Source organism: Micromonospora sp. CPCC 206171 (genome assembly GCF_036906755.1).
In the GTDB taxonomy this organism is placed as follows: Bacteria; Actinomycetota; Actinomycetes; order Mycobacteriales; family Micromonosporaceae; genus Micromonospora; species Micromonospora purpureochromogenes.
The window spans coordinates 57672-114578 of the sequence record NZ_JBAKHT010000003.1 but is presented as its reverse complement, the minus strand read 5'-3'; the positions used below and the strand labels follow the sequence as shown (position 1 = coordinate 114578).

Below are 56907 nucleotides of genomic sequence, written 5' to 3'. Positions count from 1 at the left end.
GCGCCAACCTGGCGCTGCGCCACGGCGTCGCCATCGGCCCGCCGGTGCTCGCCGCGCTCCGGGGCAAGATGCTGATGTTCGTCGGCAACGTCGCGGTCGGCCTGGTCGTGGTCGCCCTGGTGGAGATCGACGCCCGCTGGCTGCTGCTGCTTCCGCCCCTGCTCTGGCTGCTCCAGCAGACCTACCGGCACCGGCTCCGGGCCGACCAGGAACGACGGGACTGGCGGGCCTTCGCGGAGGCGACCGCCGCGCTCAACCAGCTCGACGAGCGCGGGGTGGCCACCGCCGCGGTGACCGGCGCGCTGACCCTCTTCGGCGCGGAGCTGGTCGACGTCGACGTCGCACGGGGCGACGGCCGCTGGCGCCGGTACCGGGGGGACGCCTCCGGCCAGGTGCGCGACCGCGAGGTCGGGCCGCCCGCCCGGCCGTCCACGGCGGAGCACGAGCTGGCCCGCCCGCTGACCGTTGGCGATGTCGAGGTCGGCGAGCTGCGGGTCCGCTTCCCTGCCACGGCGCCACCGAGTGCCCGCGAGCGGGACGCCGTGGCCGCCTTCTCCGACGCCCTCGCCGCCGCGCTGCACGACGCGGCCACCCACCGCGAGCTGCGGCTGGTCAGCGCGCGGTCGTCGTACGAGGCGGTGCACGACGCGCTGACCGGGCTGGTGAACCGGGCGGCCATGCTCAGCAAGGGCGACCAGGCGCTGCGGCAGCTCGCCCACGACCACCCGGTGGCGCTGCTGCTGCTGGACATCGACCAGTTCAAAGAGGTCAACGACACCCTCGGGCACGCGGCCGGCGACCAGCTGCTGCGGCTCACCGCCAACCGGCTCGGCACCCTCGCCCGCCGGGGCGACCTGCTGGGGCGCCTCGGCGGGGACGAGTTCGCCCTGCTGCTGACGTCGGTCCCGGTGATCGGCGACCGGTCCGCCCCGATGGCGTACGCGCTGCGCCAGGCCCGGGAGATCGCCGAGCGGCTGGCCGCGCCGACCGAGGTGGCCGGGGTGCGGATGTCCGTGGAGGTGTCGGTGGGGGTGGTGGTGGCCGGGGCGGGCACCGCCGACCTGACCGAGCTGCTGCGCCGGGCCGACATCGCCATGTACCAGGCCAAGGAGGGCGGCGGCAGCGTCGCCGCGTACGACAGCGCCCGGGACGCCGCGAGCACCGACCAGCTGGCGCTGCTGGCGGAGCTGCGGGAGGCGTTGCAGGCCGACGACCAGTTGGTGCTGGCCCTGCAACCGGCGGTCGACCTGGCCACCGGCGCCCCGACCGGGGTGGAGGCGCTGATCCGCTGGCGGCACCCGCGGCGCGGCTGGCTCGGCCCGGTCGACTTCATCCGCCCCGTGGAGAACAGCGAGCAGCTCGGCGCCTTCACCCGGTACGTGCTGGACAAGGCGCTCGCGGTGGCGGCCGACTGGGCCCGGGACGGCCTGGACGTGCCGATCTCGGTGAACCTGTCGGCCCGTAGCCTGCTCGACCCCCGGCTGCCGGCCGAGATCGCCGACGCGCTGCGCCGCCACCAGGTGCCGCCGCACCGGTTGGTCCTGGAGATCACCGAGACGGTGGTGATGAGCGAGCTGGAGGTGATCGACGAGGTCCTGGCCACGGTCCGCGCGATGGGCGTGCAGCTCGCCGTCGACGACTTCGGCACCGGCTTCTCGTCGCTGACCTTCCTGACCCGGATCGCGGTCGACGAGCTCAAGGTGGACCGCTCGTTCGTGATCCGGATGGCCGAGTCACCGGAGGCCGCGGCGATCGTCCGGACCACCGTCGGGCTCGCCCACGAGCTGGGGCTGCGGGTGGTCGCGGAGGGGGTGGAGACCGCCGAGCAGCGGCTCGCCCTGGCCGAGTTGGGCTGCACCGCCGCCCAGGGATACCACTTCTTCAAGCCGATGCCGGCCGACAAGATCGGCGCGGTGCTCGGCACGCTGCGCGAGTCGGCCGAGTCGAACGTCTTCCCGCTGCGCGCCGACGGCGCCTCCTGACCCACCGCCCGTTCGCGAGATGCGGCGTGTCGGGGTGTCCGGGCGGGCGGGACACCCCGACACGCCGCAAACGGGGCCAGGGCCGCGGGCAGCAGCCCGGCCGGGCGGTCAGGCGCGGGGGAGGACCTCGCCGACGACGGTCGGCAGCGCCGCCCAGTCGGCGGAGACGATGCTGGCGTGCGCCGCCGCCAGTTGGGCGACCCGGGCCCGGGCGGCGTCCGGGTCGGTGTTCCCCACCTTCGGCGGCACGTTCTGCGCGTCGGTCATCACCAGCAGATAGTGGTTGGTGGCGTACCAGGAGGTGTCGATGCCGCCGCCGACGTACGCGCTCGCGTCGCCGTCGAAGACGACGAACCACGGCCGCAGGCTCAGCTCGGTGTAGCGGGTGCGCGGGTCGCCGGCCTGGGCGTTGTGCACGGCGGGGAACGCCTGGGCCCGGGCGAGGCTGCCGGCCGACGCCAGGCCGGCGAGGTGACGGGCGTACTCGACGTCGGTGCGGAGCGTGTCGGTGGGGTTTCCCTCCTCGACGGTGCCTGGGATCAGCTCGACGAGCACCTTGCCGGCGAGCTGCTGGCGGGTCGGCCAGGCGTCGGCCCGGGCGGCGGCGTCCAGCGAGGCGTACCCGCCGCGGAGGTCGACCGGGCGGAAGATCCGGTCGCCGAGCCGGGCGGCGAGCAGCGCGTCGAGCTGGACCGGTCCCTGCCCGGTACGGGCGCTGAACCCGGTCTTCAGCTCCAGCTTGAGCTGCACCGGCCCGGCGTCGGGGTGGGCGCCCAGCCAGAGCCGGATGTCGTCCAGGCAGTGTTCGAGGTTCTTGTTGCGGGTGCCGGTGTAGAGCTGCGCCGCGCTGGTGGCGGCGACGCAGTTGTTGTCGTTGCCGAGCGGGTTGGAGTGGCTGACCCGCCACTGTCGCGTGATCACGTCCGGCCAGACGTCCAGCTCGATCATCCCGGGCCGGGCGTCGAGCGCCTGCGCCAGGTAGGTGTAGGTGCCGCGCTCGTACGCGTTGTGGGTGCCGACGGCCGTGGTCCCGGAGATCCGGGTGGCGGGGTCCACGGCGGCGGCTGCGGGTTGTCCGGTGAGGACGACCGCGAGCACCGCGACCGAGGTGAGTACGGACAGACGACGGGATCCGCGCATGCGTGCCTCCTCGCGAGGCCGGCGACGATCGCCGGCATGCACAGATATAAATAGATGAAAGTGAACTACGGAAGGCCCCGTCATTGCCGTCGGTCCGACCGGCGCGGGCCCGCCCGGCTGGATATGGTCGTCGGGTGAACCGACTCGCCGACGCGACCTCGCCGTACCTGCTCCAGCACGCCGACAACCCGGTCGACTGGTGGCCCTGGGGCGCGGAGGCGTTCGCGGAGGCGAAGCGGCGCGACGTGCCGGTGCTGATCTCGGTGGGCTACGCGGCCTGCCACTGGTGTCACGTGATGGCGCACGAGTCGTTCGAGAACGAGCAGGTCGGGGCGCTGGTCAACGACGACTTCGTGGCGATCAAGGTGGATCGGGAGGAACGGCCGGACGTCGACGCGGTCTACATGACCGCCACCCAGGCGATGACCGGGCAGGGCGGCTGGCCGATGACGGTCTTCGCCACCCCCGACGGCACCCCGTTCTTCTGCGGCACGTACTTCCCCCGGGCGAACTTCGTCCGGCTGCTGGAGTCGGTCGCCACCGCGTGGCGCGACCAGCGTGAGGCGGTGCTGCGCCAGGGCGCCGCCGTGGTCGAGGCGATCGGCGGCGCCCAGGCCGTCGGCGGCCCGACCGCCCCGCTCACCGCCGAGCTGCTGGACTCCGCCGCCGACCAGCTCTCCCGCGAGTACGACGCGACGAACGGCGGCTTCGGCGGGGCGCCGAAGTTCCCGCCGCACATGAACCTGCTCTTCCTGCTCCGGCACCACCGGCGCACCGGCTCGCCGCGCAGCCTGGAGATCGCCCGGCACACCGCCGAGGCGATGGCCCGGGGCGGCATCCACGACCAGCTCGCCGGCGGCTTCGCCCGCTATTCGGTGGACGCGCACTGGACCGTGCCGCACTTCGAGAAGATGCTCTACGACAACGCCCTGCTGCTGCGGTGCTACGCCGAGCTCTGGCGGCTCACCGGCGACCGGATGGCCCGGCGGGTGGCCCGGGACACCGCCCGGTTCCTCGCCGACGAGCTGCACCGGGCGGGGGAGGGCTTCGCCTCCGCGCTGGACGCCGACACCGAGGGCGTCGAGGGGCTGACCTACGCCTGGACCCCGGCCCAGCTCGTCGAGGCGCTCGGCGAGGAGGACGGCCGCTGGGCCGCCGACCTCTTCGAGGTCACCGAGGAGGGCACCTTCGAGCACGGCACGAGCGTGCTGCGGCTGGCCCGCGACGTCGACGACGCCGACCCGGAGATCCGGGCCCGCTGGCGGGACGTCGTCGGCCGGCTGCTCGTCGCCCGGGACACCCGCCCGCAACCGGCCCGCGACGACAAGGTGGTCGCCGCCTGGAACGGCCTGGCGATCACCGCGATAGCCGAGTTCCTCCGGGTCGCCGCCCTCTACGCCTCGCCCGACGACGAGGACGCCAACCTGATGGAGGGCGTCACCATCGTCGTCGACGGTGCGATGCGCGACGCCGCCGAGCACCTGGCCGCCGTGCACATCGTGGACGGGCGGCTGCGCCGGGCGTCCCGGGACAAGGTGGTCGGCGAGCCGGCCGGCGTGCTGGAGGACTACGGCTGCGTGGCCGAGGCGTTCTGCGCGATGCACCAGCTCACCGGCGAGGGGCGCTGGCTGGAGCTGGCCGGTGGGCTGCTCGACGTGGCCCTGGCCCGGTTCGCCGCCCCGGGCGGCGGCTTCTACGACACCGCCGACGACGCCGAGCAGCTGGTCGCCCGGCCGGCCGACCCGACCGACAACGCCACCCCGTCGGGGCGCTCGGCGATCGTGGCGGCGCTGGTGGCGTACGCGGCGCTGACCGGGGAGAGCCGGTACCGGGAGGCGGCCGAGGCGGCGCTGGCCACCGTCGCGCCGATCGTCGGGCGGCACGCCCGCTTCACCGGCTACGCGGCGACGGTGGGGGAGGCGCTGCTCTCCGGGCCGTACGAGATCGCGGTGGCCACCGACGACCCGGTGGGTGACCCGCTGGTGGCGGCCGCCGTGCGGCACGCCCCGCCCGGCGCGGTGGTGGTGGCGGGCCGACCGGACCAGCCGGGGGTGCCGCTGCTCGCGGACCGGCCGCTGGTCGACGGGCGGCCCACCGCGTACGTCTGCCGGGGTTTCGTCTGCCAGCGGCCGGTGACCTCGGTCGACGACCTGGTCGCCCAGCTCGGCTGACGCCCGGAGTCGATCTGGCGGGCCGTGCCCCTCGCGATGGTGATCGCCGGCCGCCCGGATAGGCTGGCGGCGCTATGGATTCCCGTACCGGTCTGCCCGTCGTCGGCATGGTGGGCGGAGGCCAGCTGGCCCGGATGACCCACCAGGCCGCCATCGCCCTCGGCCAGTCACTGCGCGTGCTGGCGCTCGCCCCGGACGACGGCGCCGCCCTGGTCGCCTCCGACGTCCAGTACGGCGACCATACCGACCTCTCCGCGCTGCGCACCTTCGCCAAGGGCTGCGACGTGGTCACCTTCGACCACGAGCACGTGCCCACCGAGCACATCCGCGCCCTCGCCGCCGAGGGCGTGAAGCTCTTCCCGGCCGCCGACGCCCTGCTGCACGCGCAGGACAAGCGGATCATGCGGGAGCGCCTCGGTGCACTGGGCGCGCCGAATCCGGCCTGGCGGCCGGTCGCCGAGCCCGCCGACCTGGTCGCCTTCGGCGAGCAGACCGGCTGGCCGGTGGTGTTGAAGGCCGCCCGCGGCGGCTATGACGGCCGGGGCGTCTGGATGGTCGACGACCGGACCCGGGCCGCCGAGCTGGCCGCGACGCTGCTCGCCGGCGGCACCTCGCTGATCGTCGAGGAGCGGGTGGCGCTGCGTCGGGAGCTGGCCGTGCAGGTGGCTCGCTCGCCGTTCGGGCAGGTCGCCGCGTACCCGGTGGTGGAGACCGTGCAGCGGGACGGGATCTGCGTCGAGGTGCTCGCCCCCGCGCCCGACCTGCCGGAGGAGCTGGCGCTCGCCGCCCAGCAGCTCGCCATCGACCTGGCCACCGCGCTCGACGTGGTCGGCCTGCTGGCGGTGGAGCTGTTCCAGACCGACGCCGGCCTGGTCGTCAACGAGCTGGCCATGCGGCCGCACAACTCGGGGCACTGGACCATCGAGGGTGCCCGGACCTCGCAGTTCGAGCAGCACCTGCGGGCCGTGCTCGACTACCCGATGGGGGACACCTCGCTGACCGCGCCGGTGGTGGTGATGGCGAACGTGCTCGGCGGCGAGCCGGGCGGCATCTCCATCGACGAGCGACTGCACCACCTCTTCGCCGCCGAGCCGGGCGCCAAGGTCCACCTGTACGGCAAGCAGGTGCGGCCGGGCCGCAAGATCGGGCACGTCACGGTGCTCGGCAACGACCTGGACGAGGTACGGGCACGGGCGGCGCGGGCCGCTTCCTGGCTGCGGGAGGGGCGAGCGTGAGCACCGTCGGGCTGATCATGGGCAGCGACTCGGACTGGCCGGTGATGAAGGCCGCCGCCGAGGCGCTGGACGAGTTCGGGGTGCCCTACGAGGTGGGCGTCGTCTCCGCCCACCGCACCCCGGTCAAGATGATCGAGTACGGCCGCTCCGCCGCCGACCGTGGCGTCAAGGTGATCATCGCCGGGGCGGGCGGCGCGGCCCACCTGCCCGGCATGGTCGCCTCGGTGACCCCGCTGCCGGTGATCGGCGTGCCGGTGCCGCTGAAGCACCTCGACGGGATGGACTCCCTGCTCTCCATCGTGCAGATGCCGGCCGGGGTGCCGGTGGCCACCGTGTCGATCGGCAACGCCCGCAACGCGGGCCTGCTCGCCGTCCGCATCCTGGCCGCCGCGGACCCGGCGCTGCTGAAGCGGATGACCGCCTTCCAGGCGAGCCTGGAGGAGATGGTGGCCGAGAAGGACGCCGCCCTCCGCGCCTCCCTCGCCTGACCGCTCCACACACCCGACGACGGCGCTCACTGTCAGTGATCCCAGGCGGCATCACCCAGCGTGCCCACCGTGCCGCGCCCCCGGATCCCAGGTTCGCTCCCTTTGCTCTGCCGCCTCAACGGCAACACCGCCTTGAACAGCCGAAACCCGATACGCCCGGGGATCGACCCCTCGACGGGTCCTCACTCGGCGTGAGTGTCGCGTGGAGGGCAGCAGAGCAAACGCGGCGCGGGGTCGGGCGCGGGCGGGAGCTTTCGTCACCCGCGACCACCCGTCCCCCGGCCCGACCCCCACGCGACCACCCGTCCCCCGGCCCGACCCCACGCGACCACCCCGCACGCTCTGCGCAACACGGCACCCACGCCACAGGGACCCTCCGATTCACCTCATGCCACGCAGCGCGGTCTGCAACCGCTCCTGGGCACGGCGGCGGCGCTCGTTGCTCGCGCCCAGCACCAGCAGCACCACGCCGACCGGGATCAGCACCAGCCACGGGCCGAGGCTGAACAGCGCGTGCACCGCCGCGATCGCGGTCACCGTGGCGCCGACGATCACTGGCGCCTGCTGCCGGCTCGTGGTGCCGAAGATCAGCACCGCCACCGCGCCGAGCAGCAGCAGCACCTGCCGCAGCATGCTGGACTCGGTCGCCAGCACGATCGCCAGGGTCGGCACGAACGCGGTGACCAGCGCCGGCCCGTACGCCACCCAGCTCGACAGGTCCGGCCGGTGCCGCAGCTCCAGCACCCCCACCAGCAGGGCGAGCGCCGCGAACGGCAGCGTGTACGCCTCCGGCAGCGCCACGTCGGCGACCCGCATCATGATCCACCAGGCGGTGATCTCGCAGGCCACCACCGCCCAGAACAGGATCTGCCGTTCCAGCGGGCGGCGGCCCGGCCGGCTCGCGGCGATCCCGAGCACCGCACCCCAGGCGGCCAGCAGGGCGGCGATGTGCCGGGGCGAGTCGTACGCCAGCGCCAGGGCGATCAGCGCGGCCGCGTACCCGGCCCACTCCACGGTGGCCGCCTCGGGCTGCGCCTCGGGGCGGCGCAGCCTCGGCAGGGTCGCCGCGAACACCTGCAACGCCGCGCCGACCGCCAGCACCCCGAACGCCGACCAGACGGCGGCGAGCCCGGCGACCAGCCCGGCGGTGAGCACGAAGAGCTGCGCCATCAGCGAGGCGAAGAGCCAGCCGAGGATGCGCGCCCGCTGGGTGGTGCCGTAGAGCGCCGCGACGGTGCCGACGCCCACCGCCCCGCCCAACGTGAACAGGGTCAGGCCCTGGGTGCCGAGGCTGCCGGCCAGCCCGGCGCCGCCGCCGGCCAGCCCGATCGCGAAGACCAGCACCCGGGTGACCCGCAGCGACCGGGCCGGCTCGGCCAGCGGCGGCGGCGGGGTCAGCGCGAGCCCGAGCATCGAGATGGTGAAGACCGCCAGCGCCGCCAGGGCGCTCTCCGGCCAGGCGTGGCCGAGCGCCACCGGGGTGATCAGCAGGGTCACCGCCAGCCCCGGCAGGACCACCGGTACGGCCCGCGCGCGCCGCCCGCCGCTGAGCCCGGTGGCCGCCAGCGCCGCGGTCGCGGTGAGCAGCAGCGCGGTCAGCACGTGGGTCGGGTCGACCGCCTCCGGGGGCGGGGTGAGCAGCTCCGGCGGCGGTCCCTGCCAGACCCGGGAGAGCATCCGGTGCGGCTCCACCAGGGCGATGTAGAGCAGCGGCGCGAGCGAGGCCAGGGCCAGAGCCGTCGGCAGCGCCGCCGCGGCGAAGGCGCCGACGGCCGGGCTGATGCGCCAGCGGCGCCGGGTGCCGTCGTCCGGCAGCCGGCGCAGCGCGCCGTCCAGCAGCACGGCCCACCGGCGTACCGGCTGGGCCGAGCCGACCGGCGGGACGGTGGCCGCCCGGACCAGCTCGGCGAGCACCCCGAGCAGCGCCGCCGCAGCGGCGTACACGCCGGAGGGGAGGTGGGCGAAGATGGCGGCCAGCGCGCTGACCGTCGCGCCGCCGACGATCGCCGCGCTCGCGTACGGCAGGTACTGCGGCACCTGGCGGCGGACCGCGGCGACCCCGGCCAGCCCGATGCTGGACGCCGCCAGCGCGCCGGTCAGCACCACCTGGGCCGAGTGGCCGAACTCGGCGGCCAGCGCGGCGACCGCGCCCGGCAGCGCCAGCAGGGCCGCCCCGGCCGCCGCGCCGCCGATCCGCACCAGGTGCGGCGGCATCCCCTCGGTCTCCACGTCCTCCGCCAGCGACGGGGCGAGCCCGCGGGCCAGCGCCGCGACGACCAGGCCGATCAGCGCGATGGCGCCCAGCGCCAGCGCGGTGGTCCACGGCCGGACCAGCCCGGCCGCCGCAGCGTGCAGCGCCACCGCACCGGCCGCGACTGCCCGGGAGAGCCCGGCGCGCGGGTCGGCCGAGGCCACCGCCGCCATTCCGAGGACCGTGGCGACCATCGTCCCGACCAGCACCGGCGACCACCAGGGCAGGTCGAACGCGGCGGGCGCCCCGATGGTGGCGAGCACGACCGCCGCACCGGCGATGTCGTACTTCCACGGCGGCGGAAGCAGGATCCCGGCCGCCGTGCCGAGCATCGCCAGCGCCACCGGCGCCTGCCAGGTGCTGCCGCCGGTGGGTGCGGCCGGCCAGCCGGTGAGGTCACCGGCCCAGATCGGGCCGGGCGTGGCGAGCACGCCGACCCCGCCGCGCAGCGCCGACCAGCCGGCGAGCAGGCCGATCAGGATGCCCCCGACGGCGATCCCGAGCACCGGACCGCGGCGCCACCCCTCCGGCATCGCCCGGGCGGCGACGGCGACCAGCAGCACCAGCGCGGCGGCCACCGCGAGCTGTCCGCCGGCGGAGATCACCGCCGCGATCCGGGCCAGCGTGGCGATCAGCGCGGCGGTGACCGCCGCGGCGGCCAGGTCGGAGCCGTCGAGGGCGAGGTCGGAGCGGCGGCCCGCGTCGATCCGCGGGGCGAGCAGCAGCAGCACGGTGGCGACCAGCAGCAGCCCGCCCACCCAGGCGTCGGCGGCGGTGGTGCCGGGGGCGCCGAAGGCGGCGGCGACGACCGCGAGCGCGCCGAGCGCCGTGCCGGCCGCGTGCGGCAGCGCGATGTGTCGCTGGGAGACCTGCACCATGGCCGCGTAGCCCAGCGTGACGCAGACGGCGAGGAAGGCGGCGGCCAGGATCGGGACGGTCAGCTCGCGCAGCATCGCCGGGGTGGGCGTCGGGACGGCCGGTTCGGTGGCGGCGACGAAGGCGGCCACCGCGCCCGGTAGCGCGAACGACGCCCCGCCGGCCGCCCAGCCGGAGAGCGTGTCGGCCGCCGCCGGGGTGATCCGCACCCGGGGCGCGAGCGCGACCAGCGCCCCCGCCACGACGAGGGTGACCAGCGCCGCCGCGGTCAGCGCGGGCCGGCTCAGCGCGGCCCCGGCGCCGATCACGCCCACCACCGTCGCGGTGACGGCGTGCACCAGCGCGGCTCGGGTGGTGGCGGCGGAGAGGCCGAGCACCCCGATGCCCACCGCGGCCAGCACCATCGGCCAGGGCGCGGCCGCCCAGCCGAGGCCGAGGGAGGCCGGCACGGCGAGCGCGGTCAACCCGGCGCCGACCACGGCGAACTCGCGGCGGATCTCGGGAGGCAGGGCGAGCACCGCCGCCACGGTCAGCAGCAGGGCGCTGGCGGCGAGCTGCCAGGCCGCCGGGCCGACCGCTGCGGCCAGCTCGCCGGGGAACCGGGTCAGGTCGGCGTTCCAGGCCGGTAGGGCCGCGCGGGCCGGGGCCAGGCCGGCGCGCAGGGCGCCGCCGGCGACGACCACCCCGCTGACCGTGAGCGCCGCTGCGGCGGCGAACTGCGGTCCGCGCCGGGCCGCTTCCGGTACGGCCCGCACGGCCAGCCCGGTGAGGGTGATGACGGCGGCGATCAGCAGCAGTGCCCGACCGGGGTAGGCGACCGAGGCGATCCGGCCCAGCGCCCCGATGACGGCCAGCGTCATGATGCCGGCGGCCACGTCGGGCAGCGGCGGTCGCCGCAGCACCAGCGCGCCGGCCAGGGCCACCGCCGCGGCCAGCAGCAGCGCCGCGCCGGCCACCGTGGCCACCGGTACGGTGGCCGCCCGCAGCAGCGCGGTGACCGCGTACGCCAGGGCGAGCGCCACCGCCGCGCCGTGCAGCAGCCAGGTCACCTCGGGCAGCCAGGGCACCGGCCGGACGACCTCGCCCGGTGCCGGGGCGGCCGCCGTCTCGCCGAGCACCTCGCCGGCCTCCTCGGGCGCCGCCTCGGGCCGACCCTCGGTGGCGGTGCGCTGCCGGGGCGCCGGCGGGTCGACCGGCAGGTCGCGGCGGACCGGGCGTTCCAGCAGCAGCGACGAGCGGGCCAGCCAGAGGTCGAGCACGGCGACGACGGTCAGCGCGAACGCCCACCCGCCGGGGCCGGTGATCCGGTCGTACGCCAGCAGCGGCACCACCGGTTGGACGGCGAGCACGGCGGCGAAGCGGGGCGCGCGCAGGCCGGTGCCCCGGGCGTACCCGAGGGCGACGGCGGCGGTGACCGCGAAGATCACCCCGGAGAAGACCGCACCGGAGGCACCGCCGGCGCCGATCCGGTCCACCGCCCACAGCGCGTACCCGGCCAGCGGTACCAGCAGCAGGCCGACCGCGGCGATCGTCTCGGCGGTCGAGGTGAGCCCGCGCCGGGCGAGCACGGGTGGGGCGAGCAGCAGCAGCACGGTGGCGACCAGCAGGATGCCCAGCCGGGCGAGGGCGTCCATCGAGCTGGTCGCGACGGCGGCGAAGACCACCGCGGCCACGGCCAGCAGCAGCGCGCCGAGCCCCAGCGGGATGTTCTGCACCTCGCGGGAGGACGCCTCCGGCGGGTGCTCCGGATCGTCGGCGTCCAGCCAGGTGGCGGCGGCGCGCGGGGGCGGCGGCGGGCCGTCGTCGGACCCGGGCGGCGCGGCGCCCTGCCGGGGCACCCGGGGCGGGGCGCCGGTGGCTGCGGTCGGGGGCCGGCGGCCGGGCTTGCGGCGCAGCACCCGGCGCGGGCGGGTGGCCTGCCTGGTCCGCTCCTCACCGGCGTGGGCGAGGATGTCGCGCTGGAAGAGGGCGGCCTGCATCTTGGCGGCGATCTGCCGCTGCTCGGCGAGGATGGCCGCCTCGCGCGCCTTCATCTCCGCGATGGACCGCTCGATCTCGGCCAGGTGTTCCCGCCACTGCGGCTGCTCGGCGCCGCAGTGCGGGCAACGGGCGGCCGGCTGAATCTGCCGCCCGCACGAGGAGCACTGAAAGCTCTCCACGACACCCCTCCACCCGGCCGGCCCGCACTGTGGACCTCCAGTGTCGAGCATGCCCTGCCCCGGCGCGGATTTCGACACCTGCCGCTGGCGATTCGGCACAACGACGAGCGCCGGCCGGGAAGCGGTGCTTCCCGGCCGGCGCGTCGGCGCGTACCCGTCAGGGGCGGCCCATGCCGCGGTATTCCCAGCCGGCCTGGGTCCACAGTGTGGAGTCGAGGCAGTTGCGCCCGTCGACCACCTTGCGCCCGGCGGCCAGCTCGCCGAGGACGACCGGGTCGGCGTTGCGGAAGTCGGCCCACTCGGTGAGCACGCAGACCAGGTCGGCGCCGGTCACCGCGTCGTTCATGCTGGCCTCGTAGGTCAGCTCGGGGGCCACCCGGCGAGCGTTCTCGGTGCCCTGCGGGTCGTACACGTGCACGTCCGCGCCGGACTTGGCGAGCAGGGCGGCGACGGCGAGCGCCGGGGCGTCGCGGACGTCGTCGGTGTTGGGCTTGAAGGTGGCGCCCAGCACGGCGATCCGGGTGCCGGAGAAGTCCGGGCCGGCCGGGCCGGAGCGGCGGCCGAGCAGGTCGGCGGCGAGCTGGAGGACCCGGGTACGGCGGCGGAGGTTGATCAGGTCCACCTCGTGCAGGAAGCGCAGCGCCTCGCCGGCGCCCAGCTCCTGCGCCCGGGCCTGGAAGGCGCGGATGTCCTTGGGCAGGCAGGCGCCGCCGAAGCCGAGCCCGGCCTGGAGGAACCGGTTGCCGATGCGCGGGTCGTAGCCGATCGCCCGGGCCAGCTGGGTGACGTCGCCGCCGGAGGCCTCGCAGACCTCGGCCATCGCGTTGATGAAGGAGATCTTGGTGGCCAGGAAGGCGTTCGCGGCGACCTTGACCAGCTCGGCGGTGGCGAAGTCGGTGACCACCAGGGGTACCTCGCGGTCCTCGGTGGCGGCCAGGTCGAAGACGCCCTTGTGGGCGGCGTAGAGCATGCCGTTGGCCCACTCGGTCTTGACGCCGACCACGATCCGGTTGGGGCGCAGCACGTCGTCGACGGCGAAGCCCTCCTGGAGGAACTCGGGGCTCCAGGCCACCTCGACGCCCAGGTCGCTGGGGGTGTGCTTGCCGACGAGCTGCTCCACCCACTCGGCGGTGCCGACCGGGACGGTGGACTTGCCGACGATCAGCGCCTTGCGGGTCAGGTGCTGGGCCAGGCTGGTCACCGACGCCTCGACGTACGACAGGTCGGCGCCCATCCCGTCGGCGCGCTGCGGGGTGCCCACGCAGATGAAGTGCACGTCGCCGAAGTCGGCGACCTCGCCGATGTCGGTGCTGAAGCGCAGCCGACCGGCGGCGAGGTTGCGCCGGAGCAGCTCGTCCAGGCCCGGCTCGTGGATCGGGACCTCGCCCGCGTTCAGCTTGGCGATCTTGTTCGCGTCGACGTCGAAGCCGAGGACCTCGTAACCCAGCTCGGCGTAGCAGATGGCGTACGTCGCGCCGAGGTAACCGGTCCCGAGGAAGGTCACCCGCGGTCGCGGGGCACCCGAGGGCGGCGTCACCGGGGTGATGGCCGGTACCGGCTGGATGTTCGGGTACGGGATCGTCACGCCTGTCTTCTCCGCTCGCACTGGCGGCGCGTCGCTGCGTCGCGTTCGGCTGGGGCGCCATGGCCGGCGCCGAGGGAACTTTGTCGTCTGGTGTGAGGGTAGTTGTGCCGTGTCGACGCCTGTCGTGCGCGAGCCTACCCGCCGGTAAGGTCCGGTCGGACCTGGTAGCTATCCTTCACCCTGCGGCAGTCGGCGGACCTTCAAAACGCCACAGACTGCGCATGATAGCGGTGAAAGGGGAGGGCCGACATGGCCGCAGAGCAGTCGTTCGACGTCTACCGGTTGCCGGAGGAGCACGAGGCGATCCGGGAGGCGGTCCGTGAGGTCTGTGCCGCGAAGGTGGCCCCGAACGCCGCCGAGGCGGACGAGACCGGTGAGTTCCCCAAGGCGTCCTACGACGCGCTGCGGGCCGCGGACTTCCACGCCCCGCACATCCCCGTCGAGTACGGCGGCGCCGGCGCGGACGCGCTGGCCACGGCCATCGTGATCGAGGAGGTGGCGCGGGCCTGCGGCTCGTCCTCGCTGATCCCGGCGGTGAACAAGCTCGGCACCATGCCGCTGATCCTGGCCGGCTCCGAGGAGCTCAAGCAGAAGTACCTGACCCGGGTCGCCTCGGGCGACGCGATGTTCTCGTACTGCCTCTCCGAGCCGGAGGCGGGCAGCGACGCCGCGTCGATGACCACCCGGGCGGTGCGCGACGGCGACCACTGGGTGCTCAACGGCGTGAAGCGGTGGATCACCAACGCGGGCGTGTCGGAGTACTACACCGTCTTCGCTGTGACCGATCCCACAGCCCGGTCCCGGGGCATCTCCGCCTTCGTGGTGGAGAAGGCCGACGCCGGGGTCAGCTTCGGCGCGCCGGAGAAGAAGCTCGGCATCAAGGGCTCCCCGACCCGCGAGGTCTACCTGGACAACGTCCGGATCCCGGCCGACCGCATGATCGGCGCCGAGGGCACCGGCTTCGCCACCGCGATGCAGACCCTGGACCACACCCGGGTCACCATCGCCGCGCAGGCCGTCGGCATCGCCCAGGGCGCGCTCGACTACGCCAAGGGGTACGTGGCCGAGCGCAAGCAGTTCGGCAAGGCGATCGCGGAGTTCCAGGGCATCCAGTTCATGCTCGCCGACATGGGCATGAAGCTGGAGGCGGCCCGGCAGCTGACGTACGCGGCGGCCGGCAAGTCGGAGCGCGGCGACGCCGACCTGACCTACTTCGGCGCGGCGGCCAAGTGCTTCGCCTCCGACGCCGCCATGGAGATCACCACCGACGCGGTGCAGCTGCTCGGCGGCTACGGCTACACCCGCGACTACCCGGTCGAGCGGATGATGCGGGACGCCAAGATCACCCAGATCTACGAGGGCACCAACCAGGTGCAGCGCATCGTGATGGCCCGTCAGCTCCTCAAGGGCTGACGACTCCTCAAGGGCTGACGACGACGCGTCGGGCGGGCGGGCCGGTTCTCCGGCCCGCCCGCAGCCGTCAACGGTTGTCGGTGCTGTCGCTCGCGGACCCGTAGCGGGGCGGCGCGGTCCATGGCGACTCCGCGCCGCTGCGCCGGGGCAGCGGCTCGGTGGGGGTGCCCACGTCCGGGTAGCCGAGGGTGAGCGGGGCGGTGTCCTGCTCGCTCCGCGCCCCGGACGGCGGCCAGTCGCCGAGGGTGAAGGTGTTCTCCGGTGGTGTGTCGTCGGCCGGGGTCAGCTCCGCCCCGGTCGACGGCGCCGGCCACTGTCGCCACCGCTGCACGCTGAAGGTCGCCATCAGCAGCAGCAGGCCGATCAGGAACAGCGTGCCGTTCCGCACCGGCTGGTCCAGCGGCAGCGGGTCCCCGAGCACCTTCCAGTTGTCCGGAATCTTGTCGAGCACGGTGAACGGGGCGATGAACATCCCCACGTACGGGATGACCAGCAGCAGCCCGGCGACGAGGGGGCCGAGCGGCGAGATGCGCAGGGTGCCGAGCAGACCGAGCAGGATGCCGGCGACGCCGAGGTAGACGGCCGGCTCGATCAGGTTGGGCGTGCTGTACGTACCGATCTCCACCCAGCGGTTCACGGTCCGACCCGACCCGTCCTGCCCGAGAGTGATCAGCACCCAGGTGATGGGCGCCACCACCAACCCGGCGAGGAAGCTCCAGAGATGTCGCATCCGCGCACCGTACCGTTTCCGCCATGACCGAGCACCCCTCCGCCGCCCCGCCGGGCAAGCCCACCTCGTACTCCCGGGTCACGTTGAGCCGCATCATGACCGCCGTCGACGTCAACCTCTACGGGACGGTGCACGGCGGGGTGCTGATGAAGTTCGTCGACGACGTGGCCGGGGCCGCCGCCGCGCGGCACAGCGGGGGCACCGCCGTGACCGCGGCCATCGACGAGATCGTCTTCTCCGAGGCGGTCCGGGTCGGCGACCTGGTGCACGCGCACGCCCAGGTGAACTGGACCGGGCAGACCTCGATGGAGGTGGGCGTCCGGGTGGTGGCCGAGCGCTGGGACTCGGCCGAGGACGAGCCGGTCCGGGTGGGCACCGCGTACCTGGTCTTCGTCGGTGTCGACGTGGGCGGCGCGCCCCGGGCGGTCCGGCCGGTGCTGCCGGAGACCCCGGAGGACGAGCGCCGGTTCCGGGAGGCGGAGATCCGCCGGGCGCACCGGCTGGCCCGGCGTCGGGCCATCCAGGCGCACCGGGCCGGCTGAGGCGTCCCGCCCGCGCCGGTCCGGCGCGGCCCACACAGGTGGCCGGTCCGGCGTGTGGGCCGGCCACGCCCCCTCACCGGCGCCGGGTGCGGAGAATGACGCTTCGAGGTAGGGCAAGATGGCGCCACGGCCCATTCACAGTGTGGTGCGGGGCCCGAGGGAGGGTGGAGCAGTGGGTGACGTGCTGTGGACGCCGCCGGCGGACGTACTCCAGCGGTCGCGGATCGGGAACTACCTGCGCTGGCTGCGTGAGCACCGCGGGCTGGACTTCGCCGACTACGACGCGCTGTGGCGCTGGTCGGTCGACGACCTGTCCGCGTTCTGGCGCTCGGTCTGGGACCACTTCGAGGTCGTCGCCCACACCCCGCCGACGGCGACCCTGACCGACCCGGCGATGCCGGGCACCCGCTGGTTCCCCGGGGCGACGCTGAACTACGCCGAGAACGTGCTGCGGATGCCGGGCCGCTCCGACGACGACCCGGTGGTGATCGCGCACGGCCAGACCCGCGCGCCGGTCACGCTGACCGCCGCGCAGTTGCGTGAGCAGGTCCGCCGGGTGGCGGCCGGGCTGCGCCGGCTCGGCGTGGTCGCCGGGGACCGGGTGGCCGCGTACGCCCCGAACATCCCCGAGACGTACGTGCTGCTGCTGGCCACCAGCAGCCTCGGCGCGATCTTCTCCTCCTGCGCGCCGGAGTTCGGCACCCGCAGCGTCACCGACCGCTGGCAGCAGATCGAGCCGAAGGTGCTGGTGGCCGTGGACGGCTACCGGTACGGCGACAAGCCGGTCGACCGGCGCGGCGAGGTGGCCGCCATCCGGGCCGCCCTGCCCTCGCTGGAGCACACCGTCGGCATCGCCTACCTCGACCCGGCGGGCGCCGACGGCCATGATTCGGCCTCCGCGCCGCTAGGCGGCGCTCCGGACCGAATCAAGGCCGCACCCGAGGGCGCGTTGGGCTGGGACGAGCTGGCCGCCCCGACCGACGAGCCGCTGACCTTCACCCCGGTGCCGTTCGACCACCCGCTCTACGTGCTCTACTCCTCCGGCACCACCGGCCTGCCCAAGCCGATCGTGCACGGGCACGGGGGCATCCTGCTGGAGCACCTGAAGATGCTCGCCCTGCACCACGACCTGGGCCCGGCCGACCGGTTCTTCTGGTTCACCACCACCGGCTGGATGATGTGGAACTTCCTGGTCTCCGCCCCGGCGGTGGGCGCGACCATCGTGCTCTTCGACGGCAACCCGGGCCACCCCGACCTGGGTGCGCTCTGGCGGCTGGCCGAGGAGACCCGGACGACGTACTTCGGCACCTCGGCGCCGTTCCTGCTGGCCTGCCGCAAGGCCGGCCTGGTGCCCCGGGAGATCGCCGACCTCTCCGCGCTGCGCGGGGTCGGGTCGACCGGCGCGCCGCTGCCCGCCGAGGGTTTCACCTGGGTGTACGAGACGGTCGGCGAGAGCCTCCAGCTCCAGTCCCTCTCCGGCGGCACGGACGTCTGCACCGGGTTCGTCGGTGGGGTGCCGCTGCTGCCGGTGCACGCCGGTGAGATCACCTGCCGGGCGCTCGGCGCGCGGGTGGAGGCCCGCTCCGCCGACGGCACCCCGGTCATCGGCGAGCTGGGCGAGCTGGTGATCACCGCGCCGATGCCGAGCATGCCGGTGGGCTTCTGGAACGACCCGGACGGCCGCCGCTACCGAGAGGCGTACTTCGAGGTCTACCCCGGGGTGTGGCGGCACGGCGACTGGATCACGATCAACGACCGGGGCGGCTGTGTCATCACCGGCCGCTCGGACGCCACCCTGAACCGGGGCGGCGTGCGCCTCGGCACCGCGGAGTTCTACTCGGTGGTCGAGGGGCTGGACGAGGTCGTCGACTCGGTGGTCGTGCACCTGGAGGACGACGAGGGCGGCGCGGGCGAGCTGCTGCTCTTCGTGGTCCTCGCCGAAGGGCTGGAGCTGGACGACGCGCTGCGCCGGAAGATCTGCCGCGAGCTGCGCACCGCCCTGTCGCCCCGGCACGTCCCGGACGAGATCCACCAGGTCCGCGCCGTGCCGCGCACCCTGTCGGCCAAGAAGCTGGAGGTGCCGGTCAAGAAGATCCTCACCGGCACCCCGGTGGACTCGGCCGCCGCCAAGGGCGCCCTGGTCAACCCCGAGTCGCTGACCGCCTTCGCCACCTTCGCCCAGCGCCGCGCCAGCGACCACGACACCCCCACCCCCGCCTGACCCGCCCCGCCCCGCCGGCGCGGGTCGCGGGGCCCGGCTCAGGCGAGGATCCGGGTCACCTTCTCGGACGCCACCCGGCCGTCGAGCCGGGTGGCGTCGAGGTTGCCGCAGAGGACGATGCTGGCGCCCCGCTCCAGCGGGGCGAGCAGCCAGTCGACCGGGTCGGGGTGCCGGGCGGTGTCGACCAGGAGGCGGTCGCCGGCGGCGATGCACAGCTCCGTCGCGCGGTCGGCCGCCCGAGCCAGCAGCGCCGCGTCGCCCGGGCCACCCTGGGAGTACGGCGTGAAGTGGTCGCCGTGGGTGCGTACCTCGACCACGTAGTCGGCGAAACCGGCCGGCACCTCGCGCAGCGGGGCGGCGAACGGGGCGAGCGCCAGGGCGTACCGGTCCCCGGCCGGCCAGGCGGTCGCCTCGGCGACCCGGTCGGCGGCGGCGAAGAGCACGTCCACGTCGCCCGGCGTGTCGGCCACCGTCACCCCCGCCGACCAGCAGCCCAGCAGCACCGCGGCGGTCTGCCAGTGCGCCGGGAGCAGCACCGCGGCGGCGTCGCCGGGGGAGAGGGCGAGCTCGTCGACGAGCAGGTTGGCGGTCTTGGCCACCCAGTTCGCCAGGGTCGCGCCGGAGAGTTCGGTGCGTTCGCCGGTGGCGTCGTCGTACCAGGTCAGCAGGGGGCGGGCGGGGTCGGTCGCGATCGCGTCGGCGAAGACCCGGGCAATGTTCTCGGCCATCGGCGCGAACGATACGCCGCCGAGACCCGTACTCGATGACGATGACAAGTCGGCGTACCGTCGGGTCGCAGTCAGCGTCCGGACCGGGCTCCGGCGTAGGCTTGCCCGGAGTGTTGTTCCCCACAGACCCGCCAGTTCAAGGAGTCGCCCCGTGACCGCCGGTCGCCCGCCCCGCGTGCTCATCGACGCCACGAGTGTCCCCGCCGACCGTGGCGGCGTCGGTAGATACGTCGACGGCCTCCTCGGCGCCCTCGGCACCGTGTGCGGTTCGGGGGTGGACCTCGTCGTGGTCAGCCTCCGCACCGACCTGGAGCGCTACACCCGGATGCTGCCGGGCGCGGAGGTCATCCCCGCCCCGGCGGCCGTCGCGCACCGGCCCGCCCGCCTCGCCTGGGAGCAGACCGGCCTGCCGCTGCTCGCCCAGCAGGTCGGCGCGGAGGTGCTGCACTCGCCCTTCTACACCTGCCCGCTGCGGGCCGGTTGTCCGGTCACCGTGACCGTGCACGACGCGACCTTCTTCACCGAGCCGGAGCATTACGACAAGTCCCGGCGGACGTTCTTCCGCAGCGCGATCAAGACCTCGCTGCGCCGGGCCGACCGGGTGATCGTGCCGAGCAAGGCCACCCGGGACGAGCTGATCCGGCTGCTCGACGCCGATCCCACCCGGATCGACGTCGCCTACCACGGCGTCGACCACGCGGCCTTCCACGCGCCCAGCGAGGAGGAGAAGGCCCGGGTCCGGGCCCGGCTGGGGCTGGGCAACAGCAGCTACGTCGCCTTCCTCGGCGCCAAGGAGCCGCGCAAGAACGTCCCCAACCTGATCCGCGGCTGGGCCCGCGCGGTGGGCGACCGGGACAACCCGCCGGCCCTGGTGGTGGCCGGCGGCCAGGGGCACGACGACGACATCGACCGCGCGGTGGCCGAGGTGCCGTCGCACCTGCGCCTGCTGCGCCCGGGCTACCTGCGCTACGCCGACCTGCCCGGCTTCCTCGGCGGTGCGCTGGTGGCCGCCTACCCGTCGTACGGCGAGGGGTTCGGGCTGCCGATCCTGGAGGCGATGGCGTGCGCGGCCCCGGTGCTCACCACCCCGCGCCTCTCGCTGCCCGAGGTGGGTGGCGACGCGGTCGCCTACACCAGCGAGGACCCGGACCAGATCGCCACCGACCTGGCCGCTCTCCTCGACGACGAGCAGCGCCGGCTCTCGCTGGCCAAGGCCGGTTTCGACCGGGCCAAGGAGTTCACCTGGGGGTCCAGCGCCGAGGTGCACATCGCGGCGTGGAGCCGGGCCCGGGCTTGAGCGTGCGACGACTCGGCGAACGACCCCGCGTCCGCCCCGAAACGGTTCGGGCATGATGTGCTGATGCTCTACGCCGTCATCCCGGCGGGTGGCAGTGGCACGAGACTGTGGCCGCTGTCCCGCGCGGGGCACCCCAAGTTCCTCCACCCGCTCACCGGCACCAGCGCCTCGCTGCTCCAGGCGACCGTCAACCGGTTGGCGCCGCTGACCACACCGGAGCACATCCTGGTCGTCACCGGCGCGGCGCACGCGGCGGCGGTGGCCCGGCAGCTCGCCGGGGTGCCCGAGGAGAACATCCTGGTGGAGCCCTCGCCGCGGGACTCCTGCGCGGCGATCGCGCTGGCCGCCGCGGTGATCGCGCAGCGGGATCCGGAGGCGGTGATGGGCTCCTTCGCGGCCGACCACCTGATCCGGGACGCCGACGCCTGGGTGGAGACGGTGCGCGCGGCGGTACGCGGCGCGGAGCGGGGTCTGCTGATGACGGTGGGCATCACCCCGACCCGTGCCGAGACCGGCTACGGCTACCTGGAGACCGGCGAGCCGATCGGCGACGGTCCACTGCGCCCGGTCACCGAGTTCAAGGAGAAGCCGGCCGCGCCGGTCGCCGAGGCGTACCTGCGTTCGGGGCGGCACCTCTGGAACGCCAGCATGTTCGTCTGGCGGGTGGACGTCTTCCTCGCCGAACTGGCCCGCCAGCAGCCGGCCCTGCACGCCGGGGTGAGCGCCATCGCCGCCGCCTGGGGCACGCCCGAGCAGGACGACATCCTGGGCACGGTCTGGCCGACGCTGCCGAAGATCTCCGTCGACTACGCGGTGATGGAGGGCGCGGCGACCGCCGGCCGGGTCGCGACGGTGCCCGGCGACTTCGGCTGGAACGACGTCGGTGACTTCCACACCCTCGGTGACGTGCTCCCCGCCGACCCGGCCGGCAACGTGGTGCTCGGCACCGACGCCAAGCCGGGCGTGCTGCTGCACGACTGCGCCAACCTGGTGGTGGTGCCGCAGTCCGGCCGGCTGGTCGCCGCGCTCGGGGTGCGGGACCTGATCGTGGTGGACACCCCGGACGCGGTGCTGGTCTGCCCGCGCGACCGCGCCCAGGACGTCAAGGTGCTGGTCGACGCGCTCAAGGAGCGCGGCGAGGAGGGCCTGGTCTGACCCGCCTCGCCGCCGGTCGCCAGCTCAGGCGCGGCGGCGCAGCGCGGCCAGGGCCGGCGCGACGAGCTGGACCGTCCCGCCGGCCAGCGGCTCGGGCAGCCGGTCCGGCGGGAACCAGCCCAGCGCCTCGGACTCGTCGCTGACCCGTTCCACCGCGCCGGGCGGGGCGAAGACCGCGAAGCGTACGTCGTGGTGCAGCGAGCCGCCCTGACAGGCGACCGGGTGGATGTCCACGTCGATCGGCACCGGGTCGACGACCAGTCCGGCGATCCCCGACTCCTCGGTCGCCTCGCGCAGCGCGGCCCCGGCGAGGGTGCGGTCGGCCGGCTCGCAGTGCCCGCCGAGCTGCACCCACCGGCGGAACTTGCCGTGCAGGCAGAGCAGCACCCGGTCGCCGGTGGCGTCCAGCACCAGCGCGCTGGCGGTGACGTGCCCGGGACGGTGGCTGCGGCCCATCGCCACCGGCCCGGCGGTCAGCAGCTCCAGGGTGCGGTCCCGCGCCTCGGCGGCGGCGGGGCTGGTCGCCGTCCACCCGTTCAGCAGCGCCACCGCGTCGGCGTGCAGCGCCGCCTCGCCGGCGGACGGGGACGGAGGGCGGGCGGGGTCGGTGGTGGCGGAGACGTCGGGCACCCCGACACTCTACGAGCGCCGGCTCCGTACCCTGGCCCGGTGACCCTGCGACTCGTCGAGTTCGTCGTGGCCGGCAACGAGGCCAGTGACCTGCTGCCGGTCCGTTCCCCGGCGCTGCTGCGCGCGTACGGTGCCCGGCGCGGGTTCTGGACGGTGCTGGACGAGGGCCCGGTGGAGCGCTGCCTGGCCCTGTTGCTGGAACGCACCGACGGCGAGTGGGTCGCCCGGCACGTGCCCGCCGACGCCGGCACCGAGAACGGGCGTACCGAGGACGGCGAGGCGCTGGCCCACCACGACGGCTGGGTGTACGTCTTCGGCTCGCACTTCGGCTCGAAGGCCGGGCCGCTGCGCCCGCGCCGGGCGTTCGTGGCGCGGTTCCGCGAGGACGACGCGGCGGCGGGAACCCTGCCGGTGCGGGTGGTGCGCAACCGGTTCCGGGTGCACCGGGTGGTCAACGACGCGTTGGCGAAGGCTCCCTTCACCCCGCTGCCGCCCGGCGACCGGGTCCGCCGCCGGTTCATCGTCGAGACGCTGGCCCGGGGCACCGCCCGGGCGAAGAGCTGGGTGAGCCGGCTCGCCGAGGACGACCTGCCGCTGAACGTGGAGGCCGCCACGTTCACCCCGGACGGCACCGCGCTGCTCGGCCTCCGGTTCCCGGTGACCGCCGCCGGTGAGCCGATCCTGGTCGAGCTGGCCGGGGTGCCGGAGATGTTCGCCGGGGACGGCGACTGGCCGGTTGCCGGCCGGGCGTACGCGCTGACCGGGGTGACGCCGCCGGGCGCGCTGGTCGGCTTCCGCGCGATCGCCCCGACCGCCGACGGCGGCTACGCGGCGGTGGTCGGCTCGATCGACGCGCTGGGCAAGGGTTCGGTGCTGCTGGACGATCATCCGGCGGGAGGTGGGGTGACCTCCCGGCACGTCCGCTTCCGGTGGCGGCCGGGCGTCGAGGAGCACCTGGTCGCCGGGGATCTGGTGGCCGACCTGGCGCCGTTCCACCACGTGGAGGGTCTGGCCGAGCTGGACGGGAGCTGCTTCTACGTCACCGACGAGGACCACCGGGTCGCGCTCTGGATCGGCTGACCGGCCCGCTCGGCGCGGAGCGCCCGGGGGACACCTCTGCGGACCAGGGCCGCAGACCCTCGTGGTGTCTCCCGGACGCGCCCACCGCCCCCAGGCGTCCCGGTCGGCTGGCTGGTGGACCCCTTCGCACGCCGGACCGGGCAGTAGGAGCATGCCAACCGCCGGTCGGGGGCGTCGAGGTCTTTCAGCTCACGCTTAAAAGTGGAGGTAAGTGCCGGGCGGGTAGAGTGCAGAGGGTCGGTGGGCAATCCCCCTGCCCGCCCTCAGGAGCGCTTCCATGCTGACGATCCACTTCTCTCAGGAGGACATTCTCCGGACCAGGGTGGCCCCCGCGGCCGACCCGATCTGGGAGCTGGTGCTGAGCCTGCACCTGCTGCAGGGCCGGACCCGGGACCCGCTGATGGCCCACTGGCGCCGGGGGGTCGCCCGCGAACTGCGCCGGGACGTCACCTCCCACCAGCTCCGGCTGCTCTTCGCGCTGAACCCGCCGCGCGGCTACTTCCCCGACTTCCTCACCCCGTACCAGAGCGTGGCGGGGTTCGAGGCGGGGCTGGACGCGGTCCGGGCCACCCCGATCGACCTGCTGAACCGGGACCTGACCGTGCTGGCGGGGGCGAACTCGCTGCCCTCCTCCGCCGCCGCGCTGGCCCGCGGCGAGCCGGAGGTGCTGCAACTGCTGACCGACTCGATGACGCAGTACCGGTCGGTGGCGCTCGAGCCGTACTGGGGGCGGATCCAGGCGGCGGTGGAGGCCGACCGCAACCGGCGCGCCCGTGCCCTGCTCGACGGCGGTGCGGAGGGGCTGCTGGCCAGCCTGCGCCCCACCATGCGCTGGGACTCCGGGCGGTTGGAGGTGCTGGACTACCCGGACCGCCGGGAGTTGCATCTGGACGGGCGAGGGCTGCTGCTGGTGCCCTCGTTCTTCTGCGCGCGTACCCCGGTGGCCCTGCTCGACCCGGCGCTGCCCCCGGTGCTGGTCTATCCGGTGGACCGGCTGGGCGGTCTGGTCCCGGCACCCGGCGAGGGCGCCGGCCCGAACCGCGAGGGGGCCGGGCGGGAGGCGCTCGCCGCACTGCTCGGCCGGACCCGGGCCGCGGTGCTGGAGGCCAGCGACGACGGCTGCACCACCGGCGAGGTGGCCCGGCGGCTGCACATCTCGCCGGCCGCCGCCAGCCAGCACACCGCCGTGCTGCGCAACGCCGGGCTGCTGGTCAGCCAGCGGGACCGCAACACGGTGCTGCACACCCTGACCCCGCTGGGCCGGGCCATGCTGGACGCCTGACCCGCCCCGGCGTCAGATCGCCAGGCAGGCGCTGGCCGTGCTGCCCGCCGGGGGCGGCAGCAGCGCCGAGGGCACCCCCTCGGCGGCCAGTGCGGTGCGCAGCCGTTGCAGGTCCGCGCCGAAGCGCACCAGGTCCGGCCGGTCGACCGGGGTGGGCGCCGCGCCGAGGATCAGCCCGGTGGCTTCCGCCGGCCAGCCCGGGACGGTGGCGACCAGGCCGGCGCGTACCTCCTCGTCGGTGACGTGGGTGAAGGCGGTGCCGGGCGCGACCACGTCGGCGACCGCGGCGACGGCCCGCCGGACCGCCTCCGGGTCGGCCGGCGTCGGTCCGGTGCCGTCGGCGAGGGTCGCGGCGGACCGGAGACCGGCCGCCCGCGCCTCGGCGGTGCCGAGGGAGAAGAGGTCCATCGTCGCGTCCCGGACCAGGACACTCGCGCCCGCGCCGTCGTCGGTGCGGCCGGCAGTGAGGTAGCCGCGCACCACCGCGACCGGGACCTGGTCGCACTTGCCCTTGATCAGCTCGCCGGCGCCGGCCAGTTCGTCCACCACCGCCATCTGGGTCAGGTGCAACTCGTTGCCGTACGGGTCGACCTCCCCCCGGTGGTCGCGGATGGCCGACATGCCGGCCACGCCGAGCGCCACGTCGGTGAGCCCGTTGCGCCACGGCCGACCCATCGTGTCGCTGACGATCACCGCCACCTCGACGCCGTACCGCTCGGCCAGCGCGGCGCGCAGCGCCCGGGCCGAGGCGTCCGGGTCCTTGGGCAGCAGCACCAGCCGGGTCTTGTCGACGTTGGAGGCGTCGATGCCGGCGGAGGCCATCACGAAGCCGTGGTGGGTCTGGACGATCCGGGTCTGGCCACGGGTCGCCACCACCCGGGCGGTCTCGGCGGCCAGCACCTCGTCGCGCGCGGCGAGCCGTTCCGGCCCGTCCGCCGGCACGTCGACCAGCCGGCCCTCCGCCTTAGAGACGATCTTGCTGGTGACCACCAGTACGTCTCCGTCACGCAGCCACGGCGCGGCGGTCGCGATCAGCGCCGCCAGGTCGTCGCCCTCGGTCACGTCGCCGATGCCCAGCACCGGCAGGATCTCCAGTCTCACATCAGCTCCAACGCGGCCCGCACCATCTGCGCGGTGGCCGCCTCGTCGGTCATCCGCAGCGGCGCGGACCGGACCGCCACCCCCGGCACCGAGGTGCCCTCGTCCTCCGGCGCGACCAGCCAGCCGTCGAGCAGGCCGCCCTCGCTCCGCCCGCCGTAGAGCCGGCCCACCCCGGCGGCGCTGCACTCCACACCCAGCACCGACAGGCACCGGTCGGCCATCCCGCGCACCGGCGCGCCGCCGATGATCGGGGAGACCCCGACCACCCGGGCCGGGCCCTGGGCGACCGCGTCGCGCAGCCCCGGCACGGCGAGCACCGGGGCGACGCTCACCACCGGGTTGCTCGGCGCGACCAGCACGGCGTCCGCGCCGGCGATCGCCTCCAGCACCCCCGGCGCCGGCTTGGCGCTCTCGGCACCGACGAAGACGAACCGGTGGGTGGGGATGTCCGCCCGGTAGCGCACCCACCACTCCTGGAAGTGGATCGCCCGCTGCCCCTCCTCGCCGTCGACCACCACGTGGGTCTCCAGCCGGTCGTCGGTGGCGGGCAACAGGCGTACGCCGGGCTGCCAGCGGCTGGCCAGCGCCTCGGTCACCGCGGAGAGCGGGTACCCGGCGTTGAGCATGGTGGTCCGCACCAGGTGGGTGGCGATGTCCTTGTCGCCGAGCCCGAACCAGGTCGGCTCCGCACCGTACGCGGCCAGCTCCGCCTTGACCGTCCAGGTCTCACCGACCCGTCCCCAGCCGCGTTCCGGGTCGGCTCCGCCGCCCAGGGTGTACATGACGCTGTCCAGGTCGGGGCAGACCTTGAGCCCGTGCAGGAGCAGGTCGTCGCCGACGTTGACCACGGCGGTCACCTCGGCGCCCACCTCGCGGGCGTACGCCCGGACGCCGAGCAGGAACCGAGCGCCCCCGATCCCGCCGGTCAGAACCACAATGCGCATGACGTCCATCCTCGCGTACGCGACGCCTGCGGTCCGTCGGTGGCCCGGGAGACTAGGCTCACGTCGGCATCTGTCCGTTTCGCCCGAGGGAGAACTCGTGACCAGCCCCGCCGAGCCGGCGCCGAAAGACGCGACGCAGGCCCGCCAGCTCACCGGTCCACTGCGCGAACTCGCCGCGTTCGTGCTGCTCGGCGCGAACGCCGTGCTGCTCTTCGTCGGACTGATTCGGCTGCTCGCGCCGGCCTCGGAGTACAGCACCTTCTCGAGCCGGGCCGGCAGCACCTTCTTCTCGTTCGTCGGCATCGAGGCGACCGTCCTGCCGCTGCTGGCCGTGCTGCTCGCCACGCACGTCTCGCCGGTCCTGCCGCGGGCGAAGCAGATCACCCAGGTCGCGGTCGGCGAGTACGCCTTCGGCGCGCTCTTCGGCACGCTGACCTTCCTGATCTGGCTGGTCAACCGGCTGGCCGACGCGGAGGTGCTGGACGCTCTGCTCGGCCTGCTGACCCGGGCCGCCTGGTTCGCGCTCTTCGCCCTCGCCGCGTTCGTCGTGTACCGGATCTGGCGGGCGTTCTACCACGTCCCCCGCCCCAAGCCGCAGCCCGGCGTGTACGGCCAGCCGCAGCCCGGTTGGCCGCAGCAGTCCGGCCCGGGCGGCTACCCCTCCGCCGGTTACCCGTCGGCCGGCCAGTACGGCCAGTACGGCCAGCCGGGCCCGTCCTCGGCCCCGCCGTTCGGCGCGGCTCCGCAGTCGGCCCCGCCGTTCGGCCCCGCTCCGCAGTCCGCGCCGCCGTTCGGCGCGCCGCAGTCGGCGCCGCCGTTCGCCGGCCCGAACACCGCTCCGCCGTTCGGCCAGCCGCCGTCGGCCGACCCGACCCAGACCATCCCGCGCCAGCCCGGCGAGGTGGGCGGGCCGGCCGTGCCGCCCGGTGGCGAGGACGTCGACCGGACCCAGCGCTTCCACCGGGACGACCCGAACTCCCCACGCTGAGCCGAGCCGCCCCGTCCGCTGTCGTCGGGCGGGCGGTCGGGCGGTCGGGCGGTCGGGCTCAGCGAAGCAACACTGTGGTGAGCGTGATACCTCAGAGGTATCAAGATGACTCTGAGGTATCACGCTCGATGTGCTGCGCCGGGTCGCGTCCGCCGACAACCGACCGGCGCGCGACGGGGCTGATCTCACACCGTCTTCCGTGCCCGTCCGGCCGTCCGCGCCAGCGCATAGGCTGAGCGGATGGCTGACCGCACCGATCCCGCCCCGACCGAGGCGAGCGTGCAGCGCGCGCTGCGCCGGGCGGCCACCGGCCGCGCGCTGGACGTCGCGGAGGCGACCGCGCTGCTGGCGGCCCGGGGGGCCGAGCTCGACGAACTGCTCCGCGTCGCCGGGGAGATCCGCGACGCCGGGCTGCGCGACGCCGGCCGGCCGGGCGTGGTGACGTACTCGAAGAAGGTCTTCATCCCGCTGACCCGGCTCTGCCGGGACCGCTGCCACTACTGCACCTTCGCCACCGTGCCGCACCGGCTGCCGGCCGCCTTCCTGGAGCAGGACGAGGTGCTGGCGATCGCCCGGCAGGGCGCGGCGCTGGGCTGCAAGGAGGCCCTCTTCACTCTCGGTGACCGGCCGGAGGAGCGCTGGCCGGCGGCCCGCGAGTGGTTGGACCAGCGCGGGTACGACTCCACCCTGGACTACCTGCGCGCCTGTGCGGTGGCGGTGCTGGAGGAGACCGGCCTGCTGCCCCACCTCAACCCGGGCGTGCTGTCCTGGTCGGAACTGCAACGGCTCAAGCCGGTCGCGCCGAGCATGGGGATGATGCTGGAGACCACCGCGACCCGGCTCTGGTCCGAGCCGGGTGGTCCGCACTTCGGCTCGCCGGACAAGGAACCCGCGGTGCGGCTGCGGGTGCTCGACGACGCCGGCCGGGTCGGGGTGCCGTTCACCACCGGCATCCTTATCGGCATCGGGGAGACCCCGGCCGAGCGGGTCGACGCGATCTTCGCGATCCGCCGGAGCATGCGGGAGTACGGCCACCTCCAGGAGGTGATCGTGCAGAACTTCCGCGCCAAGCCGGACACGGCGATGCGTGGCATGCCCGACGCCGAGCTGCACGACCTGGCGGCCACGGTGGCGGTGGCCCGGCTGCTGCTCGGCCCCAAGGCCCGGATCCAGGCCCCGCCCAACCTGATCGAGGGCGAGTACGACCTGCTGCTGCGCGCCGGCATCGACGACTGGGGCGGGGTGTCGCCGCTGACCCCGGACCACGTCAACCCGGAGCGGCCCTGGCCGCAGCTCGACGAGCTGGCCCGGCACACCGAGAAGTCCGGCTTCACCCTGCGCGAGCGGCTTACCGTCTACCCGGAGTACGTCCGGGCCGGTGACCCCTGGCTCGACCACCGGCTGCTGCCGCACGTCGGCGCGCTGGCCGACCCGGAGACGGGGCTCGCCGTCGAGTCCGCCCGGCCGGTCGGCCTGCCGTGGCAGGAGCCCGACGAGACGTACGGCGGGCGGACCGACCTGCACGTCACCATCGACACCACCGGGCGTACCGGGGACCGGCGGGGCGACTTCGACAGCGTCTACGGCGACTGGTCGGAGGTCGCCGGCAAGGTCACCACCGGGGCCGCACCCGGCGGCGACGCCGACGTACGGGCCGGGCTGCGGCTGGCCGCCGACGACCCGGCGGCGCTGCTGGAGCCCCGGCACGCCGAGCTGGCGCTGGCCCTCTTCGGCGCGGACGGCCCGGCGCTGGACGAGCTGTCCCGGCTCGCCGACGACGTCCGACGCGACGCCGTCGGCGACGACGTCACCTACGTGGTCAACCGCAACATCAACTTCAGCAACGTCTGCTACGTGGGCTGCCGGTTCTGCGCCTTCGCCCAGCGGGAACGGGACGCCGACGCGTTCCGGCTCTCGGTGGAGCAGGTCGCCGACCGGGCCGAGGAGGCCTGGGCGGCCGGGGCCACCGAGGTCTGCCTCCAGGGCGGGATCGACCCGAAGATGCCGGTGACCGGCTACGCCGACCTGGTCCGGGCGATCAAGGCACGGGTGCCGGGGATGCACGTGCACGCCTTCTCCCCGATGGAGATCGTCACCGCCGCCGCCAAGGCCGGCGTGCCGGTGCGGGAGTGGCTGACCCGGCTGCGCGAGGCCGGGCTGGACACCATCCCGGGCACCGCCGCGGAGATCCTCGACGACGACGTGCGCTGGGTGCTCACCAAGGGCAAGCTGCCGGCGGCCGCCTGGGTCGAGGTGGTCAGCACGGCCCACGAGCTGGGCATCCGGTCCAGCTCCACGATGATGTACGGCCACGTGGACCACCCCGGGCAGTGGTTGGCGCACTTCCGGGTGCTGGCCGGGGTGCAGGACCGCACCGGCGGGTTCACCGAGTTCGTGGCGCTGCCGTTCGTGCACACCAACGCGCCGATCTACCTCGCCGGCATCGCCCGGCCGGGGCCCACCTGGCGGGAGAACCGGGCGGTGCACGCGATGGCCCGGCTGCTGCTGCACGGCCGGATCGACAACATCCAGTGCTCCTGGGTGAAGCTGGGCGACGCCGGCACGGTGGCGATGCTCCAGGGCGGCTGCAACGACCTGGGCGGCACGCTGATGGAGGAGACGATCTCCCGGATGGCCGGCTCCGGCAACGGTTCGGCGCGTACCGAGGAGCAGTTGCGGGCCATCGCGGCGGCCGCCGGACGACCGGCGCGCAAGCGGACGACCGCGTACGGTCACCACCCCGCCTAGCGTCGAACCTTTCCCCGGCACCGGCCGTACCACTGGTCGCCGGCGGCGGTTGAGGCGAGGGCCGCCGCCGGCGACCCCTCGCGAGCCACCGCAGGCGCGTACGCGCCGCCGGAGGAAAGGTTCCCCATGACGAGTGACGAGCGGAAGCGGCCCTGGCCGCGACTGACCCGCCGGCAGACGTTGACCGCCGCGGCGAGCGCCACGCTGGGCGCCGCCGCCCTCACCGTGCCGGGCCTGTCGGCCGCGCAGAACGCCCCGTCGGCCGCCGGCGCGAAGGACGACCCGATCGTGGTCCACCTGCGCGACGCGGCCACCGGGACGATGGACGTCTTCGTCGGCACGTCCCGCATCGAGGTACGCGACCGCGGCCTGGCGGACCGGTTGCGGCGCGCCGCCGGGGGGCGCTGATGTCCTCCCACCGCGAGGCACCGGAGATCAGCAAGGACCCGGTCGCCGACAGCTCCGACCTGTACGCGTTCGTCAGCCCCGACCGGCCCGACTCGGTGACGCTGATCGCCAACTACGTGCCGTTGCAGCTCCCCTCCGGCGGGCCGAACTTCTTCGAGTTCGGCGACGACGTGCGGTACGAGATTCACATCGACAACGACGGTGACGGCCGTCCCGACGTGACCTATCGGTTCGAATTCAGCACCGAGGTCACGAATCCGAACAGCTTTCTTTACAACACCGGCGCGATCGAGTCGTTGGACAGCGAGAACTGGAATCGGCGCCAGTTCTACAAGCTGACCCGGGTGGCCGACGGTCGGGAGCACGTGCTCGCGCACAAGCTGCCCTGCCCGCCGTGCAACGTCGGCCCGCTCTCCACCCCGAACTACGCCCAGCTGGCCCGCCAGGCGACGTACAGCCTCTCCACCGGGGAGCGGGTCTTCGCCGGGCAGCGCGCGGACGGCTTCTTCGTCGACCTCGGCGCCATCTTCGACCTGGGTACGCTGCGGCCGTTCCAGCAGTTGCACGTCGCCGGCAAGAAGCTCTTCAAGACCGAGGGCGAGCCGGTCAACGCCGTGGACCGGATGAACGTGCACAGCATCGCGGTGCAGGTGCCGCTGAGCAAGGTACGCCGCAAGGCCAACCGGTACGCTCCCGCCGACCGCGCCTCGGTGATCGGCGTGTGGACGTCGGCCTCGCGGCAGCAGGTGCGGGTGCTCGGCGCCCGGGCCGCCGCGGACACCGCCACCGGCCCGTGGACCCAGGTGTCACGGCTGGGCAACCCGTTGTTCAACGAGGTCATCGTGCCGATGTCCAAGAAGGACCTGTGGAACACGCTGCCGCCGTCGGAGGACAAGCGGTTCGCCCGCTTCGTCGAGCAGCCGGAACTGGCCGCCCTGCTGCCGGCCCTCTATCCGGGCGTCTTCCCCAAGCTGGACGCGCTGAACAAGGCCAAGAAGCCCCGGGCGGACCTGGCGGCGATCCTGCTCACCGGCATCCCGGCCGGGCTGATCGACGGCTTCACCAACAACACCGGCGACGTGCAGGCCGACATGCTGCGGCTGAACACCGCGATCAAGCCGACCGCCAAGCCGGACCGGTTCGGGGTGCTCGGCGGTGACCTGGCCGGCTTCCCCAACGGCAGGCGGGTCGGCGACGACGTGGTGAGCATCGCGCTGCGGGCCATCGCCGGGGTCACCGTGCCGCTGGTGGACAAGGCCTTCACCCCCGACGCGGCGGCCGGCGCGGTAACCCCGGGGCTGAGCGCCGCCGACGTGACCGCGCCCTTCCTGGCCGGCTTCCCCTTCCTGGGCACGCCGTACGACGGGTTCAACAACCCGCCGGTGGCGAAGTCCTGAGCGGAGGGAGGACGTCATGCACGGGCACGACCACCGGTACGGGCCGACGGAGAGCGGCACCGTCCTGCTCGACCTGGGCGCGGACACCGGCGCGCTGATCGTCCACACCGGCCGGCGGCTGCATGGGCGGGAGATCGAGATCAGCCGGGCGGACCAGCCCGACGGGCCGCGTACCCATTCGGCCGTGCGGGAACGGATCGTCCGGGACGGGGTGTTCCACAGTGCCGTGTACCCGGACCTGCCGGCCGGTCTCTATACCGTCTGGTGGGACGAGCGGACGCCCGCCGGCGCGATCTCCGTCACCGGCGGCGCCGTCGCCGAGTTCGTCTGGCCGAGCAGCGCTCCGCCGGGGGTGAGCTGATCACCGCAGCGCGTCCGAACCGTCGCGCCCCGTCCACATCGTGGACGGGGCGCTGTCGGCGTTTCCGGCTCGACGGGCGGCTGTGGCCGAACCGCGTTAACCTGTGCCCCACCAAGAACTCGATCTTGATGGCTGGTCCACCGGAGCCTCCGCCGGCGTACCCCGGCGGCGTCCACGATGGGCACGCCACGGCAGAAATCTCGGGCAACTCGCCGGAGAGGGCGTTACTCGGCCGGGGTCTGAATCGATAGGGCAGGTTGCGAGGCGGGCGACCGAAGTGGTCGCTCGAACGGTGTCGGGAGGGCGACTCCATTATCAAGTTCAGCTTGACGGCGCACGCATTACACGCGTGTAATTTGAATGGGGTTGTTCGCACGGAACGCAACAAATGGGGACCGTACGGACAAGCACGCCTTTCGCGTGGGGGGTTGCAGCGGCGATGACGCCGGTGCGCGACAAGGAGGCATCTGATGGACGGCCAGCTTGAGGTGGCCGACCTGCTCGGAAACGCGCCGGAGTGGCAGGAGCGGGCGCTCTGCTCGCAGACCGATCCGGAAGCGTTCTTTCCCGAGAAGGGCGGCTCGACCCGCGAGGCGAAGCGGATCTGCTCGCGGTGCGAGGTCAAGACGGAATGCCTCGAATACGCTCTCGGTCACGACGAGCGGTTCGGGATCTGGGGTGGGCTCTCCGAGCGGGAGCGGCGCAAGCTCAAGCGGCGGGCCGCCTGAGCTGACGTGTGGGGCCGGGGCGGTGGGGGCCGCCCGGCTCACGCCCGGGTCGGCGCCGCGGGGGCGGCCCGACCGAGGGGGGTCAGGCCAGCTCGTCCGGGTCGACCCCGAGCAGGTTCGCCACCTGCTCGATGATCACGTCGTGCACCAGGTCGGCCAGGTCCTCGCGGTCCATCGCGCGGAACTCCAGCGGCCTTCGGTAGAGCACGATGCGGGGCGGCACCTCCTGCCGGCCGGGACGCCCCGGCAGCAGGCGGGCCAGCGGCACCTCGCCGTCCTCGAGCACGTCCGAGTCGTAGACGTTCAGGTCCGGCGGGACGTCCTCGACGGCGAACTCGACGCCGGCCAGCTCCTTGGCGAAGCGGCGCTCCAGCGTCTCGACGGTGTCCAGCACCAGGTCGTCGAAGACCTCGGCCTTGGTGCGGGCCAGCGGGACGGTCGCCGGCACCAGTCGCCCCCGCAGGCCACGACCGTGGCGGTCGCGGTGGGTGCGCCGGCCGGAGCCGGGGCGGCGGTGTTCCGGGCTCGTCATGAGGCACAGGGTAGCTTCCGGGCCGGCCTGGCCTGCGGCAGCGCCGCACTCCTGGCGCGGCGGGGCCGGGCGGGCGCGAATTGTGATCACCGTGACGGGCGTGTCGCAACGCGAACCGGTGCGCCGGACCCGGTAATGGGGATACCCTGCCGCCGTGAGGTCACCACGGCGCTGCTCCCGTAACGGCTGCCCCCGGCAAGCGGTCGCCACATTGACCTATGTCTACAACGAGTCGACTGCGGTCGTGGGCCCGTTGGCGGCCTTCGCCGAGCCGCACACGTACGACCTCTGTGAGCCGCACGCCCGGAGCCTGACCGCTCCGCGGGGCTGGGACGTGGTCCGGCACGAGGGCGAGTTCGAGCCGCCGCCGCCCACCACCGACGACCTGGTGGCCCTGGCCGAGGCCGTCCGCGAGGCCGCCCGCCCGGTGACCCCCCGCCCCCCCGAGGACGACCAGACCGCCCACACCTCGCCCCACACGGGCCGCCGAGGCCACCTCCGCGTAATCCCCCCCAACCACTAACCCCCCTGCCCTGCCCACCCCCGGCCCGCACCCTCATCCTCCGTTGATCATGAAGTTGTTGCCACGACTCGCCGAGGCGGGCGGCGATAACTTCATGATCAACGGGATGTGGCGGGGTGGGAGCGGGTGGGGTCAGTGGCCGAGGAGGCGGGAGAAGGCGGCGGCGCGGCGGGAGGGGCGGCCCGTGCGGGCCTCGGCGGCGTCGGCGGAGAACATCAGGCGTAGGCCGGCGTTGACCGCCAGCCAGCGCAGGGGCTCGGGTTCCCACTTCGGGGAGCGGTGGTTGACCCAGGGGAGCGTCGTCAGGTCGCTGTCCACGCCGCGGATCAGGTCGGCGAGGGTACGGCCGGCCAGGTTGCTGGTGCCCACCCCGTCGCCCACGTAGCCGCCCGCCCAGCCGAGTCCGGTCGCGCGGTCCAGTCCCACCGAGGCGGACCAGTCCCGGGCCACCCCCAGCGGGCCGCCCCAGGTGTGGGCCACCGGCACCTCGGGGCCGAGCACGGGGAACAGTTCGCCCAGCACCCGGCGCAGCGCGCGGAAGACCGCCGGCTCCCGGTCGTACGCGGGGGAGACCCGGGAGCCGAAGTGGTAGGGCGCCCCCCGCCCACCGAAGGCCAACCGGTCGTCGGCGGTGCGCTGGCCGTAGATGATGACGTGCCGGTGGTCGGAGAACGTCTCCCGCTCGGCCAGCCCGATCCGGTCCCAGGTCTGCGCGGGCAGCGGCTCGGTGGCCACCATCAGCGAGTAGACCGGGGCGATGGCGCGCCGCTGACCCGGCAGCCCCGGCGTGTACCCCTCGGTGGCCCGGACCACCACCGGCGCCCGGACCGTGCCGTACGGGGTGACCGCGGCGCCGGCCCGGATCGCGGTGACCGGGGTACGTTCGTGCAGGCGTACCCCGTGGCGCTCCACCGCCCGGGCCAGCCCACGGACCAACTTCGCCGGGTGCACCACCGCGCAGTGCGGGGTGTACGTCGCGCCGAGCACCCCCTCGGCCGCGCACCGGGCGGACGCCTCGGCGGCGTCGAGCAGCATCAGGTCGTCGGGGTCGAGACCATGCTCGCGGGCCGTGGCCACCTCGGCGCGGGCCCGGCCGAGCTGGGCCTGCGACCGGGCCAGCACCACCGTCCCGCCCTGGTGCCAGTCGCAGTCGATGCCCTCGGCGGCGACCACCCGGCCGACCTCGCGGACGGTCTCCCGCATGGCCCGCTGCATGGCCAGCGCCCGGTCCCGACCGTGCCGGCGGGCCAGCGCGGGCAGCGAGGTGGGGAAGAGCGCGGAGCACCAGCCGCCGTTGCGCCCCGAGGCGCCGTACCCGGCGATCTGGGCCTCCAGCACGGTGATCCGCAGCGACGGGTCGGCGGTCGCGAGGTGGTACGCCGTCCACAGCCCGGTGTAGCCGGCCCCGACGATCACCACGTCGGCGTCGGTGTCGCCGGGCAGCGACGGGCGCGGGTCCAGCCGCTCGTCCACCGTGGACAGCCAGTGGGACAGCTCCTGGTAGCGCATCACCACTCCGGTGGGGGCAGGTCGTGGCGCAGCCGGGGGTCGGGCTGCGGGGTGCCGAGCGTCTCCACCACCGGCACCACCCCGGCCCAGACCGGCCGGTCGAGGTCGTCGTCGGGGTCGTCGGGCGGGCCGGCGCTGATCTTCACCGAGCACTCGTCCAGCGGCAGGGCGAGCACCAGCGTGGCGGCCAGCTCCTTCGCCGACGGCGGCCGGATCGCCGCCCAGCGGCCGGGCAGCAGGTGCTCGGAGATACGTTCCAGGGCGGCCAGCCGGTCGTCGCCGTCGACCACGCTCAGCTCGCCGAGCACCATCGCGCACCGGTAGTTCATCGAGGAGGCGAAGGCGCTGCGGGCCAACACGAGACCGTCGAGCAGGGTCACCGTCAGGCAGGCCGGCGCGCCCGCCGCGAGGTGCCGGAACAGCCGGCTGCCGGTCGAGCCGTGCAGCAGCACCCGCTCGCCGTCGCGGGCGTAGGCCACCGGCAGCGCGTACGGCTGGCACCCGTCGGCGATGGCCAGGTGACCGACCCGGCCGGCGTCGAGGACGGCGTGCAGGGTGGCCCGGTCGTGGACGGCGAGCTCGGGCAGCCGGCGTACCCGGGTGCGGTCGGTGCCGCCGGCGGCCGCGCCGCTCCCGGTCCCGCCGCCGGCCTGTGCGGCCGCCTGGGTACGCGCGGTCCGGCTCCCGGTGTCGGCGATGGCCGGTGCGCTGCGGGGCCGGTTCCCGGTGTCCCGGGAACCGGCCCCGTCCGGCCCGGGCCCACCGCTCAGAGGCGGTTCCATGCCTCGGTCAGCACGGCGCGCAGGATCTGCTCGATCTCGTCGAACTGCTGCTGATCGGCGATCAGCGGCGGGGCGAGCTGCACCACGGGGTCGCCCCGGTCGTCGGCGCGGCAGTAGAGCCCGGCCTGGAAGAGCGCGGTGGAGAGGAAGCCGCGCAGCAGCCGCTCGGACTCGGCCTCGTCGAAGGTCTCCCGGGTCGCCTTGTCCTTGACCAGTTCGATGCCGTAGAAGTAGCCGTCGCCCCGGACGTCGCCGACGATGGGCAGGTCGTGGAGCTTCTCCAGGGTGGACCGGAAGGCGCCCTCGTTGGCCCGGACGTGCCCGACGAGGTCCTCGCGGGCGAAGACCTCCAGGTTGGCCAGCGCCACCGCGCAGGAGACCGGGTGGCCGCCGAAGGTCACCCCGTGGGCGAACATGCCGGTCTCGGTGAGGAACGGCTCCATCAGCCGCTCGCTGGCGATCATCGCGCCGAGCGGGGCGTACCCGGAGGTGATGCCCTTGGCGGTGGTGATGATGTCGGGCTGGTAGCCGTACCGGACGGCGCCGAAGTACTCGCCGAGCCGGCCCCAGGAGCAGATCACCTCGTCGGAGACGAGCAGCACGTCGTACTCGTCGCAGATCTCGCGGACCCGCTGGAAGTAGCCGGGCGGCGGCGGGAAGCAGCCGCCGGAGTTCTGCACCGGCTCCAGGAAGACCGCGGCGACGGTGTCCGGCCCCTCGCGCTCGATGGCGCGGCGGATCTCCTCGGCGGCCCAGCGGCCGAACGCCTCGGGCGAGTCGCCGTGCTCGGGGGCCCGGTAGAAGTTGGTGTTCGGCACCTTGATGCCGCCGGGCACCAGCGGCTCGAAGTCGCTCTTGATGCCGGGCAGGCCGGTGATCGACAGCGCGCCCATCGAGGTGCCGTGGTAGGCGATGTACCGGCTGACCACCTTGTGCTTGTTCGGCTGGCCGGTGCGCTTGAAGTACGCCCGGGCCAGCTTCCACGCCGCCTCGACGGCCTCGGAGCCGCCGGTGGTGAAGAAGACCCGGTTCAGGTCGCCCGGGGTGAGCGAGGCGATCTTCTCGGCCAACTCGACGGCCTTCGGGTGGGCGTACGACCAGAGCGGGAAGTAGGCCAGCTCGCCGGCCTGCTTGGCGGCCGCCTCGGCCAGCTCGGTACGCCCGTGACCGGCGTTGACGACGAAGAGCCCGGCGAGTCCGTCCAGGTACCGGCGGCCCTGGGAGTCCCAGACGTACGCGCCCTCGCCGCGGACGATGGTCGGCACCTCGCCGGCCGAGTAGCTGGCCATCCGGGTGAAGTGCATCCAGAGGTGGTCGGTGGCGTTGGCCATGTCAGCCCCATAGCGTCTCGGGCCGGTCCAAGGGGTGACGCCGGCCGCTCTGCCCACGGTTATCGCACAGTCGGATGACCTGAGGCAAGTGGGATCGGCAGTCAATCGTCGTTGAGGCAACGAATTCTGCGACCGACTATGGCTGGCGCTACGGAATCCGTATGGGCGGGTGAAGTGGGGCCGTTGATCAGGCCGTCCCCCAGCTGTAGGTCTGCTTGCGCAGCTTGAGGTAGACGAACGCCTCGGTCGCCAGCACCCCGGGGACGGCGCGCAGCTTCTGCAGGATCTCCAGCAGGTGGGCGTCGTTGCGGCAGACCACCTCGGCCAGCAGGTCGAACGAGCCGGCGGTGATCACCACGTAGTCGATCTCCTCGAACTCGGCGAGCCGGTCGGCCACGGCCTCCAGGTCGCCGTCGGTACGCAGGCCGATCATGGCCTGGCGGGGGAACCCGAGCTGGAGCGGGTCGGTGACGGCGACGATCTGCATCACCCCGGCGTCGAGCAGCCGCTGCACCCGCTGCCGCACCGCCGCCTCGGAGAGCCCGACGGCCTTGCCGATGGTCGCGTACGGCCGGCGGCCGTCCTCCTGGAGCTGCTCGATGATCTGCTTCGCCACGTCGTCGAGCAGAGCGTGGCTGGCACCCTCACGGACAGCCACCCGCCGCCCGCCGTTGCCGTTCTCCTGCTGCCGGTTCGTCATCGACCACTCCCCATGTCCGTTCCCCCGGGTGAGCCTAGTGCCATCGGGCAGTGTGGCGTATTTCGTCGTCCATTGCTATTCCCGCAACGGAATCCCTTGTGGGGTCGGTCACCTCATGTCAGGATCAGTCGTCCCAGGCACCTGACCCCTCCCGCCGGCGCCGTCACCCCCGTCCCCGCCGCCGACGGACGACCCCCTAGGAGTCGTCACATGCGAACTCCCCTGAAGCCCTTCACCCGGCGTGGACTGCTCACCGGCACCCTCTCCTCGGCCGCCCTGCTCGCCGCGGGCGGTGCCCTCGCGGGCTGCGGCACCAAGGCCGCGACGCAGACCGAGGAGGGTTGCAAGAGCGAGGACCTCTCCGCGACGGAGAAGAAGCTGGCCTTCGCCAACTGGCCGCAGTACATGGACGTTGACGAGAAGGACGAGTCGAAGCGGCCCAGCCTCGACGCGTTCGTCCAGAAGACCGGCATCCAGGTCACCTACACCGAGGACATCAACGACAACAACGAGTTCTTCGGCAAGGTGCAGAACCAGCTCGCCAGCTGCCAGAGCACCGACCGGGACATCATCGTCCTCACCGACTGGATGGCCGCCCGGATGATCCGGCTCGGCTGGATCCAGAAGCTCGACCCGGCGAAGATCCCGAACGTGGCGGCCAACCTGCTGCCGTCGCTGATCAACCGGTCCTTCGACCCGGACAACCGGATCGCCATCCCGTGGCAGTCCGGCCTGGCCGGCCTGGCCTACAACGGCAACGTCACCAAGGAGCTCCGCACCGTCGACGAGCTGCTGACCCGCCCCGACCTGAAGGGCAAGGTGACCGCGCTGTCCGAGATGCGGGACACCATGGGTCTGCTGCTGCAGTCCAACGGGCACCACCCGGCCAACTTCACCGGGGCCCAGTTCGACGACGCGCTCAACAAGCTCAAGAAGGCCGTCGACTCCGGGCAGATCCGCAAGTTCACCGGCAACGACTACGCCCCGGACCTCGCCAAGGGCGACATCGCCGCCTGCATCGGCTGGTCCGGTGACGTCATCCAGCTCACCGGCGAGGACGAGAAGATCAAGTTCGTCTCGCCCGACTCGGGCGTGATGCTGTTCAGCGACAACATGATGGTGCCGAACAAGGCCACCCACAAGGCGAACGCCGAAGCGCTGATCAACTACTACTACGAGCCGGCCGTCGCGGCGCAGCTCGCCGCGTACGTCAACTACATCTGCCCGGTCAAGGGCGCGCAGGCCGAGATGGAGAAGATCGACCCGGAGCTGGCAGCCAACCCGCTGATCTTCCCGGACGAGGCCCTGCTGTCGAAGTCCAAGGTCTTCATGGCCCTGGACGAGAAGCAGGAGAAGGAGTACGAAACCAAGTTCCAGCAGGTCATCGGGGCGTGAAGACGATGGGACACGAGTCACCGGCCGGCGACCTGAGGCTGGCCAACCTCACCAAGCGGTTCGGCGTCTTCACCGCGGTGGACGACCTCAGCCTGACCATCCCGCAGGGCTCGTTCTTCGCCCTGCTCGGGGCGTCCGGCTGCGGCAAGACCACCACCCTGCGGATGATCGCCGGACTGGAGGAACCGACCAGCGGGCAGGTGCTGCTCGGCGACCGGGACATCGCCCGGTTGCGGCCGTACAAGCGGCCGGTGAACACCGTGTTCCAGAGCTACGCGCTCTTCCCGCACCTGAACATCTTCGAGAACGTGGCGTTCGGGCTGCGCCGGCGCGGCATCCGCTCGGTCGACGACGAGGTCATGCGGATGCTGTCGCTGGTGCAGCTCGACGACTACGGCAGCCGGCGCCCCGCGCAGCTCTCCGGCGGGCAGCAGCAGCGGGTCGCCCTGGCCCGCGCGCTGATCAACCGCCCGCAGGTGCTGCTGCTCGACGAGCCGCTGGGCGCGCTCGACCTGAAGCTGCGGCGGCAGATGCAGATCGAGCTGAAGCGGATCCAGACCGAGGTCGGGATCACCTTCGTGCACGTCACCCACGACCAGGAGGAGGCCATGACCATGGCCGACACGGTCGCGGTGATGAACGCCGGCCGGATCGAGCAGCTCGGCGCACCGGCCGACATCTACGAGTTCCCGGCCACCGCGTTCGTGGCGAACTTCCTCGGCCAGTCCAACCTGCTCGCCGCCGAGGCCGCGGGCACGGCCGGCACCGAGGTGCCGGTCACCGCCCACGGCGCCCGCTTCTCGGTGCCCGCCGACCGCGCCCGGGCCGACCGCGGCGCGGTCTACCTGGGGGTACGCCCGGAGAAGCTGCACCTGGTCGGCTCCGCCGACCAGGTGCCCGACGGACACCAGCACATCGAGGGTGTGGTCACCGACGCCTCCTACGTGGGCGTCAGCACCCAGTACCTGGTCCGCACCGGCTGGGGGAGCGAGATCTCCGCGTTCGCGGCGAACAGCGGGGCCGGCGGCCAGCTGCCGGTCGGCGCCCGGGTGGTCGCGCACTGGCATCCTCGGCACGCCTTCCTGCTGCCCCGCGAGCCGGGCCAGGACGACAGCACCGCCCCGCTGCTCGACGAGCCGGTGGGTGCGGCCTCATGACCGCGTTGGCCCACGTACCGACCCCGTCGGGGCAGGCGGCCGCCGCGCCGCCACCGCCCCGGCGGGGGCGGCACCGGCTGCTGCCGTACCTGCTGCTGCTGCCCGGCGCGGCCTGGCTGTTCGTCTTCTTCGGCCTGCCGCTGCTGCAACTGGCCGCGGCCAGCCTCTACGACCCCAGCGGCTCGCTCTCCACCGGGTACACGCTGACCTGGGCGTTCGGCAACTACCCGGACGCGTTGCAGGCGTACTGGCCGCAGTTCGCCCGCTCCTTCGGCTACGCCGGGATCGCGCTGGTGCTGGCCCTGCTGATGGGCTACCCGCTGGCGTACGCGATCGCGCAGAAGGCCGGCCGGTGGAAGAACCTGCTGCTGGTCTGCGTGGTCGCGCCGATGTTCACCAGCTTCCTGGTGCGCACCCTGGCCTGGAAGACCATCCTGTCGGACAACGGCGCGCTGGTGGGCCTGCTGCGCGACCTGCACCTGCTCGCGCCCGACGGCCGGCTGCTCGCCACCCCGGTCGCGGTGATCCTCGGCCTGACCTACAACTTCCTGCCGTTCCTGGTGCTGCCGTTGTACGCCAGCCTGGAGCGGCTGGACTACCGGCTGCTGGAGGCGGCGAGCGACCTGTACGCCAGCGGAGTGCAGGCGTTTTGCCGGGTCACCCTGCCGCTGTCGATGCCCGGCCTGATCGCCGGCACGCTGCTCTTCTTCATCCCGGCCACCGGCGACTACATCAACGCGGAACTGCTCGGCACCCCGAACGAATACATGATCGGCAACGTCATCGACTCGGCGTTCCTGGTCCGGCTGGACTACCCGCAGGGCGCGGCGCTGTCGTTCCTGCTGATGGCGGCGATCCTCGCGGTGGTCTTCGTCTACCTGCGCCGCGCCGGCACGGATGAGGTGGTCTGATGCGTGTCTCCCGTTGGCTGGCCGACCGCTGGGTGATGGGCGTGGCCCTGCTGGTGCTCGGATACCTGTCCCTGCCGATCCTGGTGGTGGCCGGCCTCTCCTTCAACCGCCCGTCCAGCCGGCTGTCGTACGACTTCCACGAGTTCACCCTGGACAACTGGCGGCAGCCCTGCGCCAGCTCTGAGATGTGCGACTCGGTGCTCCGCAGCGTGCAGATCGGCTTCATCGCCACCGTCGTCGCCACCGTCATCGGCACCCTGATGGCTTTCGCCCTGGTCCGGCACCGGTTCCGCGGCCGGACCGGGATCAACCTGCTGATCTTCCTGCCGATGGCCACCCCGGAGCTGGTGATGGGCACCTCGCTGCTCGCCCTCTTCGTCTCCGCCGGCGTGCCGCAGGGCTTCTGGACCATCGTCATCGCGCACGTCATGTTCTGCGTGTCGTTCGTGGTGGTGACGGTCAAGGCGCGGCTGGCCGGGATGGACCGGCGGCTGGAGGAGGCCGCGATGGACCTCTACGCCAGCGAGTGGCAGACGTTCCGGCGGATCACCCTGCCGCTGGTGCTGCCCGGCATCGTGGCCGCCGCGCTGCTCGCCTTCTCGCTCAGCTTCGACGACTTCATCATCACGAACTTCAACGCCGGCACCACGGTCACCTTCCCGATGTACGTCTGGGGCGCCGCCCAGCGGGGCATCCCGCCGCAGGTCAACGTCATCGGCACGGCGATGTTCGTGATCGCGCTGCTGCTGGTCGGGGCCAGCTCGCTGCGCGGACGAAAGGCCCGGCGCAGCCACCTCGCGGCCGCCCCGGCGGCCGGCCGGCGGGCGAAGAGCCCGTCATGATCCTCCCGCATACCGGCCGGGCGCTCGCCGAGGCGGCGCCCGTGCCCTACTGGCTCGACCGCCCGGAACGGCCCGACCCGCTGCCGCCGCTGCACGGTACGCACACCGCCGACCTGCTGGTCGTCGGTGGCGGCTACAGCGGCCTGTGGGCGGCACTGCTCGCCAAGCGCGACGATCCCGCGCGGGACGTGCTGCTGGTCGAGGCGGGCACCTGCGGCTGGGCGGCGTCCGGGCGCAACGGCGGGTTCTGCGCCGCCTCGCTGACCCACGGGCTGGCCAACGGCGTGGACCGCTTTCCCGGGGAGATCGACGAGCTGGAGCGGCTCGGCCGGGAGAACCTGGCCGCGATCGCGGCGACCGTCGAGGCGTACGGGATCGACTGCGACTTCGAGCGCACCGGTGAGCTGGCGGTGGCGGTCGAGCCGTACCAGCTCGCCGGGCTGGCCGAGGACGCCGAGCTGGCCCGCCGGTACGGCCACGACGTGCGGCTGCTCGACCGCGACGAGGTGCGCGCCGAGGTGGACTCGCCGACGTACCTCGGTGGGCTGTGGGACCGCGACCGGGTGGCCATGCTGGACCCGGCGAAGCTGGCCTGGGGCCTGCGCCGGGCCTGCCTCGACGAGGGGGTGCGGATCCACGAGCACACCCGGGTGACCGGCCTGCGCCGCGACGGCGCGGCGCTGCGGGCGGCGACCGCCGGCGGGCCGGACGCCTCGCCGGGGGCGGTGCGGGCCCGGCAGGTGGTGCTCGCCACCAACGCCTTTCCGCCGCTGCTGCGCCGGCTGCGCGCCTGGCTCGTGCCGGTCTACGACTACGCCCTGATGACCGAGCCGCTGACCCCGGCGCAGCGGGACGCGATCGGCTGGCGCAACCGGCAGGGGCTGGCCGACACCGGCAACCAGTTCCACTACTACCGGATCACCGGCGATCAGCGGATCCTCTTCGGCGGCTACGACGCGGTCTACCACTACGGCAACCGGGTCGCCCCGGAGCTGGAGCAGCGGCCGGCCACCTTCACCGCCCTCGCCGACCACTTCTTCACCACGTTCCCGCAGCTGGAGGGCTTGCGCTTCAGCCACCGCTGGGGCGGGGTGATCGACACCTGCACCCGGTTCTGCCCGTTCTTCGGCACCGCCTACGACGGCCGGCTGGCGTACGCGGCCGGCTACACCGGCCTCGGCGTCGGCGCCACCCGGTTCGGCGCGCGGGTGATGCTCGACCTGCTCAGCGGCGAGGAAACCGCGCTGACCCGGCTCGACCTGGTCCGCAGCACGCCGCTGCCGTTCCCGCCGGAGCCCGTCCGGGCCGCCGGCATCAACCTCACCCGCTGGTCGCTCGCCCGCGCCGACGCGCGCGAGGGCCGGCGCAACGTCTGGCTCCGTACTCTCGATCGTCTTGGTTTGGGGTTTGATTCCTGATGCGCACCCTGCTCGTCGGCGCCGGTGGCGTCGGCTCCGCCGCTGTCGCCATCGCCGCCCGCCGTTCCTTCTTCCAGACCATGGTCGTCGCCGACTACGACCTCGGCCGCGCCGAGCGTGCCGTGGCCGGGCACGGTGACCGGTTCGTCGCCGCCACGGTGGACGCCTCCGCCGCCGACGCGGTCGCCGCGCTCTGCCGGGAGCACCGGATCACCCACGTGCTCAACGCGGTCGACCCGCGCTTCGTCATGCCGATCTTCGACGGCGCCTTCGCCGCCGGGGCCGACTACCTCGACATGGCCATGTCGCTGTCCCACCCGCACCCGTCCCGCCCCTACGCCGAGACCGGGGTGAAGCTCGGCGACGACCAGTTCGCCGTCGCCGACCGGTGGGCGGCGGCCGGCCGGCTGGCGCTCTGCGGCATCGGCATCGAGCCGGGCCTGTCGGACGTCTTCGCCCGCTACGCCGCCGACGAGCTGTTTGACGAGATCGACGAGATCGGCGTCCGCGACGGCGCGAACCTCACCGTCGACGGCTACGACTTCGCGCCGTCGTTCTCCATCTGGACCACCATCGAGGAGTGCCTGAACCCGCCGGTGATCTGGGAGGCCGACCGGGGCTGGTACACCACCGAGCCGTTCAGCGAGCCGGAGGTCTTCGACTTCCCGGCGGGGATCGGCCCGGTCGAGTGCGTCAACGTCGAGCACGAGGAGGTGCTGCTCATCCCGCGCTGGGTGAAGGCGAAGCGGGTCACCTTCAAGTACGGCCTGGGCGACGAGTTCATCGAGGTGCTGAAGGCCCTGCACAAGGTCGGTCTCGACTCGACCGCTCCGGTCTCCGTCCGGGGCGTCGAGGTGTCGCCCCGGGACGTGGTGGCCGCCAGCCTGCCCGACCCGGCCACGCTGGGTGACCGGATGCGCGGCAGGACCTGCGCCGGCACCTGGGTCACCGGCACCGGCAAGGACGGGCGGCCGCGTGAGGTCTACCTCTACCACGTGGTCGACAACGAGTGGTCCATGAAGGAGTACGGCCACCAGGCCGTCGTCTGGCAGACCGCGGTGAATCCGGTGGTGGCCCTGGAACTGCTCGCCACCGGCGCCTGGTCCGGCGCCGGGGTGCTCGGCCCGGAGGCGCTGCCGCCCCGCCCCTTCCTCGACCTGCTCACCGGGTACGGCTCGCCGTGGGGGATCCAGGAGCGATGAACCGCTACGGCCCGATGTACGGCCCCGACATCACCTTCCTCGGGGTGGACCGCTGCACCGTGGACGACCCCGCGTCGTACGCCGACGCCGACGTCGTCATCGTCGGTGCGCCCTTCGACGGCGGCACCTCGCACCGGCCCGGCACCCGTTTCGGCCCGTCCGCCATCCGGCAGGCCTGCTACCTGCCGCACGACGGCTCCCGCCCGTCCCTCGCGATGCGCGTCGACGGGCTGCGTGACCTGCGCGTCTACGACGCCGGCGACGTGGAGATGTTCGCCGGCGACATCGAGCGGTCGCTGGCGTCGCTGGAGGCCGCCGTGTACGCCGTCGCCGCCGCCGGCGCGATCCCGATCGTCCTCGGCGGGGACCACTCCATCGCCCTGCCCGACGCCACCGGCGTGGCCCGGCAGCACGGGCTCGGCCGGGTGTCGCTGGTGCACTTCGACGCGCACGCCGACACCGGACACATCGAGTTCGGCTCGCTGCACGGGCACGGCCAGCCGATGCGCCGGCTGATCGAGTCCGGCGCGGTACGCGGCGACCGGTTCCTCCAGATCGGCCTGCGCGGCTACTGGCCCGACCCGCCCACCCTGGCGTGGATGGCCGCCCAGCGGATGCGCTCCTACGAGATGACCGAGCTGGTGTCGCGCGGCCTCGACACCTGCCTGTCGGAGGCCTTCACGATCGCGACCGACGAGTGCGAGGGGGTGTTCCTCTCCGTCGACGTGGACGTGGTCGACCCGGGCATGGCACCGGGCACCGGCACCCCTGAGCCGGGCGGCCTGACCTCCCGGCAGCTGCTCGACGCGGTCCGCCGGGTCTGCTACGAACTGCCCGTGGTCGGGGTGGACGTGGTCGAGGTCGCCCCGCCGTACGACCACGCCGACATCACCGCGTACCTGGGCAACCGGGTGGTCCTGGAGGCGCTGTCGGCCATCGCCCGGCGGCGCCGGGACGCGGCCGGCGGGCCGCCCTGGGATCCGCGACAGCCGCTGCTGGACGGCCGCTGACCGGCGCCCGCACCGGTTCGGGGCACCGGAGCTCGCCGGGGTGCGGCCATAATCGGCCGATGACGGAGACGCTCGCCGAACCGGCCGCACCCCGCCGACCCGACCCGAGGGCGGCCCTGCTGGTCACGCTCGCCTGGTACGGCACGGTCGTCCTGGCGCTCCTCGCGGGCACGGCCCTGTTCTCCGGGGCCGTAGCCCCGGGGTGCGGCGACGAGTGCACCTCCGACCGGGACAGGTGGCTGCTCTTCGGGCTCTACACCCTGACCCCGCCGCTGTTCCTGGCGCTGCTGGTCAGCCTCGTACTGCTCTGGCTGACGGTCGCCCGTAGGCCGGTGCGGTCCGCCGCGGTGGCCGGCACGCTCTCCGCCGTACCCGTGCTGCTGCTGCTCGGCGGCCTGGTTTCGCTCGTCGTGCGCTAGTCGCCGGCGCCGGCCCGGTGCCCGCGCTCGGGCCCACCTCGTTCGGGCCGGACGCAGGTGCGGCGGTGATACCTCTGAGGTATCAAAATGCCTCAGAGGTATCACGCTCGCACCGGTACCTGCCTCCGCCGCAGACGGGCGTCGCGCGGACGGCGAGCCGTCAGGCGGCCAGCCGGGAACGGATGAGGAAGCGCACGCCGTCCGGCGCCTCCAGCGAGAATCCGCTGCCCCGCCCCGGCACCACGTCGACCGTCAGCGTCGTGTGCTTCCACAACTCCCACTGCGCCGACGACATCCAGAACTCGACCGGCTCGGGCACCCCGTCGACGGCGAGCGACGCCAGCAGGACGTCCGACGATCCGGTGCGGAACTCACCGGCCGGGTAGCACATCGGAGCGCTGCCGTCGCAGCAGCCGCCGGACTGGTGGAACATCAGCGGCCCGTGCCGCCCCCGCAGCGACCGGAGCACCTCGGCCGCCGCGGGGGTCACCGTCACGGTGTCGGCCATCAGAAGAAGCCGAGCTTCTTGGTGGAGTAGCTGACCAGCAGGTTCTTCGTCTGCTGGTAGTGCTCCAGCATCATCTTGTGGTTCTCCCGCCCGATGCCGGACTGCTTGTACCCGCCGAACGCGGCGTGCGCCGGGTACGCGTGGTAGCAGTTCGTCCAGACCCGCCCGGCCTGGATCGACCGCCCCGCCCGGTACGCGGTGTTCATGTCCCGGGTCCAGACGCCCGCGCCCAGCCCGTACAGCGTGTCGTTGGCGATCTTCACGGCGTCGTCCAGGTCGGCGAAGGAGGTCACCGAGACCACCGGGCCGAAGATCTCCTCCTGGAAGATCCGCATCGAGTTGTCGCCCTCGAAGATCGTCGGCTGGACGTAGTAGCCGCCGGACAGCTCGCCGCCGAGGTCGGCGCGGGCGCCGCCGGTGAGCACCTTCGCCCCCTCCTGGCGGCCGATGTCCAGGTAGGACAGGATCTTCTCCAGTTGGTCGTTGGAGGCCTGCGCGCCGACCATCGTGTCGGTGTCCAGCGGGTGACCCTGCACGATCCGGCCGGTCCGCTCCACCGCCGCGGCCAGGAAGTCCGAGTAGTGGCCCTGCTGGATCAGCGCCCGGGACGGGCAGGTGCAGACCTCGCCCTGGTTGAGGGCGAACATGGTGAAGCCTTCGAGCGCCTTGTCGTGGAAGTCGTCGTGGGCGGCGCTGACGTCGTCGAAGAAGATGTTCGGGCTCTTGCCGCCCAGCTCCAGGGTGACGGGTTTGATGTTCTCGCTGGCGTACTGCATGATCAGCCGCCCGGTGGTGGTCTCGCCGGTGAACGCCACCTTCGCCACCCGGGGCGAGGAGGCCAGCGGCTTGCCCGCCTCGACGCCGAAGCCGTTGACGACGTTGAGCACGCCGGGCGGCAGCAGGTCGGCCACCAGCGACAGCCAGTAGTGGATCGACGCCGGGGTCTGCTCGGCCGGTTTGAGCACCACCGCGTTGCCGGCGGCCAGCGCGGGGGCGAGCTTCCAGGTGGCCATCAGGATCGGGAAGTTCCACGGGATGATCTGCCCGACCACGCCGAGTGGCTCGTGGAAGTGGTACGCCACGGTGTCGTCGTCGATCTCGCCGAGGCTGCCCTCCTGGGCCCGGATCGCCCCGGCGAAGTACCGGAAGTGGTCGATCGCCAGCGGGATGTCGGCGGCCAGCGTCTCCCGTACCGGCTTGCCGTTTTCCCAGGTCTCGGCGACGGCGAGGGATTCCAGGTTCTCCTGCATCCGGTCGGCGATCTTGTTGAGGATCAGCGACCGTTCGGCCACCGAGGTGCGTCCCCAGGCGTCGGCGGCGCCGTGCGCGGCGTCGAGCGCCCTCTCGACGTCCTCGGCGGTGCCCCGGGCCACCTCGCAGAAGATCTGCCCGGTCACCGGGGTGGGGTTCTCGAAGTACCGCCCGCCGTGCGGCGTGACGTACTCGCCGCCGATGAAGTGGTCGTAGCGGGACTGCCAGTGGGTGGGGGCGTCGTAGCGCGTCATGGGTACCTCCGCCGTCCGTCAGGGGTGATGGCGGGACGCTAGTTTCCGCGACGTTGCAGCGACGTTGCGCGCGGAAGGTCGTACTCGGCGGAGAGCTGGCCGATGCGGGCCAGGGCGAGCGGCCGGCGTGGGGCGCCCGGCGGCAACGCCCGCGCCAGGGCCTGCCAGGCGGTGAGGTCGTCGGCGCCGGCGGGCGTCGCGGTCCAGGCCGCGAGCAGCGCCGGATCGCCGGCGGCCAGCACGGCCGCGCGCAGCTGCCCGTCGACCAGCCGGCGCAGCCGGGCCACTCCCGGCGCGTCGGAGGCGGGCAGCAACGGCCCCGGGTACGCCCGGAGCGCGCCCGCCGCGTCGCCGCGTTCCAGCAGCTCGCCGACGGTACGGAAGTCGGCGCGCACGGTGCCGCGCAGCCGGTACGGGCGGGAGTCGAGCAGTTCGGGGCCGAGCGCGCGGCGCAGTCGGGACAGCTCGGCGCGCAGGGTGACCGGGTGCAGCCGGTCGTCGCCGTAGAGGTCGAGGCCGAGCTGTTCGCCGGTGCGCCCCTCGGGGTGGTCGAGCAGCAGCACCAGCAGTTCGCTGTGCCGGCGGCCGAGCCGGACGCGCCGCCCGCCGATGCGCAGCTCGGCCTCGTCGCGGCCGAGGGCGGCCACCGAGATGACGTCGGGTTCGGCCGGCTCGGCGCTGGCCAGGAACGCCTCGGCGGCCCGCGCGGTGGCCCGGACCAGGGCGAGGCTCTGCGGGGTGGCGAGGTGGTCGCCGCCGGTGATGTCGATGGCGCCGAGCAGCCGGCCGGTGGGGTCGTGGATGGGTGCCGCGGCGCAGGTCCAGCGCTGCACCGGGCGGACGAAGTGCTCGGTGGCGAAGATCTGGACGCTGTGGTCGACGGCCAGGGCGGTGCCGGGGGCGTTGGTGCCGGCGTGGGCCTCGTCCCAGCGGGCGCCGGGGACGAAGTTCATCCGTTCGGCGTGCCGGAGCACCCCCGGATGCCCCTCCACCCAGAGCAGCCGCCCGCCCGCGTCGCAGACCGCCATCAGGTGGGCGCCGTCGTCGGCGATGCCGCCGAGCAGGTCGCGGAAGAGCGGCAGCACCCGGGCCAGCGGGTGGGCGGCGCGGTAGTTCTCCAGCGCGTCGTCGGTGAGGTCGACCGGGGCGGTGGCCTCCGGGTCGAGCAGTGCGCCGGCCGACCGCCGCCAGGAGTCGGCGACCACGTCGCGGACCCGGGGCGGCAGGTCACCGGCGGTGAGGAACGCTTCGTGGGCGGCACCGACCTGCGCGATCCGCTCGGCCGGATCGGCACCGAATTCCAGGGCGAGCCACGGGTCGGCCATCGGCGACCTCCTCGCGCCCATCGTGACGCAGCCCACCCCTGATCGCCAATACCGGTTACCCAGGCCCCTCTCCACAGAACGACGGCTTCGTGACCGTCGGTGTCGGTGTCGGTGTCGCCGCGTCACCGAATCGGCCCTCCGGAAACTCTCCTGTCAGAACCGCTGAACCGCGCAGCGCTCCCACGCCGTACCAGGCGGCGTACGGAGATCACCGGACGACGGGAGACAAAGGTGCAGCGCAAGCACGTGTTGGCGGCAGGGGTGGCGGTGGTCGCCGCGGCGGTGGTGGCGGTCGGGACCGGGTTCGGCTTCGCCGACACCACCCCCGCCCGGCAGAGCGCCTGCCAGGGCTCGGTGACGTTCTCGGCCGAGGGCGGAGCGCCCGCCGCGACCAGCGGGCAGTTCCCGGTGGGTACCCGGCTGCGGGTGACCAACCTGGACAACAACAAGGCGGCGACCGTGACGGTCACCGGCCCGTCCGGAAGTTGCGTGCTGCTCAACGCCGCCGCGATGGAACTGGTCCGGGAACCGGGCAAGAACGTGATCCGGCGCAACCTGGTGGAGCGGCTGGACGGTGCCGCCGCGCAGCCCGGGGGAGCGGCCCAGCCCGGCGGGCAGACCCGGCCGGGTAGCGCCCAGCCCCCGGCGCAGCCGGGTGGCGCGCCCGCGGCGAGCGTCTGCGCCGGTGCGATCACCTTCTCGGCCGAGGGCGGGGCGCCCGCCGCGACCAGCGGTCAGTTCCCGGTCGGTACCCGGCTGCGGGTGACCAACCTGGACAACAACAAGGTCGTGACGGTGACGGTCACCGGCCCGTCCGGGAGCTGCGTGCTGCTCAACGCCGCAGCGATGGACGCGATCCGGGAGCCCGGCAAGAACCTGGTCCGCCGCAACACGGTCGAACTGCTCCGCTGACCCGCCGGCCCGCTGGTGCGAAGCGGGCCGGATGAGTGGAACACCATGGGTGTCACGCGGAGGGTGTGACACCCATGGTGTTCCACCGGGTCGTCAGGCGATGCGGCGGAGGCGGCGTACCGCGAGGTAGAGCAGGAGGGCGGCGAGGGCGACGAAGATGCCGGTCTCGATGCCCTGGAACAGCCAGAACCGGTCCGCCGGCTGGTAGAGCTGCCAGTTGTACGCGCCCGGGTGGAGGCCCAGCTCGGCACCGCAGGCCCGGCCGTCCGGCCCCTTGCCGCCGGGCGGGCACATGATCCGGCTGTCCTCGGCCATCATCGTCCCGTCGGGGTTGCGGATGCCCTGGCTGAGGATCCAGTCGCCGCGGCTCATGGCGGCCTCCGTGACCCCCTCGATCGGGAAGGTGAGGGTGCGGGCGGGCTGGTAGTGCGGGCGGGCCAGGATCGCCACCGCCGCCCGTACGCCGATGAAGCCGGCCAGGGTGATGGCCATGGCGGGCAACATCCGCTTCCACACGGTGCCGGCGAAGATGCCCAGGGCGACGGCGAAGAGGGTGTATCCGATCGGGACGACACCCTGCAGGTCGAACACGATCATGCCGAGCCGGCCCTCGCGCGCGGCCTGGGTGAGCGGCTCGACCCACCACGACATGCCCAGCCCGTAGCAGACCGCGAGGGCCACCACGGCCGAGCCGACCAGCCCGAACTTCACCAGCGCCCAGCGGCTACGGGCGACGCCCTGGGTCCAGACGAACCGGTGCGTGCCCTGCTCCACCTCGCGGGCGATCAGCGGGGCGCCCCAGAACAGGCCGACCAGCACCGGCAGGGTGAGCAGCAGCACGGCCACCAGGTTCAGGTTGCCGTACCGGTTGGTGAAGCGGTAGAAGCCAGCGTCGCAGGTCTCCCGGGTCGCCGCCGGCACGTCGGTGCCGGCGAGTTGACGTACGCAGTCCGCCAGCCCGAGGTCGGCGAAGGTGTGCCGCATCGACAGGCCGATCGGCACCATCAGGGCGGCGAGCGCCGCGAATCCCAGCAGGGTGAAGAACGCCTGCTTGCGGTGTTGCCGCCAGGTCAGCCAGATCATGCCGGCACCCCCCACTCGCTGTGACTGGCCTGCGAGGCTCCGTCGGCGAGGTAGGCCAGGACGACGTCCTCCAGGCCGACCTCGCGGACCGACCAGGTGGGATCGGTGACCGGACCCTCGGTGCGGACCAGCAGCGTGGACTGCCGGTCGGTGTGACTGGCCCGGACCACCTCGGCGACGCCGCCGATCCGGCCGTCGCCGTGCCGCGGGCCGACCAGCTGCCGGTGCGCGGCCACCAGGTCGTCGACCGAGCCGGCGAGCTGCACCCGGGCGGCGTTGAGGACGATCAGGTAGTCGCAGACCCGTTCCAGGTCGGCCAGCAGGTGCGAGGAGAGCAGCACGGTGGTCTCCGACTCGGCGACGCTGCCCATCAGCGACTGGAGGAACTCGCGTCGGGCCAGCGGGTCGAGGCTGGCGACCGGTTCGTCGAGCAGCAGCAGCCGGGGCCGTTTCGCCAGCGCGAGCGCCAGCGCCACCTGCGCGCGTTGCCCGCCGGAGAGCTTGCCGACCCGCAGGTTGGGCGGGATGCCGAGCTGGGCCAGCCGGTTGCGGGCCAGCGCGCCGTCCCAGCGCCGGTTCAACCGGCCGCCGAGCTCGACCAGCTCGGCGGCGGTGAAGTCGCGGTAGAGCGGGGTGTCCTGGGCGACGAACCCGATCTCGGGCAGCAGCTCCGGGTTGTCGTACGGCGACGCGCCGAAGACCCGTACGGTGCCGGCGTCGGGTCGGAGCAGCCCCACCGCCAGGTGCAGCAGGGTGCTCTTGCCGGCACCGTTGGGCCCGACGAGGGCGGCGATCCGCCCGGCCGGCAGGTGCAGCGAGCAGTCCCGCAGCGCCCAGGTCTTCCCGTAGCGTTTGCCCAGCCCCTGGGCCTCCAGGGCGATCTCCATCTGGTGTCCTCTCATCGTGCCGGGGCGGTCTTCGTGCCTGCGGTGTCAGCGGTGAGGGCGGCCCGCATGGTGGTCTCGACGAGGGCGGTGACGTCCTCGGGGGTCAGCCCGGCCGTACGGGCGCGGTGCAGCCACGCCACGAGCTCCTCGCGCAGCTCGGCCTGGTTGGGCAGGGACGTGCCGGCGAGCGTGCGCCGGACGAAGGTGCCCACCCCCGGGCGACCCTCGACCAGGCCCTCGATCTCCAGCTCGCGGTACGCCTTCAACACCGTGTTCGGGTTGATGGCCAGGGACTGGGCGACGTCACGGACCTTCGGCAGTTGGTCACCGGGCGCCAGCAGGCCCACCCGCAGGGACTGCTTGACCTGCTGGACCAGCTGCACGTACGTGTTCACCTTGGACCTGCCGTCCAGCACGAACTCGATCACCCAGTCGCCCTTCCATTGTCCTACGACAGTAGGACTATAGGACAAGACTGGGCGTCCGGTGGACCCGTGACACGAAAAAGCGCCACGGGTGTCGTCGACACCCGTGGCGCTCTTTCGCAGACGGTGGCTCAGCCGAAGGCGGCGTCCAGGATGTCCAGACCCCGGTTCAGCTCGTCGTCGGAGATGACCAGCGGCGGCAAGAAGCGCAGCACGTTGCCGTACGTGCCGCAGGTCAGGGTGAGCAGGCCGGCGGCGTGGCAGGCCGCCGAGATCGCCGCCGCGGCGGCCGGGTCCGGGACGAGGGTGCCCGGCTGCACCAGCTCCACGGCGAGCATCGCGCCCCGGCCGCGTACCTCGGCGATGCGCGGGTCACGCTCGGCGATGGTGCGCAGCCGCGCCGCCAGCACCGTCTCGATCCGCTGCGCCGCGCAGGTGAGGTCCAGCTCCCGCATGGTCTCGATGCTGGCCAGCGCCGCCGCGCAGGCGATCGGGTTGCCGCCGTAGGTGCCGCCGAGGCCACCGACGTGCACCGCGTCCATCAGCTCCGCCCGGCCGGTCACCGCCGCCAGCGGCAGCCCGCCGGCGATGCCCTTGGCCAGCGTGATCAGGTCCGGCACGACCTCCTCGTGCTCGCAGGCGAACCACTGCCCCGTCCGGCAGAACCCGGTCTGGATCTCGTCGGCGACGAAGACCACCCCGGCCGCCGTCGCCCACTCGCGCAGCGCCGGCAGGAACCCCGCCGCGGGTACGACGAAACCGCCCTCGCCCTGGATCGGCTCGATCAGCAGCGCGGCGACATTCTCCGCGCCGACCTGCTTCTCCACCAGTTCGATCGCCCGGGCCGCCGCCTCGGCACCGGAAAGCCCGCCGTCGCGCAGCGGGTACGACATCGGCACCCGGTAGATCTCCCCGGCGAACGGCCCGAACCGGTGCTTGTACGGCATGTTCTTCGCGGTCAACGCCATGGTCAGGTTGGTCCGACCGTGGTACGCGTGGTCGAAGACCACCACCGCCGGCCGTCCGGTGGCGTGCCGGGCGATCTTCACGGCGTTCTCCACCGCCTCGGCGCCGGAGTTGAACAGCGCCGAGCGCTTCTCGAAGTCCCCCGGGGTGATCGCGTTCAACTGCTCGCAGACCGCCACGTACGACTCGTACGGCGCGACCATGAAGCAGGTGTGGGTGAAGCGTTCGACCTGCGCCCTCACCGCCTCGACCACGCGAGGCGCGGAGTTGCCCACGTTGGCGACCGCGATGCCCGCCGCGAAGTCGATCCACTGCCGGCCCTCGACGTCGGTGATGGTGCCGCCGCCGGCGTGGTCCACGTAGGACGAGATGGTGCTGCCGACGCCGCGGGCCACCGCCGCGCCGCGCCGCTTGTGCAGTTCCTCGGAGGACGTCATCGGTCAGCCCTCGATGTTGTGCATGACGTGCTTGATCCGGGTGTAGTCCTCCAGGCTGTAGACCGAGAGGTCCTTGCCGTGCCCGGAGTGCTTGAAGCCGCCGTGCGGCATCTCGGAGACGAACGGGATGTGGGTGTTCACCCAGACGCAGCCGAAGTCGAGCCGCCGGGTCATCCGCATCGCCCGGCCGTGGTCCTTCGTCCAGACCGAGGCGGACAGGCCGTAGTCGACACCGTTGGCCCAGCGCACCGCCTCGTCCTCGTCGGAGAAGCGCTGCACGGTGATGACCGGGCCGAACACCTCGTCCTGGATGATCTCGTCGGCCTGCCGTACCCCGGAGACGACGGTCGGGGCGTAGAAGTAGCCGCGCTCGCCGAGCCGGGAGCCGCCGGTCTCCACGCTGGCGTGGTCCGGCAGCCGGTCGACGAAGCCGCTGACCCGGGCCAGCTGGTTGGCGTTGTTCAGCGGGCCGTAGAGCACGTCCTCGTCGTCCGGCGCGCCGGTCTTCGTGTTGCGGGCCTGCTCGGCCAGCGCCGCCACGAAGTCGTCGTACACCCCGGGGCCGGCGAGCACCCGGGTGGCGGCGGTGCAGTCCTGGCCGGCGTTGAAGTAGCCGCCCACCGCGATCGCCTCGGCCGCCGCCGCGACGTCCGCGTCGTCGAAGAGCACCACCGGGGCCTTGCCGCCCAGCTCCAGGTGGGTCCGCTTGAGGTCCGGCGCGGCGGCGGAGGCGACCTCCATGCCCGCGCGGGTCGAGCCGGTGATCGACACCAGCTGCGGGGTCGGGTGCGAGACGAGGGTACGACCGGTGTCGCGGTCGCCGCAGACCACGTTGAACACGCCCGGCGGGAAGAACTCCGAGGCGATCTCGGCCAGCAGCAGCGTCGACACCGGCGTGGTGTCGGACGGCTTGAGCACCACCGTGTTGCCGGCGGCGAGCGCCGGGGCGATCTTCCACACCGCCATCATCAGCGGGTAGTTCCAGGGCGTCACCTGGGCGCAGACGCCGATCGGCTCGCGCCGCACGTACGAGGTGTGCCCGGCCATGTACTCGCCGGCCGAGCGACCTTCGAGCAGGCGGGCGGCGCCGGCGAAGAAGCGGAACTGGTCCACCGCCGGCGGCAACTCCTCGTCGGCGGTGAGCTGGCGCGGCTTGCCGGTGTTGCGCACCTCGGCGTCGACCAGTTCGGCGGCGCGGGCCTCGACGGCGTCGGCGAGCTTGAGCATCGCCTTCTGCCGCTCGCCGGGGGTGGTGTCCCGCCAGGTCTCGAAGGCGGTGGCGGCGGCCGTCATCGCCGCGTCCACGTCCGCCGCGCCGGAGACGGGGGCCTGGGCGAAGACCTCACCGGTGCACGGGTCGATCAGGTCGGCGTACCCGCCGTCCACCGGGTCGACGTACTCGCCGTTGACGAAGTTGCGCAGCTGCTGCTGATCGCTCATGGGGATGTCTCTCCGAGGGGTGCCGGGAGTCTGATCGCGGAGGTAATC

The 56907-nt window shown here is 73.5% G+C and carries 48 protein-coding genes (1 of these 48 cut by a window edge); 27 read left to right on the top strand and 21 right to left on the bottom strand.

Features of this window, described 5'->3' with window-relative positions; genetic code table 11:
• Positions 1 to 1982, top strand: the 3' portion of a protein-coding gene (locus V6U89_RS05585; RefSeq protein ID WP_442933876.1) for a putative bifunctional diguanylate cyclase/phosphodiesterase. The gene continues 481 nt to the left of window position 1, outside the view; the window shows 1982 of its 2463 coding nt (coding positions 482-2463); its start codon lies beyond the left edge, outside the window; it ends in the stop codon at positions 1980 to 1982.
• 108 nt (positions 1983 to 2090) lie between these two features.
• Here V6U89_RS05585 and V6U89_RS05580 read toward each other — a convergent pair whose 3' ends face one another.
• Complete coding sequence (locus V6U89_RS05580; protein WP_334569546.1) at positions 2091 to 3122, bottom strand: phosphatidylinositol-specific phospholipase C domain-containing protein; 1032 nt, start codon at positions 3120 to 3122, stop codon at positions 2091 to 2093.
• Positions 3123 to 3256: 134 nt separating this feature from the next.
• Between V6U89_RS05580 and V6U89_RS05575 the strand changes: the two genes are divergently transcribed.
• From V6U89_RS05575 to purE, 3 genes are all read left to right on the top strand, one after another.
• Positions 3257 to 5293, top strand: a complete 2037-nt coding sequence (locus tag V6U89_RS05575) for a thioredoxin domain-containing protein (protein WP_334569545.1) — start codon at positions 3257 to 3259, stop codon at positions 5291 to 5293.
• 74 nt (positions 5294 to 5367) lie between these two features.
• The gene (locus V6U89_RS05570; RefSeq protein WP_334569544.1) at positions 5368 to 6528 is read left to right on the top strand and encodes a 5-(carboxyamino)imidazole ribonucleotide synthase; all 1161 of its coding nucleotides are present in this window, start codon (positions 5368 to 5370) and stop codon (positions 6526 to 6528) included.
• Positions 6525 to 7016 carry a 5-(carboxyamino)imidazole ribonucleotide mutase gene (gene purE / locus V6U89_RS05565; RefSeq protein ID WP_334569543.1) on the top strand — a complete coding sequence of 164 codons (492 nt, stop codon included), beginning with the start codon at positions 6525 to 6527 and terminating at the stop codon, positions 7014 to 7016. Before V6U89_RS05570 ends, purE begins: the two co-directional genes overlap by 4 nt.
• A 381-nt stretch (positions 7017 to 7397) precedes the next feature.
• Here purE and V6U89_RS05560 read toward each other — a convergent pair whose 3' ends face one another.
• Both V6U89_RS05560 and V6U89_RS05555 read right to left on the bottom strand, forming a co-directional pair.
• Positions 7398 to 12302: an SCO7613 C-terminal domain-containing membrane protein gene (locus V6U89_RS05560; RefSeq protein WP_334569542.1), complete on the bottom strand. Its 4905-nt coding sequence runs from the start codon at positions 12300 to 12302 to the stop codon at positions 7398 to 7400.
• A gap of 157 nt (positions 12303 to 12459) precedes the next feature.
• On the bottom strand, positions 12460 to 13887 hold the full coding sequence (locus tag V6U89_RS05555) for a UDP-glucose dehydrogenase family protein (RefSeq protein WP_334569541.1): 1428 nt from the start codon (positions 13885 to 13887) through the stop codon (positions 12460 to 12462).
• Positions 13888 to 14136: 249 nt separating this feature from the next.
• On the opposite strand from V6U89_RS05555, the gene V6U89_RS05550 reads away from it, so the two are divergent.
• Positions 14137 to 15300, top strand: a complete 1164-nt coding sequence (locus V6U89_RS05550; protein WP_334569540.1) for an acyl-CoA dehydrogenase family protein — start codon at positions 14137 to 14139, stop codon at positions 15298 to 15300.
• Positions 15301 to 15367: 67 nt separating this feature from the next.
• Here V6U89_RS05550 and V6U89_RS05545 read toward each other — a convergent pair whose 3' ends face one another.
• A complete protein-coding gene (locus tag V6U89_RS05545) occupies positions 15368 to 16030 on the bottom strand; it encodes a hypothetical protein (RefSeq protein ID WP_334569539.1) in 663 nt (220 codons plus the stop codon).
• Between the two features lie 23 nt (positions 16031 to 16053).
• Here V6U89_RS05545 and V6U89_RS05540 point away from each other — a divergent pair, with 23 nt between their 5' ends.
• Together V6U89_RS05540 and V6U89_RS05535 are read left to right on the top strand one after the other, a co-directional pair.
• Complete coding sequence (locus V6U89_RS05540) at positions 16054 to 16572, top strand: acyl-CoA thioesterase (protein ID WP_334569538.1); 519 nt, start codon at positions 16054 to 16056, stop codon at positions 16570 to 16572.
• A 172-nt stretch (positions 16573 to 16744) separates the two neighbouring features.
• Positions 16745 to 18793: an acetoacetate--CoA ligase gene (locus V6U89_RS05535; RefSeq protein WP_334569537.1), complete on the top strand. Its 2049-nt coding sequence runs from the start codon at positions 16745 to 16747 to the stop codon at positions 18791 to 18793.
• A 38-nt stretch (positions 18794 to 18831) separates the two neighbouring features.
• Here the strand turns inward: V6U89_RS05535 and V6U89_RS05530 are convergent, their stop codons facing one another.
• Positions 18832 to 19521, bottom strand: a complete 690-nt coding sequence (locus tag V6U89_RS05530) for a TIGR03089 family protein (RefSeq protein ID WP_334569536.1) — start codon at positions 19519 to 19521, stop codon at positions 18832 to 18834.
• A 151-nt stretch (positions 19522 to 19672) separates the two neighbouring features.
• Between V6U89_RS05530 and V6U89_RS05525 the strand changes: the two genes are divergently transcribed.
• Together V6U89_RS05525 and V6U89_RS05520 are read left to right on the top strand one after the other, a co-directional pair.
• Positions 19673 to 20818, top strand: coding sequence for a glycosyltransferase family 4 protein (locus tag V6U89_RS05525; RefSeq protein ID WP_179803182.1), 1146 nt, complete (start codon positions 19673 to 19675; stop codon positions 20816 to 20818).
• A 63-nt stretch (positions 20819 to 20881) separates the two neighbouring features.
• The gene (locus V6U89_RS05520) at positions 20882 to 21973 is read left to right on the top strand and encodes a mannose-1-phosphate guanylyltransferase (RefSeq protein ID WP_334569535.1); all 1092 of its coding nucleotides are present in this window, start codon (positions 20882 to 20884) and stop codon (positions 21971 to 21973) included.
• 24 nt (positions 21974 to 21997) lie between these two features.
• Here the strand turns inward: V6U89_RS05520 and V6U89_RS05515 are convergent, their stop codons facing one another.
• A complete protein-coding gene (locus V6U89_RS05515) occupies positions 21998 to 22603 on the bottom strand; it encodes an NUDIX hydrolase (protein ID WP_442933870.1) in 606 nt (201 codons plus the stop codon).
• A 39-nt stretch (positions 22604 to 22642) separates the two neighbouring features.
• Here V6U89_RS05515 and V6U89_RS05510 point away from each other — a divergent pair, with 39 nt between their 5' ends.
• Complete coding sequence (locus tag V6U89_RS05510; protein WP_334569534.1) at positions 22643 to 23683, top strand: hypothetical protein; 1041 nt, start codon at positions 22643 to 22645, stop codon at positions 23681 to 23683.
• 277 nt (positions 23684 to 23960) lie between these two features.
• Positions 23961 to 24965 carry an ArsR/SmtB family transcription factor gene (locus tag V6U89_RS05505; RefSeq protein ID WP_334569533.1) on the top strand — a complete coding sequence of 335 codons (1005 nt, stop codon included), beginning with the start codon at positions 23961 to 23963 and terminating at the stop codon, positions 24963 to 24965.
• A 12-nt stretch (positions 24966 to 24977) separates the two neighbouring features.
• Here the strand turns inward: V6U89_RS05505 and V6U89_RS05500 are convergent, their stop codons facing one another.
• Together V6U89_RS05500 and cofD are read right to left on the bottom strand one after the other, a co-directional pair.
• Complete coding sequence (locus V6U89_RS05500) at positions 24978 to 26066, bottom strand: coenzyme F420-0:L-glutamate ligase (RefSeq protein WP_334569531.1); 1089 nt, start codon at positions 26064 to 26066, stop codon at positions 24978 to 24980.
• Positions 26063 to 27010 carry a 2-phospho-L-lactate transferase gene (gene cofD, locus V6U89_RS05495; RefSeq protein ID WP_334569530.1) on the bottom strand — a complete coding sequence of 316 codons (948 nt, stop codon included), beginning with the start codon at positions 27008 to 27010 and terminating at the stop codon, positions 26063 to 26065. The genes V6U89_RS05500 and cofD overlap by 4 nt, the downstream gene beginning before the upstream one ends.
• Positions 27011 to 27107: 97 nt before the next feature.
• Here cofD and V6U89_RS05490 point away from each other — a divergent pair, with 97 nt between their 5' ends.
• The 6 genes from V6U89_RS05490 (at position 27108) to V6U89_RS05465 (ending at position 33640) form a co-directional block, all read left to right on the top strand.
• Positions 27108 to 27998 carry a hypothetical protein gene (locus tag V6U89_RS05490; RefSeq protein ID WP_334569529.1) on the top strand — a complete coding sequence of 297 codons (891 nt, stop codon included), beginning with the start codon at positions 27108 to 27110 and terminating at the stop codon, positions 27996 to 27998.
• Between the two features lie 240 nt (positions 27999 to 28238).
• A complete protein-coding gene (locus V6U89_RS05485) occupies positions 28239 to 30746 on the top strand; it encodes a bifunctional FO biosynthesis protein CofGH (protein ID WP_334569528.1) in 2508 nt (835 codons plus the stop codon).
• Between the two features lie 126 nt (positions 30747 to 30872).
• Entirely contained in the window at positions 30873 to 31154 is a 282-nt protein-coding gene (locus V6U89_RS05480; protein ID WP_334569527.1) for a hypothetical protein, read from the top strand.
• Positions 31154 to 32551: a DUF4331 domain-containing protein gene (locus V6U89_RS05475; protein ID WP_334569525.1), complete on the top strand. Its 1398-nt coding sequence runs from the start codon at positions 31154 to 31156 to the stop codon at positions 32549 to 32551. Before V6U89_RS05480 ends, V6U89_RS05475 begins: the two co-directional genes overlap by 1 nt.
• A gap of 16 nt (positions 32552 to 32567) precedes the next feature.
• Positions 32568 to 32912, top strand: coding sequence for a phospholipase (locus V6U89_RS05470; RefSeq protein ID WP_334569524.1), 345 nt, complete (start codon positions 32568 to 32570; stop codon positions 32910 to 32912).
• A 470-nt stretch (positions 32913 to 33382) separates the two neighbouring features.
• Positions 33383 to 33640: a WhiB family transcriptional regulator gene (locus tag V6U89_RS05465; RefSeq protein WP_007455784.1), complete on the top strand. Its 258-nt coding sequence runs from the start codon at positions 33383 to 33385 to the stop codon at positions 33638 to 33640.
• Positions 33641 to 33722: 82 nt separating this feature from the next.
• On the opposite strand, the gene V6U89_RS05460 is transcribed toward V6U89_RS05465, so the two are convergent.
• Positions 33723 to 34172 carry a metallopeptidase family protein gene (locus V6U89_RS05460; protein WP_088963879.1) on the bottom strand — a complete coding sequence of 150 codons (450 nt, stop codon included), beginning with the start codon at positions 34170 to 34172 and terminating at the stop codon, positions 33723 to 33725.
• Positions 34173 to 34326: 154 nt separating this feature from the next.
• Here V6U89_RS05460 and V6U89_RS05455 point away from each other — a divergent pair, with 154 nt between their 5' ends.
• Positions 34327 to 34695 (top strand): DUF3499 domain-containing protein, encoded by a 369-nt coding sequence (locus V6U89_RS05455; protein WP_334569523.1) that lies wholly within the window; start codon positions 34327 to 34329, stop codon positions 34693 to 34695.
• 132 nt (positions 34696 to 34827) lie between these two features.
• Here V6U89_RS05455 and V6U89_RS05450 read toward each other — a convergent pair whose 3' ends face one another.
• The 4 genes from V6U89_RS05450 to V6U89_RS05435 all read right to left on the bottom strand — a co-directional run bounded on the left by V6U89_RS05450 (position 34828) and on the right by V6U89_RS05435 (position 39017).
• Entirely contained in the window at positions 34828 to 36204 is a 1377-nt protein-coding gene (locus V6U89_RS05450) for an NAD(P)/FAD-dependent oxidoreductase (RefSeq protein WP_334569522.1), read from the bottom strand.
• Positions 36204 to 36986, bottom strand: a complete 783-nt coding sequence (locus tag V6U89_RS05445) for a pyridoxamine 5'-phosphate oxidase family protein (protein ID WP_334569521.1) — start codon at positions 36984 to 36986, stop codon at positions 36204 to 36206. The genes V6U89_RS05450 and V6U89_RS05445 overlap by 1 nt, the downstream gene beginning before the upstream one ends.
• Positions 36971 to 38317 (bottom strand): aspartate aminotransferase family protein, encoded by a 1347-nt coding sequence (locus tag V6U89_RS05440; protein WP_334569519.1) that lies wholly within the window; start codon positions 38315 to 38317, stop codon positions 36971 to 36973. Before V6U89_RS05440 ends, V6U89_RS05445 begins: the two co-directional genes overlap by 16 nt.
• A gap of 187 nt (positions 38318 to 38504) precedes the next feature.
• Positions 38505 to 39017: an Lrp/AsnC family transcriptional regulator gene (locus tag V6U89_RS05435; protein ID WP_210777410.1), complete on the bottom strand. Its 513-nt coding sequence runs from the start codon at positions 39015 to 39017 to the stop codon at positions 38505 to 38507.
• A gap of 210 nt (positions 39018 to 39227) precedes the next feature.
• On the opposite strand from V6U89_RS05435, the gene V6U89_RS05430 reads away from it, so the two are divergent.
• From V6U89_RS05430 to V6U89_RS05395, 8 genes are read left to right on the top strand one after another with little or no spacing between them, the layout of a single operon-like run.
• A complete protein-coding gene (locus V6U89_RS05430; protein WP_334569518.1) occupies positions 39228 to 40412 on the top strand; it encodes a polyamine ABC transporter substrate-binding protein in 1185 nt (394 codons plus the stop codon).
• A gap of 5 nt (positions 40413 to 40417) precedes the next feature.
• The gene (locus V6U89_RS05425) at positions 40418 to 41569 is read left to right on the top strand and encodes an ABC transporter ATP-binding protein (RefSeq protein WP_334569821.1); all 1152 of its coding nucleotides are present in this window, start codon (positions 40418 to 40420) and stop codon (positions 41567 to 41569) included.
• Positions 41566 to 42480 (top strand): ABC transporter permease, encoded by a 915-nt coding sequence (locus V6U89_RS05420; protein WP_334569517.1) that lies wholly within the window; start codon positions 41566 to 41568, stop codon positions 42478 to 42480. Before V6U89_RS05425 ends, V6U89_RS05420 begins: the two co-directional genes overlap by 4 nt.
• Positions 42480 to 43322, top strand: coding sequence for an ABC transporter permease (locus V6U89_RS05415; RefSeq protein WP_334569516.1), 843 nt, complete (start codon positions 42480 to 42482; stop codon positions 43320 to 43322). The genes V6U89_RS05420 and V6U89_RS05415 overlap by 1 nt, the downstream gene beginning before the upstream one ends.
• On the top strand, positions 43319 to 44740 hold the full coding sequence (locus V6U89_RS05410) for an NAD(P)/FAD-dependent oxidoreductase (RefSeq protein ID WP_334569515.1): 1422 nt from the start codon (positions 43319 to 43321) through the stop codon (positions 44738 to 44740). The genes V6U89_RS05415 and V6U89_RS05410 overlap by 4 nt, the downstream gene beginning before the upstream one ends.
• Positions 44740 to 45942 carry a saccharopine dehydrogenase family protein gene (locus V6U89_RS05405; protein ID WP_334569514.1) on the top strand — a complete coding sequence of 401 codons (1203 nt, stop codon included), beginning with the start codon at positions 44740 to 44742 and terminating at the stop codon, positions 45940 to 45942. Before V6U89_RS05410 ends, V6U89_RS05405 begins: the two co-directional genes overlap by 1 nt.
• On the top strand, positions 45939 to 46952 hold the full coding sequence (speB, locus tag V6U89_RS05400) for an agmatinase (protein WP_334569513.1): 1014 nt from the start codon (positions 45939 to 45941) through the stop codon (positions 46950 to 46952). Before V6U89_RS05405 ends, speB begins: the two co-directional genes overlap by 4 nt.
• 59 nt (positions 46953 to 47011) lie before the next feature.
• The gene (locus V6U89_RS05395; protein WP_334569511.1) at positions 47012 to 47371 is read left to right on the top strand and encodes a hypothetical protein; all 360 of its coding nucleotides are present in this window, start codon (positions 47012 to 47014) and stop codon (positions 47369 to 47371) included.
• 160 nt (positions 47372 to 47531) lie between these two features.
• Here the strand turns inward: V6U89_RS05395 and V6U89_RS05390 are convergent, their stop codons facing one another.
• The 3 genes from V6U89_RS05390 to V6U89_RS05380 are packed head-to-tail and all read right to left on the bottom strand — an operon-like array spanning position 47532 to position 50709.
• A complete protein-coding gene (locus tag V6U89_RS05390) occupies positions 47532 to 47879 on the bottom strand; it encodes a DUF779 domain-containing protein (protein ID WP_334569510.1) in 348 nt (115 codons plus the stop codon).
• A complete protein-coding gene (gene adh / locus V6U89_RS05385; protein WP_334569509.1) occupies positions 47879 to 49384 on the bottom strand; it encodes an aldehyde dehydrogenase in 1506 nt (501 codons plus the stop codon). Before adh ends, V6U89_RS05390 begins: the two co-directional genes overlap by 1 nt.
• A 38-nt stretch (positions 49385 to 49422) precedes the next feature.
• Positions 49423 to 50709 (bottom strand): helix-turn-helix domain-containing protein, encoded by a 1287-nt coding sequence (locus V6U89_RS05380; protein WP_334569508.1) that lies wholly within the window; start codon positions 50707 to 50709, stop codon positions 49423 to 49425.
• A 231-nt stretch (positions 50710 to 50940) separates the two neighbouring features.
• Between V6U89_RS05380 and V6U89_RS05375 the strand changes: the two genes are divergently transcribed.
• The gene (locus V6U89_RS05375) at positions 50941 to 51621 is read left to right on the top strand and encodes a hypothetical protein (protein ID WP_334569507.1); all 681 of its coding nucleotides are present in this window, start codon (positions 50941 to 50943) and stop codon (positions 51619 to 51621) included.
• 93 nt (positions 51622 to 51714) lie between these two features.
• On the opposite strand, the gene V6U89_RS05370 is transcribed toward V6U89_RS05375, so the two are convergent.
• The 5 genes from V6U89_RS05370 to V6U89_RS05350 all read right to left on the bottom strand — a co-directional run bounded on the left by V6U89_RS05370 (position 51715) and on the right by V6U89_RS05350 (position 56859).
• Positions 51715 to 52704: a transporter gene (locus V6U89_RS05370; RefSeq protein ID WP_334569506.1), complete on the bottom strand. Its 990-nt coding sequence runs from the start codon at positions 52702 to 52704 to the stop codon at positions 51715 to 51717.
• The gene (locus tag V6U89_RS05365) at positions 52701 to 53591 is read right to left on the bottom strand and encodes an ABC transporter ATP-binding protein (protein ID WP_334569505.1); all 891 of its coding nucleotides are present in this window, start codon (positions 53589 to 53591) and stop codon (positions 52701 to 52703) included. The genes V6U89_RS05370 and V6U89_RS05365 overlap by 4 nt, the downstream gene beginning before the upstream one ends.
• Positions 53592 to 53602: 11 nt before the next feature.
• The gene (locus V6U89_RS05360; RefSeq protein ID WP_334569503.1) at positions 53603 to 54019 is read right to left on the bottom strand and encodes a GntR family transcriptional regulator; all 417 of its coding nucleotides are present in this window, start codon (positions 54017 to 54019) and stop codon (positions 53603 to 53605) included.
• A 128-nt stretch (positions 54020 to 54147) separates the two neighbouring features.
• The gene (gene gabT / locus V6U89_RS05355) at positions 54148 to 55419 is read right to left on the bottom strand and encodes a 4-aminobutyrate--2-oxoglutarate transaminase (protein WP_334569502.1); all 1272 of its coding nucleotides are present in this window, start codon (positions 55417 to 55419) and stop codon (positions 54148 to 54150) included.
• 3 nt (positions 55420 to 55422) lie between these two features.
• Positions 55423 to 56859, bottom strand: coding sequence for a gamma-aminobutyraldehyde dehydrogenase (locus tag V6U89_RS05350; RefSeq protein ID WP_334569501.1), 1437 nt, complete (start codon positions 56857 to 56859; stop codon positions 55423 to 55425).
• Positions 56860 to 56907 lie beyond the last annotated feature (48 nt).

Coding starts and splice junctions, on each gene's coding strand:
- V6U89_RS05505 (WP_334569533.1), top strand. CDS start 23,961: ATGCTGACGATCCACTTCTCTCAGGAGGACATTCTCCGGACCAGGGTG.
- V6U89_RS05420 (WP_334569517.1), top strand. CDS start 41,566: ATGACCGCGTTGGCCCACGTACCGACCCCGTCGGGGCAGGCGGCCGCC.
- V6U89_RS05570 (WP_334569544.1), top strand. CDS start 5,368: ATGGATTCCCGTACCGGTCTGCCCGTCGTCGGCATGGTGGGCGGAGGC.
- V6U89_RS05390 (WP_334569510.1), bottom strand. CDS start 47,879: ATGGCCGACACCGTGACGGTGACCCCCGCGGCGGCCGAGGTGCTCCGG.
- V6U89_RS05460 (WP_088963879.1), bottom strand. CDS start 34,172: ATGACGAGCCCGGAACACCGCCGCCCCGGCTCCGGCCGGCGCACCCAC.
- V6U89_RS05485 (WP_334569528.1), top strand. CDS start 28,239: ATGGCTGACCGCACCGATCCCGCCCCGACCGAGGCGAGCGTGCAGCGC.
- V6U89_RS05425 (WP_334569821.1), top strand. CDS start 40,418: ATGGGACACGAGTCACCGGCCGGCGACCTGAGGCTGGCCAACCTCACC.
- speB (WP_334569513.1), top strand. CDS start 45,939: ATGAACCGCTACGGCCCGATGTACGGCCCCGACATCACCTTCCTCGGG.
- V6U89_RS05365 (WP_334569505.1), bottom strand. CDS start 53,591: ATGGAGATCGCCCTGGAGGCCCAGGGGCTGGGCAAACGCTACGGGAAG.
- V6U89_RS05530 (WP_334569536.1), bottom strand. CDS start 19,521: ATGGCCGAGAACATTGCCCGGGTCTTCGCCGACGCGATCGCGACCGAC.
- V6U89_RS05470 (WP_334569524.1), top strand. CDS start 32,568: ATGCACGGGCACGACCACCGGTACGGGCCGACGGAGAGCGGCACCGTC.
- V6U89_RS05550 (WP_334569540.1), top strand. CDS start 14,137: ATGGCCGCAGAGCAGTCGTTCGACGTCTACCGGTTGCCGGAGGAGCAC.
- V6U89_RS05450 (WP_334569522.1), bottom strand. CDS start 36,204: ATGCGCTACCAGGAGCTGTCCCACTGGCTGTCCACGGTGGACGAGCGG.
- V6U89_RS05430 (WP_334569518.1), top strand. CDS start 39,228: ATGCGAACTCCCCTGAAGCCCTTCACCCGGCGTGGACTGCTCACCGGC.
- V6U89_RS05435 (WP_210777410.1), bottom strand. CDS start 39,017: ATGACGAACCGGCAGCAGGAGAACGGCAACGGCGGGCGGCGGGTGGCT.
- V6U89_RS05405 (WP_334569514.1), top strand. CDS start 44,740: ATGCGCACCCTGCTCGTCGGCGCCGGTGGCGTCGGCTCCGCCGCTGTC.
- V6U89_RS05540 (WP_334569538.1), top strand. CDS start 16,054: ATGACCGAGCACCCCTCCGCCGCCCCGCCGGGCAAGCCCACCTCGTAC.
- V6U89_RS05545 (WP_334569539.1), bottom strand. CDS start 16,030: ATGCGACATCTCTGGAGCTTCCTCGCCGGGTTGGTGGTGGCGCCCATC.
- V6U89_RS05520 (WP_334569535.1), top strand. CDS start 20,882: ATGCTCTACGCCGTCATCCCGGCGGGTGGCAGTGGCACGAGACTGTGG.
- V6U89_RS05370 (WP_334569506.1), bottom strand. CDS start 52,704: ATGATCTGGCTGACCTGGCGGCAACACCGCAAGCAGGCGTTCTTCACC.
- V6U89_RS05395 (WP_334569511.1), top strand. CDS start 47,012: ATGACGGAGACGCTCGCCGAACCGGCCGCACCCCGCCGACCCGACCCG.
- V6U89_RS05410 (WP_334569515.1), top strand. CDS start 43,319: ATGATCCTCCCGCATACCGGCCGGGCGCTCGCCGAGGCGGCGCCCGTG.
- V6U89_RS05580 (WP_334569546.1), bottom strand. CDS start 3,122: ATGCGCGGATCCCGTCGTCTGTCCGTACTCACCTCGGTCGCGGTGCTC.
- V6U89_RS05480 (WP_334569527.1), top strand. CDS start 30,873: ATGACGAGTGACGAGCGGAAGCGGCCCTGGCCGCGACTGACCCGCCGG.
- V6U89_RS05465 (WP_007455784.1), top strand. CDS start 33,383: ATGGACGGCCAGCTTGAGGTGGCCGACCTGCTCGGAAACGCGCCGGAG.
- V6U89_RS05350 (WP_334569501.1), bottom strand. CDS start 56,859: ATGAGCGATCAGCAGCAGCTGCGCAACTTCGTCAACGGCGAGTACGTC.
- V6U89_RS05475 (WP_334569525.1), top strand. CDS start 31,154: ATGTCCTCCCACCGCGAGGCACCGGAGATCAGCAAGGACCCGGTCGCC.
- V6U89_RS05380 (WP_334569508.1), bottom strand. CDS start 50,709: ATGGCCGACCCGTGGCTCGCCCTGGAATTCGGTGCCGATCCGGCCGAG.
- V6U89_RS05440 (WP_334569519.1), bottom strand. CDS start 38,317: ATGGCCAACGCCACCGACCACCTCTGGATGCACTTCACCCGGATGGCC.
- adh (WP_334569509.1), bottom strand. CDS start 49,384: ATGACGCGCTACGACGCCCCCACCCACTGGCAGTCCCGCTACGACCAC.
- V6U89_RS05415 (WP_334569516.1), top strand. CDS start 42,480: ATGCGTGTCTCCCGTTGGCTGGCCGACCGCTGGGTGATGGGCGTGGCC.
- cofD (WP_334569530.1), bottom strand. CDS start 27,010: ATGCGCATTGTGGTTCTGACCGGCGGGATCGGGGGCGCTCGGTTCCTG.
- V6U89_RS05445 (WP_334569521.1), bottom strand. CDS start 36,986: ATGGAACCGCCTCTGAGCGGTGGGCCCGGGCCGGACGGGGCCGGTTCC.
- gabT (WP_334569502.1), bottom strand. CDS start 55,419: ATGACGTCCTCCGAGGAACTGCACAAGCGGCGCGGCGCGGCGGTGGCC.